The 48,797-nt window shown below is 58.5% G+C and carries 50 protein-coding genes and 1 tRNA gene (1 of these 51 only partly in view); 27 read left to right on the forward strand and 24 right to left on the reverse strand.

Annotation, left to right across the window (positions count from 1 at the left end):
• The 4 genes in view from PQU92_RS15405 to PQU92_RS15420 are tightly spaced (at most 25 nt apart) and all read left to right on the forward strand, a layout consistent with a single transcriptional unit that may run on beyond the window.
• On the forward strand, positions 1-359 hold the 3' portion of the coding sequence (locus PQU92_RS15405) for a TIGR02466 family protein (protein ID WP_272749143.1). The gene continues 274 nt to the left of window position 1, outside the view; only the last 359 of its 633 coding nucleotides appear in the window; the start codon falls outside the window, past its left edge; it ends in the stop codon at positions 357-359.
• 21 nt (positions 360-380) lie between these two features.
• Complete coding sequence (locus tag PQU92_RS15410; protein WP_272749144.1) at positions 381-1,022, forward strand: TIGR02466 family protein; 642 nt, start codon at positions 381-383, stop codon at positions 1,020-1,022.
• A 25-nt stretch (positions 1,023-1,047) separates the two neighbouring features.
• Entirely contained in the window at positions 1,048-1,752 is a 705-nt protein-coding gene (locus PQU92_RS15415) for a helix-turn-helix domain-containing protein (protein WP_272749145.1), read from the forward strand.
• 22 nt (positions 1,753-1,774) lie between these two features.
• Positions 1,775-2,209 (forward strand): helix-turn-helix domain-containing protein, encoded by a 435-nt coding sequence (locus tag PQU92_RS15420; protein ID WP_438263831.1) that lies wholly within the window; start codon positions 1,775-1,777, stop codon positions 2,207-2,209.
• A gap of 48 nt (positions 2,210-2,257) precedes the next feature.
• Here the strand turns inward: PQU92_RS15420 and PQU92_RS15425 are convergent, their stop codons facing one another.
• Positions 2,258-2,800 (reverse strand): glutathione peroxidase, encoded by a 543-nt coding sequence (locus tag PQU92_RS15425; RefSeq protein ID WP_272749146.1) that lies wholly within the window; start codon positions 2,798-2,800, stop codon positions 2,258-2,260.
• Positions 2,801-2,910: 110 nt separating this feature from the next.
• A complete protein-coding gene (locus PQU92_RS15430; RefSeq protein ID WP_272749147.1) occupies positions 2,911-3,456 on the reverse strand; it encodes a DUF4142 domain-containing protein in 546 nt (181 codons plus the stop codon).
• Between the two features lie 503 nt (positions 3,457-3,959).
• On the opposite strand from PQU92_RS15430, the gene PQU92_RS15435 reads away from it, so the two are divergent.
• Together PQU92_RS15435 and PQU92_RS15440 are read left to right on the forward strand one after the other, a co-directional pair.
• On the forward strand, positions 3,960-5,846 hold the full coding sequence (locus tag PQU92_RS15435) for a glycoside hydrolase family 2 protein (protein ID WP_272749148.1): 1,887 nt from the start codon (positions 3,960-3,962) through the stop codon (positions 5,844-5,846).
• Between the two features lie 73 nt (positions 5,847-5,919).
• Complete coding sequence (locus tag PQU92_RS15440; RefSeq protein WP_272749149.1) at positions 5,920-7,845, forward strand: S9 family peptidase; 1,926 nt, start codon at positions 5,920-5,922, stop codon at positions 7,843-7,845.
• Between the two features lie 184 nt (positions 7,846-8,029).
• Here the strand turns inward: PQU92_RS15440 and PQU92_RS15445 are convergent, their stop codons facing one another.
• Positions 8,030-9,118 (reverse strand): hypothetical protein, encoded by a 1,089-nt coding sequence (locus tag PQU92_RS15445; protein ID WP_272749150.1) that lies wholly within the window; start codon positions 9,116-9,118, stop codon positions 8,030-8,032.
• The gene (locus tag PQU92_RS15450) at positions 9,115-9,903 is read right to left on the reverse strand and encodes a DUF72 domain-containing protein (RefSeq protein ID WP_272749151.1); all 789 of its coding nucleotides are present in this window, start codon (positions 9,901-9,903) and stop codon (positions 9,115-9,117) included. The genes PQU92_RS15445 and PQU92_RS15450 overlap by 4 nt, the downstream gene beginning before the upstream one ends.
• Positions 9,904-10,034: 131 nt before the next feature.
• On the opposite strand from PQU92_RS15450, the gene PQU92_RS15455 reads away from it, so the two are divergent.
• The 3 genes from PQU92_RS15455 to PQU92_RS15465 all read left to right on the forward strand — a co-directional run bounded on the left by PQU92_RS15455 (position 10,035) and on the right by PQU92_RS15465 (position 11,983).
• The gene (locus tag PQU92_RS15455) at positions 10,035-10,697 is read left to right on the forward strand and encodes a peptidoglycan DD-metalloendopeptidase family protein (RefSeq protein WP_272749152.1); all 663 of its coding nucleotides are present in this window, start codon (positions 10,035-10,037) and stop codon (positions 10,695-10,697) included.
• Complete coding sequence (locus tag PQU92_RS15460; RefSeq protein WP_272749153.1) at positions 10,694-11,311, forward strand: pseudouridine synthase; 618 nt, start codon at positions 10,694-10,696, stop codon at positions 11,309-11,311. Before PQU92_RS15455 ends, PQU92_RS15460 begins: the two co-directional genes overlap by 4 nt.
• Before the next feature lie 96 nt (positions 11,312-11,407).
• Entirely contained in the window at positions 11,408-11,983 is a 576-nt protein-coding gene (locus PQU92_RS15465) for a lipid-binding SYLF domain-containing protein (protein ID WP_272749154.1), read from the forward strand.
• A gap of 279 nt (positions 11,984-12,262) precedes the next feature.
• Here the strand turns inward: PQU92_RS15465 and PQU92_RS15470 are convergent, their stop codons facing one another.
• The gene (locus PQU92_RS15470) at positions 12,263-12,784 is read right to left on the reverse strand and encodes a superoxide dismutase family protein (RefSeq protein ID WP_438263832.1); all 522 of its coding nucleotides are present in this window, start codon (positions 12,782-12,784) and stop codon (positions 12,263-12,265) included.
• A 189-nt stretch (positions 12,785-12,973) separates the two neighbouring features.
• Between PQU92_RS15470 and PQU92_RS15475 the strand changes: the two genes are divergently transcribed.
• Together PQU92_RS15475 and ung are read left to right on the forward strand one after the other, a co-directional pair.
• On the forward strand, positions 12,974-13,432 hold the full coding sequence (locus tag PQU92_RS15475; RefSeq protein ID WP_272749155.1) for a DUF3617 domain-containing protein: 459 nt from the start codon (positions 12,974-12,976) through the stop codon (positions 13,430-13,432).
• Between the two features lie 40 nt (positions 13,433-13,472).
• Positions 13,473-14,177, forward strand: a complete 705-nt coding sequence (gene ung / locus PQU92_RS15480) for a uracil-DNA glycosylase (protein WP_272749156.1) — start codon at positions 13,473-13,475, stop codon at positions 14,175-14,177.
• Positions 14,178-14,181: 4 nt separating this feature from the next.
• Here ung and PQU92_RS15485 read toward each other — a convergent pair whose 3' ends face one another.
• Together PQU92_RS15485 and PQU92_RS15490 are read right to left on the reverse strand one after the other, a co-directional pair.
• Positions 14,182-14,700 (reverse strand): rhodanese-like domain-containing protein, encoded by a 519-nt coding sequence (locus PQU92_RS15485; RefSeq protein WP_272749157.1) that lies wholly within the window; start codon positions 14,698-14,700, stop codon positions 14,182-14,184.
• A gap of 31 nt (positions 14,701-14,731) precedes the next feature.
• Positions 14,732-15,040, reverse strand: a complete 309-nt coding sequence (locus tag PQU92_RS15490; protein ID WP_272749158.1) for an ArsR/SmtB family transcription factor — start codon at positions 15,038-15,040, stop codon at positions 14,732-14,734.
• 82 nt (positions 15,041-15,122) lie between these two features.
• Here PQU92_RS15490 and PQU92_RS15495 point away from each other — a divergent pair, with 82 nt between their 5' ends.
• Together PQU92_RS15495 and PQU92_RS15500 are read left to right on the forward strand one after the other, a co-directional pair.
• The gene (locus PQU92_RS15495) at positions 15,123-15,470 is read left to right on the forward strand and encodes a carboxymuconolactone decarboxylase family protein (RefSeq protein ID WP_272749159.1); all 348 of its coding nucleotides are present in this window, start codon (positions 15,123-15,125) and stop codon (positions 15,468-15,470) included.
• 53 nt (positions 15,471-15,523) lie between these two features.
• Positions 15,524-16,117, forward strand: a complete 594-nt coding sequence (locus tag PQU92_RS15500) for a glycoside hydrolase family 19 protein (protein ID WP_272749160.1) — start codon at positions 15,524-15,526, stop codon at positions 16,115-16,117.
• A 39-nt stretch (positions 16,118-16,156) separates the two neighbouring features.
• On the opposite strand, the gene PQU92_RS15505 is transcribed toward PQU92_RS15500, so the two are convergent.
• A complete protein-coding gene (locus PQU92_RS15505) occupies positions 16,157-18,385 on the reverse strand; it encodes a TonB-dependent receptor (RefSeq protein ID WP_272749161.1) in 2,229 nt (742 codons plus the stop codon).
• 339 nt (positions 18,386-18,724) lie between these two features.
• On the opposite strand from PQU92_RS15505, the gene PQU92_RS15510 reads away from it, so the two are divergent.
• Entirely contained in the window at positions 18,725-19,168 is a 444-nt protein-coding gene (locus PQU92_RS15510; protein ID WP_272749162.1) for a glycine zipper 2TM domain-containing protein, read from the forward strand.
• 56 nt (positions 19,169-19,224) lie between these two features.
• Here the strand turns inward: PQU92_RS15510 and PQU92_RS15515 are convergent, their stop codons facing one another.
• Positions 19,225-21,918, reverse strand: a complete 2,694-nt coding sequence (locus PQU92_RS15515) for an ATP-binding protein (protein ID WP_272749163.1) — start codon at positions 21,916-21,918, stop codon at positions 19,225-19,227.
• A 255-nt stretch (positions 21,919-22,173) separates the two neighbouring features.
• On the opposite strand from PQU92_RS15515, the gene PQU92_RS15520 reads away from it, so the two are divergent.
• From PQU92_RS15520 to gatB, 3 genes are all read left to right on the forward strand, one after another.
• Positions 22,174-22,647 carry a glycine zipper 2TM domain-containing protein gene (locus PQU92_RS15520; protein ID WP_272749164.1) on the forward strand — a complete coding sequence of 158 codons (474 nt, stop codon included), beginning with the start codon at positions 22,174-22,176 and terminating at the stop codon, positions 22,645-22,647.
• A gap of 168 nt (positions 22,648-22,815) precedes the next feature.
• The gene (locus PQU92_RS15525) at positions 22,816-23,274 is read left to right on the forward strand and encodes a hypothetical protein (RefSeq protein ID WP_272749165.1); all 459 of its coding nucleotides are present in this window, start codon (positions 22,816-22,818) and stop codon (positions 23,272-23,274) included.
• 107 nt (positions 23,275-23,381) lie between these two features.
• Entirely contained in the window at positions 23,382-24,884 is a 1,503-nt protein-coding gene (gene gatB, locus PQU92_RS15530; RefSeq protein WP_272749166.1) for an Asp-tRNA(Asn)/Glu-tRNA(Gln) amidotransferase subunit GatB, read from the forward strand.
• A 233-nt stretch (positions 24,885-25,117) separates the two neighbouring features.
• On the opposite strand, the gene PQU92_RS15535 is transcribed toward gatB, so the two are convergent.
• Positions 25,118-25,861, reverse strand: coding sequence for a hypothetical protein (locus PQU92_RS15535; protein WP_272749167.1), 744 nt, complete (start codon positions 25,859-25,861; stop codon positions 25,118-25,120).
• A gap of 154 nt (positions 25,862-26,015) precedes the next feature.
• Positions 26,016-26,480, reverse strand: coding sequence for a hypothetical protein (locus tag PQU92_RS15540; RefSeq protein WP_272749168.1), 465 nt, complete (start codon positions 26,478-26,480; stop codon positions 26,016-26,018).
• Between the two features lie 338 nt (positions 26,481-26,818).
• Here PQU92_RS15540 and PQU92_RS15545 point away from each other — a divergent pair, with 338 nt between their 5' ends.
• Both PQU92_RS15545 and PQU92_RS15550 read left to right on the forward strand, forming a co-directional pair.
• Positions 26,819-27,751: an ABC transporter ATP-binding protein gene (locus PQU92_RS15545; protein ID WP_272749169.1), complete on the forward strand. Its 933-nt coding sequence runs from the start codon at positions 26,819-26,821 to the stop codon at positions 27,749-27,751.
• Positions 27,748-29,139 (forward strand): ABC transporter permease, encoded by a 1,392-nt coding sequence (locus tag PQU92_RS15550; RefSeq protein WP_272749170.1) that lies wholly within the window; start codon positions 27,748-27,750, stop codon positions 29,137-29,139. Before PQU92_RS15545 ends, PQU92_RS15550 begins: the two co-directional genes overlap by 4 nt.
• A 40-nt stretch (positions 29,140-29,179) precedes the next feature.
• On the opposite strand, the gene PQU92_RS15555 is transcribed toward PQU92_RS15550, so the two are convergent.
• Both PQU92_RS15555 and PQU92_RS15560 read right to left on the reverse strand, forming a co-directional pair.
• Entirely contained in the window at positions 29,180-29,659 is a 480-nt protein-coding gene (locus PQU92_RS15555) for a hypothetical protein (protein WP_272749171.1), read from the reverse strand.
• Between the two features lie 314 nt (positions 29,660-29,973).
• Positions 29,974-30,975 (reverse strand): RcnB family protein, encoded by a 1,002-nt coding sequence (locus PQU92_RS15560; RefSeq protein ID WP_272749172.1) that lies wholly within the window; start codon positions 30,973-30,975, stop codon positions 29,974-29,976.
• 496 nt (positions 30,976-31,471) lie between these two features.
• Here PQU92_RS15560 and PQU92_RS15565 point away from each other — a divergent pair, with 496 nt between their 5' ends.
• Positions 31,472-31,762 carry a sel1 repeat family protein gene (locus tag PQU92_RS15565; protein WP_272749173.1) on the forward strand — a complete coding sequence of 97 codons (291 nt, stop codon included), beginning with the start codon at positions 31,472-31,474 and terminating at the stop codon, positions 31,760-31,762.
• Here the strand turns inward: PQU92_RS15565 and PQU92_RS15570 are convergent.
• Positions 31,759-32,097, reverse strand: coding sequence for a hypothetical protein (locus PQU92_RS15570; RefSeq protein ID WP_272749174.1), 339 nt, complete (start codon positions 32,095-32,097; stop codon positions 31,759-31,761). The two genes, PQU92_RS15565 and PQU92_RS15570, sit on opposite strands and share 4 nt — an antisense overlap.
• 47 nt (positions 32,098-32,144) lie before the next feature.
• Positions 32,145-32,846, reverse strand: coding sequence for a polysaccharide biosynthesis/export family protein (locus PQU92_RS15575; protein ID WP_272749175.1), 702 nt, complete (start codon positions 32,844-32,846; stop codon positions 32,145-32,147).
• A 166-nt stretch (positions 32,847-33,012) separates the two neighbouring features.
• On the opposite strand from PQU92_RS15575, the gene PQU92_RS15580 reads away from it, so the two are divergent.
• From PQU92_RS15580 to PQU92_RS15595, 4 genes are all read left to right on the forward strand, one after another.
• Positions 33,013-34,530, forward strand: coding sequence for a GumC family protein (locus tag PQU92_RS15580; RefSeq protein ID WP_272749176.1), 1,518 nt, complete (start codon positions 33,013-33,015; stop codon positions 34,528-34,530).
• A gap of 103 nt (positions 34,531-34,633) precedes the next feature.
• Positions 34,634-35,344, forward strand: a complete 711-nt coding sequence (locus tag PQU92_RS15585; protein WP_272749177.1) for a P-loop NTPase family protein — start codon at positions 34,634-34,636, stop codon at positions 35,342-35,344.
• Positions 35,344-36,648, forward strand: a complete 1,305-nt coding sequence (locus PQU92_RS15590) for an O-antigen ligase family protein (protein WP_272749178.1) — start codon at positions 35,344-35,346, stop codon at positions 36,646-36,648. Before PQU92_RS15585 ends, PQU92_RS15590 begins: the two co-directional genes overlap by 1 nt.
• 25 nt (positions 36,649-36,673) lie before the next feature.
• Positions 36,674-37,042, forward strand: a complete 369-nt coding sequence (locus PQU92_RS15595; RefSeq protein WP_272749179.1) for a hypothetical protein — start codon at positions 36,674-36,676, stop codon at positions 37,040-37,042.
• Here the strand turns inward: PQU92_RS15595 and PQU92_RS15600 are convergent.
• Genes PQU92_RS15600 through PQU92_RS15615 form a run of 4 tightly spaced genes read right to left on the reverse strand, consistent with a single transcriptional unit; the run spans position 37,039 to position 41,788 of the window.
• Positions 37,039-37,803 (reverse strand): polysaccharide deacetylase family protein, encoded by a 765-nt coding sequence (locus PQU92_RS15600; RefSeq protein WP_272749180.1) that lies wholly within the window; start codon positions 37,801-37,803, stop codon positions 37,039-37,041. The genes PQU92_RS15595 and PQU92_RS15600 overlap by 4 nt on opposite strands.
• Positions 37,803-38,735 carry a glycosyltransferase family 2 protein gene (locus tag PQU92_RS15605; protein ID WP_272749181.1) on the reverse strand — a complete coding sequence of 311 codons (933 nt, stop codon included), beginning with the start codon at positions 38,733-38,735 and terminating at the stop codon, positions 37,803-37,805. Before PQU92_RS15605 ends, PQU92_RS15600 begins: the two co-directional genes overlap by 1 nt.
• Positions 38,732-40,195 carry a lipopolysaccharide biosynthesis protein gene (locus PQU92_RS15610; RefSeq protein WP_272749182.1) on the reverse strand — a complete coding sequence of 488 codons (1,464 nt, stop codon included), beginning with the start codon at positions 40,193-40,195 and terminating at the stop codon, positions 38,732-38,734. The genes PQU92_RS15605 and PQU92_RS15610 overlap by 4 nt, the downstream gene beginning before the upstream one ends.
• Before the next feature lie 3 nt (positions 40,196-40,198).
• Positions 40,199-41,788 (reverse strand): undecaprenyl-phosphate glucose phosphotransferase, encoded by a 1,590-nt coding sequence (locus PQU92_RS15615; protein WP_272749183.1) that lies wholly within the window; start codon positions 41,786-41,788, stop codon positions 40,199-40,201.
• Between the two features lie 195 nt (positions 41,789-41,983).
• On the opposite strand from PQU92_RS15615, the gene PQU92_RS15620 reads away from it, so the two are divergent.
• A tRNA-Ser gene (locus tag PQU92_RS15620) sits at positions 41,984-42,074 on the forward strand.
• Between the two features lie 96 nt (positions 42,075-42,170).
• Here the strand turns inward: PQU92_RS15620 and PQU92_RS15625 are convergent.
• From PQU92_RS15625 to PQU92_RS18940, 4 genes are read right to left on the reverse strand one after another with little or no spacing between them, the layout of a single operon-like run.
• Positions 42,171-42,848 (reverse strand): SOS response-associated peptidase, encoded by a 678-nt coding sequence (locus tag PQU92_RS15625; RefSeq protein ID WP_272749184.1) that lies wholly within the window; start codon positions 42,846-42,848, stop codon positions 42,171-42,173.
• Between the two features lie 11 nt (positions 42,849-42,859).
• Positions 42,860-44,389 carry a hypothetical protein gene (locus tag PQU92_RS15630; RefSeq protein ID WP_272749185.1) on the reverse strand — a complete coding sequence of 510 codons (1,530 nt, stop codon included), beginning with the start codon at positions 44,387-44,389 and terminating at the stop codon, positions 42,860-42,862.
• 47 nt (positions 44,390-44,436) lie between these two features.
• A complete protein-coding gene (locus PQU92_RS15635; RefSeq protein WP_272749186.1) occupies positions 44,437-44,688 on the reverse strand; it encodes a hypothetical protein in 252 nt (83 codons plus the stop codon).
• Positions 44,688-45,911, reverse strand: coding sequence for a Y-family DNA polymerase (locus tag PQU92_RS18940; RefSeq protein ID WP_368407120.1), 1,224 nt, complete (start codon positions 45,909-45,911; stop codon positions 44,688-44,690). Before PQU92_RS18940 ends, PQU92_RS15635 begins: the two co-directional genes overlap by 1 nt.
• 678 nt (positions 45,912-46,589) lie before the next feature.
• Here PQU92_RS18940 and PQU92_RS15640 point away from each other — a divergent pair.
• Positions 46,590-47,255 carry a hypothetical protein gene (locus PQU92_RS15640; protein WP_272749187.1) on the forward strand — a complete coding sequence of 222 codons (666 nt, stop codon included), beginning with the start codon at positions 46,590-46,592 and terminating at the stop codon, positions 47,253-47,255.
• A 69-nt stretch (positions 47,256-47,324) separates the two neighbouring features.
• On the opposite strand, the gene PQU92_RS15645 is transcribed toward PQU92_RS15640, so the two are convergent.
• Entirely contained in the window at positions 47,325-47,612 is a 288-nt protein-coding gene (locus PQU92_RS15645; RefSeq protein WP_272749188.1) for a helix-turn-helix domain-containing protein, read from the reverse strand.
• Between the two features lie 100 nt (positions 47,613-47,712).
• On the opposite strand from PQU92_RS15645, the gene PQU92_RS15650 reads away from it, so the two are divergent.
• Entirely contained in the window at positions 47,713-48,255 is a 543-nt protein-coding gene (locus PQU92_RS15650) for a hypothetical protein (protein ID WP_272749189.1), read from the forward strand.
• The last annotated feature ends 542 nt before the right edge of the window (positions 48,256-48,797 follow it).

A 48,797-nucleotide genomic window follows, 5' to 3' on the forward strand; every position in this document is an offset into this window, starting at 1 on the left:
GGCTTCTTGAACTGGATTTGCAGGGAAAGGTGCCCAAACTCTACAATATGTGGATCAATGTTCTTGACCCGGGCGGCGGGCATACAGGGCACAACCACCCCCTGAACGCGTTTTCAGGCACGATCTATCTTGAAACGCCGCCGGGGTCCGGTGATCTGGACCTCGAAGATCCGCGCCAGCCGCTCCTGATGCACGCACCGCCGCGTCAGGCGAAGGCCGAACCCTTTCGCAGGACCTTCATCAGCGTAACGCCTCAGCGTGGCACGCTTGTGCTCTGGGAAAGCTGGCTGCGCCATCAGGTCGGCATCAATACGGGGAACGGCAAGCGTCTCTCCATCAGTTTCAATCTCGATATGTAAATCCGGCGAACAGGACAGGACATGAAGGACATATCTGCCTCGGGTTCGCTGATGCCGGCCTTTGCGACGGACATTTACAAGACCGAACTGGCCGGGACGTCGGCGGATAGTCTTGTCACGCGGCTGGACACAGGGTGCCGCCGGATGGCCGTCGACGACCGTGAAGGTCAGCAGTGGTCCAAACGCAACGGCTATCCCGGTTACACGTCTTACCCGTCTGTGCCTGACCCGGCAGACGTCGATGATGCTTTCGCCGAACTGAAACCGGTTCTGGCGTATCAGGCCGCCCTTTTTGCCGCGCAGGCCCAGTTGGACTTAGGCGGTAAAAAGCTGCGGGTGACGCGCCTGTGGATCAACCTGCTTGAGCCGAACGGGGCACAGCCCAGCCATATCCATACCCATAGTGTCCTATCGGGGACGCTTTATACGAGCGTGCCCGAAAATTCCGGAAAACTGAGGTTCGAAGATCCCCGTCTGGGCATGATGATGCATGCGCCCGCACGTCTTCCGGATGCCCGTCTGTATCGTCAGACCTTTATTCCGGTTATTCCGCAACGCGGCACGCTTTTGCTCTGGGAAAGCTGGTTGCGTCAGGAAATAACGACGAACCTGGCGACGGGCCCAAGTGTCTCGCTAAGTTTCAATCTCAACCTCGAAAACTGATAAATCGCTTAATGACCCCGTGAGAGTGGCTTTCGGGGCCGTCTTCGACACGCTATGGTCGTGGGCAGAATCTGGCTCGCTCGGAGGCACGGTGGACAAGGCGGTTGTATATGGTCAGGCATTGACGCATCTGCGCTTACGGGCGCGTCTGTCTCAGGATCAGGCCGCCAAAGCCGCCGGCACGTCGCAACCTACCTGGGGCCGCTACGAAAGCGGCGATAGCCGCGCCTTCTACGAGCGCCTGACGGTGCGCAGCCGGATACTGGCGGCTCTGGGGTTTACCGCCCGCGATCTGGAGGCCGAGGTGAGGCTTCTGGAGCATGATGAAAGATTTCCGTCGGCCTTGGATCGCGCCGACGCGCCTGAAACGGGAATGTTCGAAACCGACCCTGCCGTCAAGACGCTTATGGATCGATTGGGCGGTCCGCATATACGATTTATGCGACAACTGACTGAGGACATGGCGCCGTACCTGCAGGCGGGGGAAGTTGTCTTTTATGATCTGAAGGCCCTGCCGCGCCGGTATGGGGGCGTGGTCGTCAAGCTGAAAAGCGGCGGGTATCTGGTACGCCGGTTTATCCGACAGGGCAGTCACTTTGTGGAGCTTCTGCACTACGAGGCGAGCGATACAGAGGGGCGGCCCGCCTATGAAGAAGTGATCGGCAAGCTACCGTTGACGGAGGTCGATGGTCTTTATCCCATTGTCGCGGCCGGAAGTCATTTTGAATAAAATATGCGATAAATGAATAATATTGATTGACGCGAAATTCATCATGCTTCATCTTTTGATTGTACAAAAGGAGAAGGTGATGGGGGCGCTAAAAGAGGCACATCCGGTCGATCGGCACGTGGGTTTGACCATTCGCCGGTTGCGCAAGGCGCGCGGATGGTCGCAGGAGATACTGGCCGAAGGGATTGGGGTTACATTCCAGCAGGTGCAGAAATACGAGCGGGGAACCAACCGAGTCAGTTGTTCGAAGCTGATGGATATCTGTGAGAAGATGCAGGTGCATCCGGTCGATATACTGCCGACGCCGCAATGGGATTGTGCGCCTGCCACGGTTTGCGGCTGGTTTGAGGACGCGCAATGGATATATTTTCGCAATCCTCATCTGCTGAGGGAACTCGGTCGCCTGAGCCCCTTGCAGCTTAAGGCCATTCATGCCGCCGCGCGGGCGTTCAGCTAAAGCGATATATCCGACTGGCTGACGACTCTATTTTAAAGTCGTTCCAGTCTAAGCCTTGAGTGCGCGGTCGAGAGCCGTGGTGAGGCGGATGTCTTCGGCCGTTACGTCCGGGGAAAAGCGTTCGATGACCTTGCCACCGCGGCCGATGACGAATTTTTCGAAATTCCACAGCACTTCGCCCGCCGGGGTGGGCGGGAAGCCGTAGCCTGCGAATTTTTCCCGCATGATTTCGTCGCCGGTCGCTTTCGGGCGGGCCTCGGTCAGGGCCTTGTACAGGGGATGCTTGCCGTCCCCTGCGACGCTGATCTTGGCAAACAGGGGGAAGGTGACGTCGAAATTCGTAGAACAGAAGCTGGCGATTTCGGCTTCGGTGCCGGGTTCCTGCCCCATGAAGTCGTTGGCGGGGAATCCTAAAATCTCAAGGCCTTCGCCTTGCCTTGCCCGATAAAGCGCTTCAAGGCCTTCGTATTGCGGCGTGAGGCCGCATTTCGACGCGACATTGACGACCAGCAACACCTTGCCCGTGAAATCCTTCAACGTAGCGTCCGATCCATCGATGCGGCGCAGGGGGATGTCGTAAAGATCGCTCATGGGGGCACTCCGTTTCACTCACCATAGAAGCGCGTCGCAGGGCGGGTCAATAAAAAAGGGCCACCCGGAACGGTGGCCATTTTTTAGAAAACAGTTTATAAGACAGGATATTAAACGATCTTTGGCGCAATATCTTCTGAAGGGGTTTTGGCGGCCCCGCCGGGGGCAAATTGCTCCAGATGGAAACGCAGATAGTTGCACATGGTCAGGGCGTAGATTTCCAGCCGGTCATGACTATGCCGATGGGAAAACTGTTCGCACAGGATGACGATTTCCATATAGATCTGGTTTTGCAGACGAATATAGTCGAAATCGAAATCCGCGGCTTCGCAGAGTTGCAGGTCGTCGAGGCGTTTTTGCTGGGCGATATCGGGCGTATATTCCATGCTTTTGGGGGTGCCGCTGGCTTCGCAGGCGGTGAGGAGCGCCTCGTTCAGCCAGATATGGCCCTCCGCCATCTGACGGGCATAGGTCTGGATTTCCGGCTGGCGGCTACGCAGGCTGGCGGTCCGGTGGACCTGAATGGCCAGGCTGTTGAGACGCGACACGGCGGTGACGAAGGTTTCTGGCGTCAGGCGGCGGTGAAATAGATGGCCGGACGGGAAGGGGATGGCGGTGGCAATCAGATCGCTCAGGCGATGCGGGGACATATACATGCGGTCTTGTCCTTCGGGGAAGGTTACTGACAGACTCGCTTCTGAAAAGACCCGACATTGCGGCAACCGCAACGCTTTACCATCATGATTGCCCTTCTTATGCAGTGGCCTGAGGGCGGGACCTGTCACGAAAATCCCATGTCTTTCTGGCGAAAGCAGGGCCGGACTGTGTTCAATTGTAAGGGAATTTATCCAATCGCGACGCAAGGGCGCGGGCAATGGCTTCGATTGCCATAATAGGGCTAGGCTGATCCGCGTAAGGATAAAATATATGGCCAGAGAGTCGCTTATAAGGAAATCGCAAAGGTAGTGCTCGCACAATCTGTGCGATATTGATCGCGAGGTTGAAATCTTTGGAACTGACGCAAACGATTGAACACGAGCGGGCGCGCAATTTCGACTGAATATGATTGAATTGGTTGGCCCTTGCGCGCTATAGAGTGAAAATAGATCGACCAATGGGCCGCCACCCATCGCCAACAAAAAATAACCGGAGACGCTCCATGCCCCTTTTGTCCCGTCTGATCGCGGCTGTGATCGGCCTGTGTCTGATGTCGGCCGCGCCGGTAATGGCACAAAACGCGGCGTCGGACCTGCGACCGAAATACCTGCTGACAGGCGCGATCGACCGGGAAAATGACGACCTGTCGGGGCAGTGGACCTATTCGAAGGATCTCTACCGGACGGGCCTGACCGACATCAATGGTTGGGTCGCCAAATCGCGCATGCAGCGCTATCGCGACCTCGACGTGGCGGCCGAAGAGGCGAAAGGCGGCGCGACCTTCTTCGAATTCGACATGGACCGCGGACCGCAGATGTCCATCCCCGGCGCATGGAATGCCGCGGAACCGGAACTGCGCTATTATGACGGCCTGATCTGGTTCCAGCGCAAGTTCACGCCCAAAGCGCTGAGCGGCAAACGCGCGTTCCTCCGTTTCGAGGCCGTCAATTATCGCGCCTATATCTATCTGAACGGCAAGGAAATCGGCCGCCACGAGGGCGGTTTTACGCCGTTCGTGTTCGAAGTGACCGACGCGTTGAAAGCGGGTGAGAACCGCCTGACGGTCGGCGTCGATTCGAAACACGACGGCAAGACGATCCCGACCGAGATCACCGACTGGGACCTCTATGGTGGCATCACGCGCCCGGTGCGTCTGATCTATACGCCGCAAACCTTTGTCGACGATGCGACCGCGACCCTGACGACGCAGGGCCGCATCACGGGCAGTGTGCAATTGAACGGGGCGAATGCCGCCGGTCAGGCCGTGACCTTCGCGGTCGCCGGTGCCGGGATCAAGGTCAGCGCCACGACCGACGCCACGGGCTATGCGGCCTTTGACGTCAAGGCGCCCAAGGGGCTGAAGTTGTGGTCGCCGGAAAGCCCGACGCTTTACGATGTCACCTTCTCCGCCGCCGGGGATACGCTGAAGGACCGGATGGGTTTCCGCACGATTGCGGTGAAGGGCGAGCAGATACTGCTCAATGGCAAGCCGATCTTCCTGCGCGGCATTTCGCTGCATGAGGAGGAGTTCGGCACCAATCCGGCACGACGCATCACGCCTCAGGCGGCGCGCGCGCTGCTGAGCGAGATCAAATACGGCCTGCACGGCAACTATGTCCGCCTGTCGCACTATCCGCATTCGGAGGTGACCGTGCGCCTGGCCGATGAGATGGGGCTTCTGGTGTGGAGCGAAATCCCCGTGTACTGGACGGTGGACTGGGAAAACCCGGAGGCTCTGGCCAAGGTCAAGCATATGCAGGCCGAAACCATCTATCGCGACCGCAACCGCGCCTCGGTCATCCTGTGGAGCGTCGGCAACGAGACGCCGATTTCCGAACCGCGCACCAAATTCCATAACGCCATGGCCGACAATGCCCGTGCGCTCGATCCGACGCGTCTGATTTCGGCAGCGCTGCTGGTCGAACGCAAGACCATAGACGGCCACGTGGTGATCGCCATCGACGACCCGCTGGTCGACAAGCTCGACGTCATGGCCGTCAATACCTATGCCGGCTGGTACGGTGACGACAAGCTGGATGCCCTGCCGGACATGCGCTGGACCGCACCGCAAAAGAAGCCGATCGTCCTGTCGGAATTCGGTGCCGATGCGCTGGCCGGGTATCACGCGGTGGGCGAACCGAAGAAGTTCAGCGAGGAGTATCAGGCGGAATATTACCGCAAGACGCTGGAGATGGCCGACAAGATTCCGGGGCTGCAGGGGATGTCGCCGTGGATTCTGAAGGACTTCCAGTCGCCGCGCCGCGAACATCCGATCTATCAGAACGGCTGGAACCGCAAGGGTTTGCTGTCGGAAACCGGCGAGCACAAGCTGGCCTTCGAGGTGCTGGCCGACTACTATGTTCGCAAGGCGGCCGACACCGCAAAATAGTTGCGGAAAATTTAGTATCAAAGGCGACAGGATCGTGATTTAGTTTCCGCAATTTCATGCTGGGAGCTGAATCATGCGCAAATCAATGGCCTTGCTGGCCCTGTCCGTAGGCGTATCTCTGTTGCCGATGTCGGCCTTTGCCGACGCGGAGAAGCCCGCCAATCTGATCGCCGACGGTATCCCGGCGGTGCCGGACGCCATGGTTGCAGCGACGCGGCCCTATATGGAGTTTCGCACGGCGGGCTTCCGCGGCTGGAATCCGGTCGACAAGTCGATGTTGATCTCGACGCGCTTCGGCAATGTCGCGCAGCTTCATGTCGTGAAAATGCCGATGGGGGCGCGCACCCAGATTTCATTCGAGGCCGAACCGGTCGGCGGTAGCTGGTCGCCGCAGGGCGACGTGCTGCTGGTCTCGAAGGATACCGGCGGCAGCGAGTTCTTTCAGCTCTATACGCTGAAAGACGGCAAGCTGACGCTTCTGACCGATGGCAAGAGCCGCAACGGTTTTCAGGGCTTCTCGAAGGACGGTGAACTGATCGCTTACAGCTCGACGCGCCGCAACGGCACCGACAACGACCTTTACGTGATGAACCCGCGCGCCCCGAAGACCGACAGAATGGTCGCCGAGGTCAAGGGCGGTGGCTGGGGCTTTGCCGACTTCGCGCCGGACAAAAAGACCGCGGTCATCGCGGAATATGTGTCGGTGACCAAGTCGAACCTGTACCTGCTCGACCTCGCCACGGGCCAGAAGACGCCGATCGGCGACCATAAGAAAGACATCGCCTATGGTGGCGCGACCTTTGCGCCGGACGGCACGTTGTGGGTGACGTCCGACGAAGGTTCGGACTTCCAGCGCCTGGGGACGCTCGACATCAAGACCGGCAAGTTCACGCCGAAGTCGCCGGAGCCGAAATGGGATGTCGACAGCTTCGATATTTCCGACGACGGATCGATGATTGCTTATTCTGTCAATGAGGCGGGCGTGACGCGCCTGCGTCTGCTCGATCCGAAGACGGGCAAATCGACCCCTGTCACCGGCCTGCCGGACGGCACCATCGGCGGTTTCGACTTCGCGCCGTGGGGCGAGATCGGCCTGACGCTCGCCTCGGCCAAGGCGGCGTCGGACGCCTATTCCGTCGATCCGAAGACCATGACGGTCAAGCGCTGGACGCAGTCCGAAACCGGTGGGCTGGACCCCAATGTCAATGCCGAGCCGCAATTCGTCGAGGTGACCTCGTTTGACAAGGAAAAGGTGTCGGGCTTCCTCTATCGCCCCGATCCGAAGAAGTTCCCCGGCAAGCGCCCGTTGATCGTCAATATCCACGGCGGTCCGGAAGGGCAATCGACGACGGGCTTCCTCGGTCGCACCAACTATCTGGTCAACGAACTGGGTATCGCCGTCTTCTATCCGAACGTGCGCGGCTCGACCGGCTTCGGCAAGCGCTTCGTGTCGCTCGATAACGGGCCGTTTCTGCGCGAAAACTCGGTCAAGGATATAGGGGCCTTCCTCGACGTGCTGGATAAGGACGCCGGCGTCGACGCCTCGAAGATCGCCGTGACCGGCGGGTCTTACGGCGGCTATATGTGCTACGCGGTCGCCATCCGTTACGGCGCGCGGCTGAAAGGCGCCAATTGCGTGGTGGCGATTTCCAACTTCGTCACCTTCCTTGAAAACACCCAGAGCTATCGCCGCGACCTGCGCCGCGTCGAATACGGCGACGAGCGCGACCCGAAGCAAAAGGCCAAGCTGCTGGAAATCTCACCGATGACCAGTGTGGCGAAACTCAACATCCCGCTGATGGTGGTGACGGGGGCCAATGATCCGCGCGTGCCGCAATCCGAAGCCGATCAGATGGTGGCTGCCGTCCGCGCCAAGGGCGGCATGGCCTGGCATCTGGTCGGTAAGGATGAGGGCCACGGCTTCGCCAAGAAAGCCAATCAGGACTATCAGTTCTGGGCGAGTTTGATCTTCTGGGAAAAGACCTTGTTGGGGGAGTGACCCTTTTCTACTCCTCCCTGGCTTTGCCGGGGAGGGGGACCATTGGCGGAGTCAATGGTGGTGGGGTATCTTACTGAGGTTCCGTATCCGCTATCATAAGTAAGCAAGAACCCCCACCACCACATCTCACCGCTTCGCGGCTCGTGCGGTCCCCCTCCCCAGTAAACTGGGGAGGTATAAGAAGTTAAAACAGCCCCTTCTTCCTGAGCTTTTGCAATTCCGCCAGCACGGCGGCTTCGCCCTGCGTGCTGAGCAGCGCCTGAATGCGGTCGCCACCGAGTTCACTCATGGCGACGTGACGGTACTTCATCAGGTAATTCCCCGCTGCGGGGTCATAGCCGAACTGCGGGGCCAGCTTTTTCAGTACGTCGTCAGCGGCCGTCGAAACCGTGTGCGAATGGCGGTAGTTGTCGTCCGACGCCGTGTGGATCAGGCATTCGCGCCAGATGCCGCTTTCCCCCGTCAGGCCGGTACTCCAGTTCACATCGAGACCCTTGTCAGTCTGGCGCAGATACCCCGCCTTGACCGGATCGACGCGGGCGATGATCGCGGCGGCCTCCAGCCAGACGACGAACTTCGGCGCGTCCTCACCCAAAGGCGCGGCATGGGCGCAGGCCTGAGTAATGACCAGACGCGGCGATAGCCCGCGCGCCATGGTCTCGGCGATGCCAAGGATGTGGTGCGAGCCCGTGGCCGCTGGGCCGCCGATACGCAACTCACTGAGCAGCGTCCCGTCGGGCTTCCACTGAAAGACCATGATCTTGGCCCAGTCGTGCCAGATCGCCGCCGCCGAGACGAGGTCGCCATCGACCGGCACATCGCCCGCCCTGGCGTAGCGCTTCGACAGGTCGGCCCCGATGCGCTGGTTGAGCAATTCGTGTTCCGGCAGGCCGCCCGGCCAGCCGTGGTGCGAATAGAGCGTGCCACCCGGCGTCGCCGCGAACGACTGCGGCGAGGTGGGACAGGCGGTGCCGTCGCCGTTCAGCGGTGGAAATACTCCGGTCATGGTCGCGGTGCTGGTGTCGGCGACAAAACCCCGTGCCGCCAGTTGCCCGAGGATCGCGGCCTTGTCGGCGTCGCTGAGATTGGCGCGATGGCGGATACAGGTGCCGGGTGTCAGGGCATCGACGGTCGGCGTGCGGATCGCCGGATCTTTCAGGCCCTTTGCGGTCGCCTGAAGGGCCTTGTAATCGTCCAGCAAACGCTGAGAGACCTGCGGTTCGGCATTCGCTGCGCCCGCCAAAAGGATCAGGCTAAAGGGCAGGGCTTTCATTTCAGTTTCCCGATCAATGCCTTGGCGGCGTGCGGGTTTTTCACCTTGTCGCCGCTGATCACATAGGCAAACACATCGCGCGGCTTGCCGTCACCACGGTGTCCGACGCAGGCAATGTCCTCCGGCACCTTGCCGTGAGCGATCGTCTTCAATCGCGTCGTCCATTCATCGAGCGCCGCCTCAGAATAGCCGATGGGTTCCTTTTCCTCGGTGCCCAGCAGCCGCATATAGACGAAGCTATCGGAGGTCTGGTCGCCGATCTGCGGGAAGTCCTCGTCGAAGGCGTTGACCACGGCGACGTTGTAATGCCGCGCCATGTCGATGAATTCTGCGTTCTGAAAGGTTGGGCTGCGCACCTCGACCGCATGACGCAGGGCCACGCCGTCGTGCGATTTCGGCAGCAGTTTCAGGAAGGCTTCGAAATCCTCGGCATCGTACTTTTTCGTCGCCATGAACTGCCAGTTGAACGGCCCCAGCTTGTCCTTCAACTCGGTGACGCCCGACCCGATGAACTTCTCGATCGACTCGCCCGCTTCGGCCAGTACCCGGCGGTTGGTCGTATAGCGCGAGCCCTTGACGCAGAAGACGAAACCGTCCGGCGTATCGTCGCGCCACTTGGCGAAGGTTTCCGGCTTTTGCGTGCCGTAATAGGTCGAGTTGATCTCGATCGAGGTCAGTTGCCGGCTGGCATATTCCAGCTCTTTCTTCTGAGACAGGCCGTCCGGATAGAAGGTGCCGCGCCAGGGTTCGAAATTCCAGCCGCCGATGCCGATATAGATGCTCATGAGGTGCCTCCGTTTGCCGCACTGAACGCCAAAGCGAGCTAAGCGTCGAGTGAAAAAGTCATGACGGCTGAAATTGACAACAAGCGTCAGCAGGGCGTGGACGTGGACGGTCCGCCGCGATAAAACGGCGCATGAGCGATCTTAAGACCTTCCTCGACTGGCAATCCCGGCGCACCGAACTGTCCGCCGAAGTTATGGCGGGTCTTCAGGCCGCTCGCCCGATCCGGTTGGATACAGAAGGGCTGGGCGCCGAAGGTTGGGGCAGTGATATTCCATCGGGCTGGGCCGTCGTGCCGGGGGAACCGCTGCGTATGGGCGGTTACGACGAAGATCGCGGCATCTACGACAGCGACGTCTTTGCCGGGGACGGCGGGGAGCGGCGGACCGTGCATCTGGGGATCGATATCTTTGCCCCCGCCGCAAGCGCGGTGTTTGCGCCGGTCCACGGTCGCGTCCATTCCTTTCAGAACAATGACAACCTGAAGGACTACGGCCCGACGATCATTCTTGAACACGCGCCGGAGCCGGAGGTGATCTTCTGGACGCTCTACGGACATCTGAGCCGCGACAGTCTCGACGATCTCTATATCGGCAAAGAGTTCGCGCAGGGCGACCGTCTGGCGGCACTGGGTGAGGCCGACGTCAATGGCGGCTGGTCGCCGCATCTGCATTTTCAGCTGATCCTCGATATCGGCGATAAGGTCGGCGATTTTCCCGGCGTATTTAAACGCTCAGAGCGTGAGCGGTGGAAGACAATCTGCCCTGATCCGCGTCCATTCTTAGGTATGGCATGACTCCTCTGTACCAGGACGAAGCCCTGCTGGTGTTCGACAAGCCAGCGGGGCTGCTGAGCGTCCCCGGACGTTTGCCGGAAAACAAGGACTCGCTGGCCCTGCGCGTTCAGGCGATATGGCCTGACGCCCTGATCGTGCATCGGCTCGACATGGCGACGTCGGGCCTGATTGTCATGGCGCGCGGCCCGGAGGCGCATCGCACCCTGTCCATCGCCTTTGCCGAGCGCCGGGTGCATAAGCGCTACGTGGCGGTGGTGGCAGGGCAGGTGAGGGATGACGCTGGCGAAGTCGATCTGCCGCTGATCACCGACTGGCCCAACCGCCCGAAGCAGATGATCGATCATGACATCGGCAAGCCGTCCCTGACGCGTTATCGGGTCATTGAGCGCGCCACGGATCGCACGCGGGTCGAACTGGAGCCGGTCACGGGGCGGTCGCATCAGTTGCGCGTCCATATGATGGCCCTGGGGCATCCGATTATCGGCGACGTTTTCTATGCGCCGCCGGAGGTTCAGGCCCTGAGCTCGCGCCTGTTGCTTCACGCGGAACGGCTTGAGCTGCCGCACCCGGTGAGCGGCGAAGCTCTGCATTTCGAAGCGCCTGCCGCCTTCTGATTTTTTACGCGCTCTTTATGCGAAGCGGCCCCCTGGCGGATGGGATCGCAACCTCAGCCATGGTCAAGTGGCCTCAACAGACGAGATGAGGTTGCCGTGTTCAAAATCGATTTTTCACTGAAATCCATCCTCATGGCCTGCGTGGTGGCGGGGGCGACCGTGACGCCCGCACTCCTGCCGCAAACCGCTTTTGCGCAAGCCACTAAGGCTGATCTGGACCTCGACGCCAAACAGGGGCTGGCCAATCTCTATGCCAAAAACCCGACCGCCAAGGCCATCGGCGCGAAGGCCAAGGCCGTGCTGGTCTTCCCGAATATCGTAAAAGCCGGACTGGTCTTCGGCGGGGCCTACGGCGAAGGCGTGCTGACGCACAAGGGCGAAGACGACGCCTATTACAATTCGTTTTCGGGCTCCTGGGGTCTTCAGGCCGGAGCGCAGTCCTATGGCTATGCCGTGTTTTTGATGACCGACAAGGCCGTCACCTACATCAAGGAAACCAAGGGCTGGGAAATCGGCGTCGGCCCGACTGTGGTCGTGGTCGATGAGGGTCTGGCGGCCAATCTGTCGACCTCGACGCTGAAAGATGACGCCTATGCGTTTATCTTCAACCAGCAAGGCCTGATGGCCGGCGTGTCGATCGAAGGCACCAAGATTTCGAAGATCAAGAATTAGCCCTGTTGGGCAGCATCCATCTCTTCCTCAGAGATCTCGGTAAGTCTTTCTGGGTGACTTCCCTGAGCAACTGGCCCTCCTGTTCGATACAGGAGGGCCTTCTTTTAAGATTTAGCCACGGATAAGGCACGGATGCCGGTGCTATGCACCAGCTGACACAGGTAACATGAGGATATCCGTGTTCGCCGCGCTTGCGCGGCATCCGTGCCTTATCCGTGGCTAAAAACAAAAACCCCGCCACGAATGACGGGGTTTATAAGCGTTCAGCTGTCGATTGGCCTATGGCAGGACCGCGCAGGCGATGCGGGCACCGGCACCGCCGATCGGCTGGCTGGTATAGTCGTCGGCTGAGGCGTGGATCACGACGGCGGAACCGTCGGCGTCCTTGAGCGCCGGAAGTGCCGAGCCGTCTTTCGCTTCGACCAGCACGAAGGACGAATAGATTTCTGCCTTGGCCGTACCGTCCTTGTGGACGTAGATATTGGTCAGGTCGCCGGAGTCGTTGGAGGCCGGATTGAGCAGGCCGTGGGTCAGGGCCGCATCGCCGTGGTGGACGTGGCCGCCGGAGTTCTGGAACTTGGCCGTATCGCCGCAGTCGCCTTTGGCGTGGAAGTGCACGCCGTGCCAGCCTTCGGGCAGACCCGAGGCGTCGATTTTCAGGATGACGCCCTTGGGGGCCGGGGTGACCGTCACGGTGCCCAGTGCCTTACCGTCATTGCCGGTCAGGGTGCCGGGGGCTGCCGCGCCGGCGGCTGAGGCGAGAGCGGTGGCCATCAGGCCGGAAAGAAGGGCTGCGCGCATAGGGTTTCCTTAAAATAATACCGTATCTGGCCCCCGCCATTAGCTGGCACTTTGGCATGACTGCGAACCATTATCAATCATTAACCGCAGTCTTTATGGCCTCTTTATCAAAGGCGGGAAGGCTCCACATTTGCGACAAAGCCTTGCCCGGATAGAGAAACGATTGCGCATTTTTTGTGTGGAGTGATCATGTCTGTATTCAAGCGTATCGGTGGGTTTGTGTTTGCTTTCATCGTCATGGGCGTCGTGCCGGTGGTGTCGATGGCGCTCAACGAACAGGCCATGGCCGCGCCCGATAGCGCTCAGGGTAAAGACGAAGCCCAGAAAGATGAGGCCTGGGAAGTCACCGCCATGACGCGCATCAGCGGTCTGTCGCTGCCCGCCAATACGGAGACGGTGTGCCTGAGCGCCGAAGACCGCCGCAATCCGCCTAAGTCGCTGTCGAACGCCCAGTGCCCGAACCAGCAGATCACCCGCACGGGAAATACGATCCGCTGGGTGGCCAGATGCGACAAGGCCGATGTGACAGGCGAGATCACCTTTGCCGCCGACGATACCCTGACCGGCAAGGTCAGCGGCACGAAATCCGGGACGCGTATCGACATCGACCTGACGGGCCGCAAGGTCGGCACCTGCACAAAGTCGTGACGGTCTTGACCCGACCGGTGAGTCGCGGCTTGATGCGCGCATGACCGATACCGAGACAAAACCCGACGGCGCCCTCGATCCGCAATGGAAGGCGCTTCTGGCCGATGAATTCGCCAGCCCTTACATGCAGGGGCTCAAGCAGTTTTTGCAGGGCGAGAAAAGCGCCGGCAAGCGCATCTTCCCCAAAGGCGGCGAATATTTCCGTGCGCTCAATTTGACCCCGCCGGACAAGGTGAAGGTCGTCATTCTGGGGCAGGACCCTTATCACGGCGAAGGTCAGGCGCACGGTCTATGTTTTTCGGTGCGCCCCGGTGTGCGTATCCCGCCGTCGCTGGTCAATATCTATAAGGAGCTGAACGCCGATCTCGGCATTCCGCCCGCCCGGCACGGTTTTCTGGAGGCATGGGCGAAGCAGGGCGTCCTGCTGCTCAACAGCGTCCTGACGGTCGAGGAGGGCAAGGCCGCCGCCCATCAGGGCAAGGGCTGGGAGCGCTTCACCGACGCGGTCATCGCGCGGGTCAATGAGTTGCCGCAGCCGGTCGTGTTCATCCTGTGGGGTGCCTATGCCCAGAAAAAGGCTTCGTTTGTCGATCCGTCGAGGCACCTGATCCTGAAATCGGCGCACCCGTCGCCGCTGTCGGCGCATAACGGATTCCTCGGCAGCCGCCCGTTTTCCAGGGCCAATGCGTGGCTGGACATGAAGGGCGTCGATCCGATCGACTGGCACCTGCCAGAATCCGTTTGACGCGTTACGCGCGGTTCCATGGCATAAGAGCCAGTACACGGGCCAGGCCACAAAAACCCGTTAAACCGGCCATGGTGAGCCCGGCCCCGAAAAAAGCCGGGATAAGCGCGTAAAGCGGATGTACAAAAGCTGCCAAAAGCGAGCCTGTGAAGACGCAGAGGCCGATAGTAAGCTGGGTTTGCCGGTCAATTGGCAGACGTGCGGTGGCGCGCTTCTTTTCCGTCGCGAAACCCGCCGCTGTCCAGGCCGCTATGCCACCATCAAGATTATAGACTTCAAGGCCGGGGTTTGCCGTTTCCAGGGCCGCGCAGGCAGATTGTCCGCGTCCGCCTTTTAGGCAATGAACCACCAGTATTTTGCCCGTGTAATCGGGCAGCGCCTGAGCGTTGAGAGAGCTCAAGGGGTAGAGATGGGCACCGGCGATACGTTCAGCATCGTGTTCGACCGGTTCGCGGACATCGATAAGTACAGCTTCGTCGTGGGAAAGCCAAAGGTTCAGGGTCGCGGCGTCAACAGTTTTCATGGGCATTCCATAAGAAAGGTATAATATAGTGCTACTGGCAATAGACCAGATAAAGGGTGGACAGAATGGCTTCGAGCTTGGGGTCGTGCAGCCGGTAATATACCGTCTGCCCCTCCTTCTGGGTGGTTACCAGATCCTGCTCGCGCATTTTCGCCAGATGTTGCGAAACGGAAGATTGAGATAAACCTACTAACTCAGTCAGCTCACCAACCGATCGCCTGTCCTTGACAAGGTGGCACAGGATCATCAGTCGGTTTCGGTTGGCGAGAATTTTGAGAAGGGCCTCGGCCTGTTCGGCATTTTTCTGCATAACCTCCAGAGGGAGTGGTGCGGGCGGCATAACGATTTTCTCCTTAGGTCTCTTGCATATATATTAGAATATACTAATTAAGCAATATCTAATTTATTGAAAGGTGTTGCCCATGTCCAAGTCCTATGTCGAAATCACGCGCAGCCTGTCCAGCCGCCTTGCGGTTCTGCGCAAAGGTATCCCCGAAACGATGCAGGGCTTTTCGGCGCTGGCGGCGGCGGCGTCCAAGGACGGCGTGCTGGATAAGAAAACCAAGGAATTGATAGCTTTGGCCATCGGTGTGTCCACGCGCTGCGACGGGTGCATAGGCTTTCATGCGCAAGCTCTCGTGCGGCTGGGGGCAAGTCGGGCGGAAATCGAAGAAACGCTGGGCATGGCCATCTATATGGGCGGTGGGCCATCTCTGATGTATGCCGCCGACGCCTTGGCGGCCTATGATGGGTTTTTGTCGCCCGAATAATCCCCTATGGCTGCGTCAGGCCTAGGCTGGGTCTCTTTTCAAGAGGGCCAACCATGACCGATCGTGACCGTTTCTATGCCGCCATCCGCGCGTCCCTGTTCGGTGGTAAGCTGAAACCGAAACAGGTGGAGGGCATCGAAGCCATCCTTACCGCCTGGCAGGCCGACGATGCGCGCGAACTGGCCTATGGGCTGGCGACGGCCTATCACGAGACCGGCTTTACGATGCAGCCGGTGAAGGAAAAGGGCGGCGCGGCCTATCTCAAGCGCCTGTACGACCCGCAAAGCACCGATCCGGCACGCGCAGCGCTGGCGCGCAAAAACGGCAATACGACGCCCGGTGACGGTGTCCGCTATGCCGGACGCGGCTTCGTGCAACTGACGTGGAAAGCCAATTACAAGCGTATGGGCGAGGTGCTGGGGATCGATCTTATCGCGGAGCCCGATCTGGCCTTGCAGAGCGAGATCGCTGCGCAAATTCTGTTCGTGGGTATGCAGCGCGGCCTGTTCAGCGGCAAGCGTCTGAGCGACTATTTCACCGCCCACCGCACCGACTGGATCGAGGCGCGATGGATCATCAACGGTGTCGATAGCGCCAGCCGCATCGCGGGATATGCCGGGCACTTTCATGCGGCCCTGACGGCATGAGTAAAAAAGCCCCCGACCATGGCCGGGGGCTTCGTCAGTTTAGAACGCCTTCTTCAGGCTGATGCCGTAGGTGCGGGGTTCGGACACCATGCCGGTCAGGTTGTTGAAGTCGATGGCGCTTTCGGCGACGATCGTGTCTTCGATATTGCGGACATAGGCGGCCAGTTCCATGCCGCCCGGGGTAACGTAACCGGCGCGCAGGCCGCCTTGCGTGAAGGACTTGCCAGTGAATTCAACCGCCTCATAGAGGAAGAAGTTGACTTCGGAACGGTAGGACCAGTCGGTGAAGACGAAGACCTTGCCGCCGTTCGACAAAGGCCACGAATACTGGGCGGTGAAGTTGCCGACCCATTCCGGTGCCTGAGGCAGGGGGTTGCCGTCGATGCGGGCGAAGCCGCCGACGATCGGGTCGAGCATGGTGCAACCGCCGCCGCAGGGTCCGACGCCAAGGTCGGCATCCTGAATCTGCGTGGCGTTATAGCTGCCGCCCGCGGTCAGGATGAGGTTGGGGACCGGACGGTATTCCAGATCCAATTCGACACCACGGCCGATGGCCTTTTCGGCGTTGATCAGCTTGGCCGTATTGACCGAACCGCCGACGGCGGTGAGCTGGATGTCCTTGGTCTCAAACGAATAGACGCTGAGGTCCAGGCGCAGCTTGCGGTCCATGAACATGCCCTTGAACCCGGCCTCGACCGAGGTCGAGGTCTGTTCGGTGGCGGTGGTCGGCGCGCCGAAGAAGTTGACGCGGTCCTGAATCGCCGGGGCCAGATAGCCGGTGGCGACGCGGGCATAGAGATTGACCGACGGCGTAAGCACGTAGGTAGCGCTGAAATCGCCCGACACGTTATCACCGTCGACGCGCGTCGTCACCGGCAGGGCCACGCCGGGGAGCGTCGCCTGACCGCCGACCAGATCCTTCTTGCGGTCCGACGAATAGCGCAGACCGCCGCGCAGGGTCAGCTTGTCGGTGGCCTGATACTCCGCGGAGCCGAAGACGCCGTAGTTGATGTTCAGGTTGTCGTGCAGGACGTTCTGGTTCTGCTTACCCGCGCTGTCATAGCCCTTTTCAGAGAATTTCAGGCTCTGGGTGAAGTAATAGACGCCGAACTGGCCGCGCCACTTGCCGAACTGCTCGGTCTCGAAACGCAGTTCCTGCGAAAATTCCTTCGGCTTTGACGTGCCGCCCGTGTTCGACGGGAAGGCGCCGCGATAGAGGCCTGTGCCGGTATAGATGCTGCCGCCGTCGATATCGCCGGTCGAGGAGACCTCGGCCTCTTCGTAGGCGGTGATCGAGTTGAGCGTGCCCAGGCCCTCGAAGGCATAGGCCATGGTCAGGCCGACGCCGCCCGACGACAGGGTCTGGCTGGCCAGACCGTCCAGCGACACCTTTTCGATGTCGAAACCGGGGCTGAAGTCGTTGGTGCCCTTCTGGAACAGACCGGCGCGGAAGATGCGCGGCGTGCCGTCGAGATCGCGGGCATGGACATTGAGCAGGGCGTTGAACGCACCGTTCTCATAAGCCAGTTGCGCGCGGATGGCCTTGTCTTCGTAGCCTTCCAGCTTTTTCGGCGAAATGGCAGAGCCGGAGATATTGTCGACCCAGTCGTCGCGGCGTTGGACGAGGCCGGACAGACGGGCGGTGAAGCCGTGGCCGAGCGGACCGGTGATCGCGCCTTCGGCATTGACCGTGCCGAGGTTACCGGCGGCGACGCTGTAATAGCCACCGAAGACGTCGGACGGCTTGGCCGAGTCGAGCTTGACGACACCGGCGGGGGTGTTGCGGCCGAACAGGGTGCCTTGCGGGCCGCGCAGGACTTCGACCGAGGCCAGATCGAAGATCGGGAAGGCCTTCAGCATCGGGCTTTCCATCGCTACGCCATCATAGACGACCGACACCGGCTGGGCGGCATTGACGTCGAAATCGGGATTGCCGAGGCCGCGGATATAAAAGCGCGGATAGGTGCGGCCAAACGACGATTCGACCGTCAGGGACGGCGTGCGCGCCGACAGGACGCGGATATCGAGGCCGGACGAATTGATGACGTCGAGCTTGGTGCCCGACAGAGAGGTCACGGCGATCGGCACGTCGATCGCTTTTTCCATGCGGCGCGAGGCCGTGACGACGACTTCGGTCACGCCGTCATCGGCGGGAGGCGGTGCGTCGTCGGCGAAGGCCGCGCCGGCACAGAGGCCAAGCGCCAGAAGCGAGACGCCGCTCAGAGCGGCAGCAGATTTATACGGTGCGCGTTGTTTCAGTTTGGACATGGGATTTCCTCATTGGATTCATGTCCTTCCCCCGCGATTACCCCTGTGCGCCCCTTTGTTCGTCAGGGGTAGCGACGCAGACGCTAACACAGGATGTCGCTTTTGCAACGGGATCGTGGCGGTTTTGTTGCAAGGGCGAAAACTATGGTTTTTTTGCCATTGACCTAAGGTCAGCTTTCTCTTTCCCCCATTCTTATTTCGCCTCCTGCCTTGAGCATCGAAAGTTTAGTCGCAGCAGCCCATCCTGCCTGTCGATCGAATGGCCCCGCTGGGCCCATCGGAATAGACGACCCGAATGTCCGGTCAAAGGACAGGGTCCGGAGATAAAGAGGTACTGACATGACACAGACCAAGATCATTCTGAGCGCCGTGGCCCTGGCTGGTGCCCTGTCGCTGGCGGCCACCGCCCCGGCCTCGGCCCAGAGCTACGACGGCTGGTGCTACCAGAAGGAAAGCTCGGCTCGCACCAAAGGCACGGTCATCGGCGCGGGTGCCGGGGCCGTGGTCGGTAATGTCGTGGCCGGCAAGGGCAACAAGACCGAAGGCACGATCCTGGGTGCCATTGTCGGCGGCGTGATCGGCAATCAGGTCGGCAAGAAGAACAAGGAAAAGGAAACGGCGTCGGCCAATTGCCTGAGCAGCCGTTATTATATCTATGATCGCGGCTATTACACGCCGGATGCGCCGCCGGAAGGCTATCGCGTGGCCTATTTCAACCAGCGTCCATACTACGACACCTACTGGGTGCGCCGTAACGGCACGGATTACGTCTATCGCCGTTAAGCGGTTTAAAATGAAAAAAAGCCCGGCGGTGTGCCGGGCTTTTTTGTGTGCGGAAGTCAGGCCTTATCGCTCAGGTGTTCGGCCAGCATCTGCTCCAGATAGTCGGGATTGAACGGCTTGGAGATATAGTCGTCCATCCCCGACTCCAGACATTTTTCGCGGTCGCCGGTCAGGGCGTGGGCGGTCATGCCGATGATCTTGACCGGCGGAATCGTCCCGGTCGCCTGAAGCTCGCGGATGAGGGCGGTGGCCGTATAGCCATCCATGACGGGCATTTGCACGTCCATCAGGACGATGTCGAAGCGCTGTTCTTCCAGTTTGTCGACGGCTTCCTTGCCGTTGCCGACCACGACCACGTCGTAACCGAAGGATTCCAGCAGGGTCAGGGCGACGATGACATTGCCGCCGTAGTCCTCGGCCATCAGTACCCGCTTGCGGTTGGCGGCCTTCTGGCGCACGGGCGCCACGCGTGGTGCGGGCGTTACGGGGCGGCTTTCGGTCCCTTCGGGCGCTTTTTTGAGGGGCAGGACGACGGTGAACTTCGAGCCCATGCCGGGCTGCGACTGCACCGAAATCTCGCCCTTCATCAGGGTAACCAGATTACGCGTGATGGCCAGACCCAGTCCCGATCCGCCGAAGCGCCGGGTGATGGTCTCATCGGCCTGAACGAACTTGTCGAAGATGGTTTCCAGTTGATGCGCCGTCATGCCGATGCCGGAGTCGGCGACCTCGACACGCAGCAGGATAGTGTCGCCGTCGATCGGCTCGATCCGGACCATCAGGTTGACGAAGCCGTTTTCGGTGAATTTCAGGGCATTGGAGACAAGGTTCATCAGAACCTGACGGATGCGGATCGTATCGCCGATCAGCTCCAGCTCCTGACGCTTCGGGGCCTTCAGGTTCAGTTGCAGGTCTTTTTCCACGGCGCGCACATTCATCATCGAGCGCACCTCTTCAAGCACGTCGGCCATATTGAACGGGCGCTCTTCCAGCCGGATCTCCTGCGACTCGATCTTGGCGATATCGAGCAGGTCATTGATCAGGTTGAGTAGGGCATTGGCCGACAGGCGCAGAGTCGAGATGAACTCCCGTTGACGCTCGGTCAGCTTGGCATCGCGGTCGAGGATGGAGATGATGCCGACGATAGCGTTCATCGGCGTACGCAGTTCGTGGCTCATATTGGCCAGGAACTCCGACTTGGCGATCGAGGCCTGCTCGGCATTGAGGCGTTCGGACTGATTGATGATGTGGATGAGGTTTTGCGCCAGTTCGACATCGGCGCGCGTCCACGGTCTGGAGCGCTGACGGACGGTTTCCTTCCACAGCGCGAACGAGGCGCGTGGCATCAGACGATAACCGGCCTTGGTCTCTTCGGCGGTCTTTTCCGGCTTGCCGGCCCACTGGACGTGCTCGACGTTCGCGCTGCGGAACCAGACGATATAGTCTTCGCGCGTATGGCTGGTCGGCGCCGCCAGAAACCCCCCGGTCAGGCTAAGGGTGCTGTGGTCGGCGCAGAAGGTTTCGGCATCCTCGGTCTTGACGATGCCACTGGGGTCGCGCGCCGTGACGCAGGCGATCAGGTCGCGTACGGTCCCTTCGTCGGGCGTGCGCCCGAAACTGCGAAACTGCTTGCGGTGGATCAGCGCCATGCCATCGGCCTTCATGGCGTCGAGAATCAGCGCCTCACGCTCACCCAGCAGGTCGAACAGGCGGAAATGGCTGCCCAGCGACGCCGACATGCGTTCGACGATCAGCTTGCGCTTTTCCTGATCGGTGCGGTCGACCAGCTCTTCCATCGACGACAGCTGCGCCGAAAAGACGTGGCCCATTATCTCGGCGACCATGCGGATGCGGTAGGGGACGTGCAAAGGCGTATTGTGATGGCAGGCGATCAGGCCCCAGAACTGATCGTTTCTGAGAATCGACACCGACATTGAGGCCTGAACCCCCATATTGGCCAGATACTGCACATGGATCGGCGACACGCTGCGCAACGCCGACATCGACATATCCAGCGGCCGGTTGGTGTGCGGATTGAGGGTCGGTATGATCGGTGAGGGGGCGTAGGCGATGTCCGCGATCTGGCGGATATAGTTCTTCATGTAAAGACGCCGCGCCTGGGGCGGAATATCGGAGGCCGGAAAGCGCATCCCCAGATAGCTGGTCATGTGGGCGGCGCGGCTTTCGGAAATGACCTCGCCGTTCCATTCTTCGTCGAAACGATAGAGCTTCACCCGGTCGAAGCCGGTGATCTTGCGGATCTGGGCGGTGACGAAGTCGTACAGTTCGGGCAGGGTGCGCATGTCGCGCATGCCGACCGCGAACTGACGCAGTTCGTCGTAGAAGAAGTCGCGCGACAGGGCCTTCTCGTCGTCGATGATCTCAAGCTCGACCACCAGATAGCCGTCCGACAGGTGTGCGACGGCGTCGAACGCCTTGCCGTTCAGGCGCAGGACGGAGGATTGCAGGGGCTGAAGCTCGCGCTCGACCACGATATGGCGGATGACCGAGGCCTGTTCCGTGCCGACGATGTCGGACAGGGTCTTACCCAGAGCCGCCTGCGCCTCGACGCCCAGCCACGCCTTGAGGTTTTCCGAAACCTGAAGCACCTTGTGATCCAGAGGGTCGAGGACCAGCAATACGCCCTGCGGCTGGATCGAACCGGGAATGTGGATCGGTTCGCTTTCGCAGCCATTGAGGGCGGTTTCCAGCTGGGCTTCGCTGAGTTCCTGACGCGGCTTGAAAGGCATACGATGGATAATCCGGACAAAGGAGAGGGCGCAAACGCAGCTTCGCCGTCGTCTGTGAGTGGCATTCTGTCACAGACGAGACGCGGCGGCGCATAAAAAGGCAATAAAAACGAATCTATAAATACGATTTGCCCGAATTGCGCCCCATATACACGGCATGAGTTCAATCATTGAATTATTATGGGCGCGTTCAGATTGGGTTCAGCCGCCGTGCGGTAAAACCGCTTCATCGACATTCAGACAAGGAGCTTTTCCATGATCACTTCCACGCAAAAAAGTATCGCCGCCGGTTTCGGCCTGGCCGTTATGGCCGCCGCCCTGATGGTATCGGCGCCCGCCTCGGCGCAGGGTCGTTATGACGGCTTCTGCTACGAAAAGGAGCAGAACACCAAGACCAAGGGCACGATCATCGGCGCGGTCGCCGGGGGCGCGCTGGGCAATGTCGTGGCCGGCAAGGGCAACAAGACCGAAGGCACGGTTGCCGGTGCGGTCGTCGGCGGCATCATCGGCAACCAGATCGGTGAGCACGAAAAGGAAAAGGCCGTTCGCCAGTGCCTGAACGACCAGTATTACGTCTTCGACGGTCGTGAATACGCCCCGCCGCCAGCCCCCAAGGGCTACCGCGTGTCCTACTATAATGCAGGCGAGCGCCCGGCCTACGGCACCTACTACACGCACAGGAACGGCAAGGTTCAGAAGTGGACCCCGCCGAAGAAGCACAAGCACTAAATTCGGTTGATTGACACTTTCGACGCCCGGTGGAAACACCGGGCGTTTTTTATATTCCGGCTCAGTTTAACCATAGTCTCGCAACGCATAATTCGAATATTTCAGCGTCGTAACGCCATGACCTGAGGGCAAATTCCAAGGCCCATAGATATATGAAAGGTTACAGTCATGACCACAGCCAGAATGATAACTGCCCTGAGCGCCGCCACACTGATGATCGGCGCGGCAGCAACCGCCAGCGCCCAGCCACGCCCTTACAGCCAGACGAGCCGCACCTATGACGGTTTCTGCTATCAGAATGAAACCTACCGTCAGACACGCAATACCGAATGGGGGCCCGGTGGCCCGCGCACCACGACGACGACCTATACGACCAATGCCAACTGCCTGAACGGGCAGTATTATATCTTTGACGGCAGCCGTTACGATCCACCGAAAGCGCCGCGCGGCTATCGCATCGCCTATTTCTACGACCGCCCGACCTACAAGGTTTATTACACGCACAAAAATGGCAAACCCGTGAAGTGGATGCGCCACGATGATCGACGGGACGACCGTCATGACGATCACCGCAACGACAATAATCGGAATGACCGGCCTGGTGGCGACCGCCCCGACCGTCACTAAGCTGAACAAACGCCCGGTGGAAACACCGGGCGTTTTACTATGTGAAAGTCGGCAGCGCCTGATTTTCCCCTCTTTTCGCGCGCGGCCTCAGTCGCTATAGATCGCCTATGACAAACATTGCTTCTCCGCTTGATTCCGGTCGCGAGGCCGAAACCGCCAAACTCATTCAGGGCCGGACCGGTCCGTGGGAACTCGTGATCGGCCTCGAAATCCACGCGCAGGTCGCCTCGACCTCCAAGCTGTTTTCCGGTGCCGCTGTCGGCTTCGGCGCGGGGCCGAACGAGCAGGTGTCGCTGATCGATGCGGGCTTTCCGGGCATGTTGCCGGTGCTGAACCGTTTCTGCGTCGAACAGGCGGTGAAGACGGGTCTAGGCCTCAAGGCGCAGATCAACGCCCATTCGCGCTTCGACCGTAAGAACTACTTCTATCCCGATCTGCCGCAGGGCTATCAGATTTCGCAGCTCTTCTACCCCATCGTGGGCGAGGGCGAGGTGTCGATCGACCTGAGCGACGGTTCGCAAAAGATCGTGCGCATCGAGCGTCTGCATCTGGAACAGGACGCGGGCAAGTCGATCCACGATCTCGATCCGAACGCGACTTATGTCGACCTGAACCGCGCAGGCACGGCCCTGATGGAAATCGTCAGTAAGCCCGACATCCGCTCGGCTGAAGAGGCGGTGGCTTATTTCAAGAAGATCCGCACCATCCTCGTCTATCTCGGCACCTCCGACGGCGACATGGAAAAGGGTAATATGCGCGCCGACGTCAACGTCTCCGTCCGCAAGGTGGGCGCGTCGTTCGGCACGCGCTGCGAAATCAAGAACGTCAACTCGTTCCGCTTCATGCAGCAGGCCATCGAGTACGAAGCGCGCCGTCAGATCGAAATTCTCGAAGACGGTGGCTCGATCACGCAGGAAACCCGCCTGTTCGATTCGGTGAAGGTCGAGACGCGCAGCCTGCGTTCCAAGGAAGAAGCGCACGATTACCGCTACTTCCCCGATCCCGACCTGCTGCCGCTTGAGCTTGAGCTGGCCTGGATCGAGGATATCAAAAAGTCCCTGCCGGAACTACCGGACGACAAGCGTCAGCGTCTGATGACGCAGTACGGCCTGAGCCAGTACGATGCGACCGTGCTGATCACCGAACAGTCCCGCGCCGACTACTATGAGGCCGCCGCCAAGGGCCGTGACGCCAAGCTGGTCGCCAACTGGGTGACGAACGAGCTTCTGGCACGCCTGACCAAGGACGGGCTTGAGATCGCCGACAGCCCGCTGCCGCCCGCCCACATCAACGGTCTGGTCGAACTGATCGAAACCAATGTCATCTCGTCGAAGATCGCCAAGACGGTGTTCGAGCATATGTGGGACGGCAAGGGTGAGATCACGCCCGCCGAGATCGTCGAAACGCACGGCCTCAAGCAGGTGACCGATACCGGCGCCATCGAGAAGGCTGTCGACGACATCATCGCCGCCAACCCGGATAAGGCCGCGGAGGTCGCCACCAAGCCTCAGGCCATCGGCTGGTTCGTCGGTCAGGTCATGAAGGCCACCGGCGGCAAGGCCAATCCGGCGGCGGTCAATGACATCCTGAAAGCCAAGTTGGGGCTCTAATATCTTATACCTCCCTGCGCTTGCGCGGGGAGGGGGACCGCGCCTGAAAGGCGTGGTGGTGGGGTATCTTAGTTTAAGGCACCCCACCCAAACCTAAGTAAGCAAGACCCCCCCCACCACATCCGCATCGGCGGTCCGATCAATCGCTTCGCGATTTCGTGCGGTCCCATCGCTTGGCGAAAGCTATACTTTCGCCTGCGCTATACCCCAACAAGTTGGGGAGGTATGATAATCTACATTCGCCACCAGCGCAGGGTTGCGCGCGTGATGTTGTTGGTGCGGCTCATCTCGGTCAACTGGATCAGGTACCAGTCGCCGGTATTTGAACTGACGCAGGCAATCAATTGCAGAGTCAGGGTGGTGCGGTCGGTATCGTACATCATGCCATGCACGCCCGGTTGAGGGATGGTGCGCGGGATGTGGCATTCCGCTTCGATGGGAAAGCGCTTGGCCATGAAAGGCGAGGCCGTCGCGCTGTCATTCAGAAATCTGAAGCCGGGTTGCTCAAAGCCCTGCGTCGGTCGAACCGTCATATTATGCCCTTCGAACAGCAGATCGGGGACGCCTTTGCGCTTCGTGGGAATACTGCCCCTGAGCGGTCCGGCGGCGACCGTATCGACATCAAGGTCGATCGTCTCGCCTTCGGTGATCTGACGCGTGCCCAGCGGCGGGCCAAGGTCTTCGAGACGTTGCGGGCGGCGGCAATTGAAACCCTGACCCTGCACGACGCAGATCGGCTCGCCGTCCGGGGTTTCGCGGTCGATCCGCCCGGCTATGCCATAGGTGCAAACGAGGCGGCGTTCGATGACCTCGGCTTCGGTGAAGCTACCCGTGTCGGGTATGGGGGTCCAGCCCGATGGCGCAGGCGTTATCTGGGCGCTTTGCGGAGATGACGGACAGGCGAGGGTCGCGGCCTCGGCGTCGGTAAAGGTGCCGAGACTCAGTCCGACGGCGAATAAAACAAGGAAGAGGCGCATGGCAGGCTCCGGTGAAAACAGGAACCAAGGCTCTCAAAATTCAGCCGGTGCGTGAATGTCGCAAATGGTTGCACGCTGCAGCGAATAGCTTTGCCACAGAAGCAAAAGCCCTCCGGTTCATCGAAGGGCTTTCAAGGGTTGTTTTTCAGGGGTGTTATTGATTTGTCGCGGGCAAATCCTGTTGCACCGGGGTGTCGGTGCGCGGCAGCGGCGGCACCGGTTCCTTCATCCCTGTTTTCGGCGCGTTCGGATCGACCGGCATCTGTGGGTCGGGATTGGCGTCGGTCGGGTCGGCACTGTCCGCCGGATTGCGGACCTGCGTATCGGTGGGTGGTGGCGGGACATTGGTCGCATCGCTGGCCGGTGTCGAGCTGTCTTCGGCCTGAGCGGCGTGCAGGGCCTGAGCGTTCAGCCGGGCGGTGGCCTCGTTTTGCGATTTGAGGTCCTGTTTGGCGGTGGGGGCCTGTTTGGCCAGCGGCGCGTCGCCGGTCAGCGAGGCCTGTTGCGGCTGGTCGGTGACCTGCGGCTCCATCGGCATCTGCTGGTTTTGGGCAAGGGCGGCGGGGGCAGCGACGGCGCTCAGAAGTGCGGCCACGGCAAGGGTGGATTTCAGTGTCATAATGTCCTCGGATAAGGCGGGCGGATAACGGAGCCAGAGTTTAGTCGCCTGAGGTCGTTGCGCAATTTTCGCAAACTTATGAAGGCGTTCGCCGAACTTATTCCGGCCTTGCGATTTTTATTTTAAAGTGCAGAACTGGTAAAAATGCCCGCTTGGCAGAGGTTGAGCGCCGATCGGCCTATCAGGGGTTTATGAAAGATCCGGCCCGTCTGCGTCCGGCCTTATCGACGCGCAGACCCTCTTATGGCATTCCTATGCGAGGGGGTTGTTTCCGCACATTAATCTTGTAAGCCGGGTAACCGCGTGAGACAGTCGCGGCGGCAACACGAGGGGAGCCTATGACGTCGCACAGTGAATTCGCCCTGAGCCTTGAAGGGGTGTCGAAAACCTATGGCGACTTCACGGCGGTGCGCGACCTGAGTTTTCAGGTGGCGCGCGGCTCGATCTGCGGCTTTCTGGGGCCCAACGGTGCGGGCAAGACCTCAAGCGTCCGCATGATGCTGGGCCTCTCCGCACCGTCGGCGGGCAAGATCACCGTGCTGGGCGGTGAAGGCGGCAAGGTGCTGGATCGTATCGGTTTCCTGCCCGAAGAACGCGGCCTGTATCGCAAGATGACCCCCGTCGACATGATCGTCTTTCTGGCCGGGCTCAAGCGCGTCAAGGCCTCGGTCGCCCGCAAACGCGCCATAGCCATGCTGGAGGCGCAGGGCCTTGGCGAATTCATGAACAAGCCGATCAAGTCGCTGTCGAAAGGTATGTCGCAGAAGGTTCAGCTGATCGGCTGTCTGGTCCACGAACCCGAACTGGTCATCCTCGACGAACCGTTTTCCGGCCTCGATCCGGTCAATCAGCAGGGGCTTGAGGACGTTATCCGCGATCTGGCCAGACGCGGGGCGACAGTGCTGTTTTCGACCCACGTCATGCAGCACGCCGAGCGCCTGTGCGAAAACGTCGTCATGCTGACCAAGGGCCGCAAGGTGTTCGAAGGGACACTGAAACAGGCCCGGGCGGCGGCCCCGCGTTACCTCGAACTGGAAGGGGCGGTGTCGCGCGAACAGGTCGCGGCCTTGCCCGGTGTGGCCGAGGTTGTGGATGGCGGCGTAGCCGATGAGGGTGCGCATCTGTGGCGGCTGAAATTCGCCACCGGTCTCAGCCCGAACGCGGCGCTGAAAGCGGCCTTCCTGACCGGGCTTGATGTGCGGCGGTTCGAGGCGCACGAGCCGACCCTGCACGACGCTTTCATTGTCCTGACCGGCGGAGAGGCGCAATGAAAACCCTGCTGATCGCCAAACGCGAATACCTGGCCTTCGTCAAGACCGTCGGCTTCTGGCTGTCGCTGGTGACCCTGCCGCTGCTGATGCTGGGGTCGGCCTTCATTCCGGTGATGATGAGCCGCTCGGGCGAAACGCCGCAGACCGTGGCGGTGCTCGACCTGTCGGGTGAGAACCTGACCGCCGCCCTGACCGGCTTCATTCAGGCGCAGGACCCGGCCCTCAAGGCCGTGCAGATGTCGGATGCCGTGAGAAACGACTCCGTCGCGCGGACCGTGGCCGCCAGTATGGCGAAAAAGGGCGGGCTCAAGGTCGCGCCCCTGCCGGAAGGTTTGTCGCCTGCGATGACCCGCGATGCCGCCGCGACGAAAATCGCGCAGATCCTGTCGGCGGAAAACCCGCCGGTGACCCACGTGGTGGTGGCCTATCTGACCGCAGAGCCGACCCCGCGCCTGGCCTTCGACCTGTGGTCGGTGCCCAAGAAAAAAGGCCGTCTGGAGCACCGTCTGGGGCGCGATCTCGATGACCTGCAGTTCCTCTATGCCGCGCGTCAGCAGGGCATCGCGCCTGAGGTGGCCCGTTCGCTTCAGGACACCCACGCCGATATCCGCAACCTGACGCCGACGATCGCCGCCGCCCCGGACGACAAGGACGCCTCGTTCCGCGAAACGCTCAAGGAAAACGGCCCGCGCTTCGCCGGGGTGATCATGAGCTACATCACCTGGATGGCCATCTTCTCGTCGTCGGTGATCCTGCTGTCGGGCATCATCGAAGAAAAGTCGTCCAAGGTGCTGGAGGTTTTGCTGACCTCGGCCCCGGCGGGCAGCCTGCTGCTGGGCAAGGTGCTGGGCGTCTTCATGGTCATGGTGACGGTCGCCGCCGTATGGAGCGGCGTGGGGATGAGCGTCTTCGCCTATGGTCTGGCCTTCATGCCGGCGGATGCGGTCGACAATATGCGTACCCTGCTGGGGCTGATCTTCGCACCGCATCAGGTGGCGCTCATGCTGGCCTATTTCGTCGGCGGCTACCTGATGTTCGGGATCACCTTTATCGCCATCGGCGCGTTCTGCGAATCGCAAAAGGACGCTCAGGCGATCATGGGGCCAATCGTCATCGTCCTGATGATCCCCATGCTGTCCCTGCAGGCGGCGATGATGTCGCCGGACCTGCCGCTGATCCGCTATCTGTCGTGGTTCCCGCTGTTCACGCCGTTCCTGATGCCGCTGCGCCTGATGGAGGGGGCGGCGTGGTGGGAAATCGCCGCCACTCTGGCTGGGATGGGGCTAATGGCGTGGATCATGATCCGGCTGGGGACGCGCGCCTTCATGCAAGGGGCGCTGGGCACCGGCAAGTTCAGCTGGCGCACCCTGGCCGCATTGGTGAAATGAAAAAAGCCTCCGGTGATACCGGAGGCTTTTATTCTGGTGATTAGTTCTTCGACTCGACCCTGGCATCAGCCTTGGCGTTCGCATTGGCCGAAACGCCGTCCTTGTTGGCGCTGGCGTCGCCATTGACCGTCGCATTGGCATCCGCCGTCGGCGCGGCATTGGCGGCATCGTCGACGGCCTTCTGAGCGGCGTCCTGTGTGGCATTCGCCGTGTTCTTGGCCGTGTGTTTTGCCTTGTCCTTGGCCTTGTGAGCCGTGTTGTAGGCATTGCTGGCCGTCTGATCGGCGGCGTCCTTCGTGGCGTCGAAGGCGGCGCCGGTGCGGCTGCGGGCGTCGTTCAGGGTTTCGCCGGGCTTCAGGTCGACCTGACCCTGCCCCTGAAGCGAGCCTGACGCCTGACCGAGCTGGCCGGTGACGCCGCCGGTGGCCTGACCCGAACCGCCAAGCAGTTGCGCCGAGGCGGGGAGGGCGCTTGCCAGACCGAGGGCGAGGGCGGCGGAGATAAGCAGTTGCGTTTTCATATGTGCGTTTCCTAGTTAGAGCGCATTCCGAAAAGTGCGCAGCGGTTTTCGGAATCAAATGCGCGACAAAACAAAAACCTAGAGCGCGCTTTCGATCCAATTGGATCGGAACGCGCTTTAAGCGGCGCTGAGAGGGGAGGGCGCCATGCCTGTCAGAAAACGCGGCTATTCGGGCTGAAATGCGGTGTAAAAATAAGCCGGTAGGCGTGAAGCGGAGGCGGTCGCGTAAGAGAGAAATAAATCGCTGAGGTGTGTGCGGTAATACAAAACCCCTCCGGTACGGACCGGAGGGGTGGGCGTGTTAGGGAGCCGGATCAGAAGACATCGTAGAAGATGTCGATGATGCGACCGGTCCTCAGATCGACAAGGACGATGTCATTGCCGACGAAGTAGTATTCCGTGCCGTAGGGCTTCATCGGCAGGTAGTAGTAGTCCGGGTCATAGACGCGGTAGCTGTAGAAATAGCGCGGCAGGATGTCGCCATATTCGTAGCGATAGCCGTAATATTCCGTCGGCACGCGGTAATAGCCGTAGCGCGGGGCGAAATAGAAGCCGATGCGAATGCCGGTATAGGACCGGAAGTCGCGGTGGGTGCGCCAGTTATAGCTATGGCGCGTATTCCAGTCGTAACGGTCGTTGCGATTGTTCCAGTTGCCGCCACGCCCGTCGCCATTGCGATTGTCGTTGCGATCCCAGCCACCGCGATCATTACCGCGGTTGTCGTTGCGGTCCCAGCCGCCGCGCCCGTCATTGCCCCGATTATCATTACGATTGTCGGGACGGTTCTGGGTCTGGCCCTGATTATTTTGGCCCTGATTTTGGCCGCCTCGCGTCGGGCGTTGCTGCGTTCCGTTCTGCCAGACGCCGTCAGATCGGCCACGCCCGTCGTTGTTACGGTCGTCAGGGCGTTGCTGATTGCCTGGATTGTTCTGGCCCTGATTATTTTGGCCGCCGGTGGTTGGGTTGGGGCGGCCCTGCCACTGACCGCCGCCATTGCCGCGATCGCGGTTGTCGTTGCCAGAGTTAGCGTTGTTCGGGCGCTGTTGCTGCTGGCCCTGCCCGTTGCCGCGGTCACCGCCGGGCTGACCCTGCGGACGCTCCTGACGGGGCGCTTCCTGACGCGGCTGCTCCTGGCGTTGCGGGCGCTCCTGACGGGGTTCTTGCCGTTGCTCCTGACGCACCTCCTGCCGTTGCGGCGGGGCTTGTTCGCGGGACTGGTTTTCGGCCTGAGCGCGTTCGCGGGCTTCCTGGAACGGCCGCACGGTGCCGGCCTGAGCCATGGGCGTCGCCAGCGACAGGGCGACGATCGCGGACATGGTGGTCGCCATTAAATGACGTTTTTGCATGGTTTCCTCGTGGGGCGGTCTTTCGGGACCTGCCGGGACTCGATGAACGGAGACTTTTTTCTCCGATTGCCCCCACTATGCGCCGTCCATCCTGAACTGAAACTGAATGAACTGTGTCAGCATAGGGGTATCCGATTCCGGCCTCACCGGCAGACCTCAGGCGGTGTTTCAAGGGCTGTTATCCATAAGAGATGGCCGTGTGCTTTGGATTCAACCTGAATCTTAACGGCAGGCACGTAAGTAATAGGCGCATATTGTTTTGATTTTTATGAATTATAAATAATTTAAACTACAAAATTATCAAACAGGTAATGAATATTATTTAAATAGTAAACGAAATTATGAATATTAAATCATTATTTACATAAAAAATTCACAGTAAATGCCGTTGTTAACTTTAATTTCACTTGAGGGGATCAAATTCGACTTATCAACAACCCGATGGGGCCGCGCAAAAGGCGCGGATATGACGATGATGAACGAAGTTTCAACCGAAGCCCTGCCGCTGCCGACCGCCGACATGAACGGCGAAGACCTGTTCAAGCTGGGCCTGATGTATTCGACCGGTCAGAACGGCGCGCCGCTGGACCTGATCTCGGCGCACATGATGTTCAACCTCGCCTCGATGCGCGGTTCGATGGAAGCCAGCATTTACCGCCGCGAACTGTCGAAGGAAATGGACCGCGAAGACGTCGCCGAGGCCCAGAAGGCCGCCCGCCGCTGGCTGGATCAGGGCCACACGGCCTACGCCGCTTAAACGACCTTAATATGTGGCTTGAGCCGTTGAAGAACGTCGTGCAGAAGGTCTGCATCCGAGTTCATTAGCGAGAGAAAGCCCAGACTGTATTCGTAATAGATTTCGAGTGGCGTGCTCTGAAACCTCAGAACGCCTTCGACGAAATCTTCATCTGCGTAGTAGGGTGGTAAGTCGAGGTCTGTTGCGACATCCTGTCCCAGCGCTTCGGTGATCTCGGCAAGGATCGCGCGAAACGGGATAGTGTAGTCGAACGCATGTCCGGCATGGATGAGAATTTCCCATCCGCCATTTTGTAGATCGGCCTGTACTTTGAGAGTCGATAAAGTCCTGATCATGGGGTGATCATAAGCGTTTATGGCGGCTTGAAAAGCCGGTACGCTGCTTAATTCTGGCTATACAGCAGCCAGTTCATGATCCCTGCTGGGACGATATTATTGATATTCTGCTCGACCCAGACTCCGGCCTCGGCCACGCGGGTTTTCGGCACATAGAGAATATCGTAGCGCCTGAGCGCCACCATTGGCCCGCCATTGCCCTTGAGCGGGCTTTTCAGATCGATCATCCGCTGCATGACCGTGCCATCCGCGCCGCGCCGAATGACGATGACCTGCTTCGATTTGGCCGCATTGGTGAAGCCGCCCGCCGCGAAGACGGCCGACAGGGCGTCGAAATCGCCCGGCGCTTCGACCCAGCCGGGGTTACGCACTTCGCCGCCGACCAGCACGCGGTTATTCGCGGTGTCGCCCGGAAAGACGCCGACCTCGGGGTGGCGCAGGTAGGGGCGATAAAGCTCGGTGATTTCCGATTGCAGTTGCGGCACCGACTTGAACGCCGCCATAACCTGACCGATAAGGGGGAGGGTGATGCGGCCGTCCTGACCCACCACGGTCGAGCGGTTCAGTTCCGGCGCGGTCGGGATCTGGATTTCCAGCTTGTCCGACGGATAGAAGAGGTAGAGCGGATCGTCGTCGGTCCAGGCCGAAAAGCGCACATTTGCGGCTTCGGGGGTTTTGGAGGCCGCACACACCGGACCCGCGACCATAAGGCCGCCGATACCCATCAGAAATGCGCGCTTCGAGATCATGGCGTACCTAAAATCCGTGAAGTCTTAACAATGTTTGAAAATAGGTAAGGGTTGGTTAACGCCTGCATAAGAAACTGCAATCCAAAGGGTACGCAAAGCGTCTCGAATCGGTGTGCGGCCTGCAAAAGCGGGGAACGCCCGCGGTGGTCAGTGAGTTTGGACTTTAATGCAGTCTCAAGGGGTGTGGAACGCGGAGGAGGACGACGGCTTTACCGGCCCGGCGCGTCGTCAGGTCGCGCCTAAAAAAGCCGCGCCCAAATTCCAGTACGGTATCGACGACATCCTGCGCCTGTTGCTACGCGAATGGTGGCTGATGCTGATCGTCTTCGCGACGATTCTGGGGCTGGGTGTCGCCTTTTCCATGACCCTGTCGAAATCCTATACCGCCGACGCCTCGCTGCTGATGCAGCTGGGGCAGGACTATGTCTACGTGCCCCACGCCGGCGACGCGGCGCGCGGCGCGATTGCCACCATCGATGAGGTGGTGCAGTCGGAAGTCGAAATCCTCAACTCCGCCGAACTGAAGCACCGCACGATCGAGAAGCTCGGTTACCACGCCATCGTGCCGTCCATCCCGGCCAGTTTCGTGCCGCGCACGGCGGCCCAGAAGGAACAGGCCGACGCCCAGGCGATGAAGGTGCTGGGGGGGCTGAAGACGGCGACCGCCCCGCAGAGCAATATCGTTCGGCTGGAGTTCAAGCACGAAAACGCCCAGTCGGCGGCCCTGATCCTCAATACCCTGATCGACATCTATCAAAAGTACCGCCACGAAGTGTTCTCGGACGTCACCGCGCCCTTGCTGGAGCATCAGAAGGAGGCCTTCGACCGCCGTCTGCATGAGGCCGACAAGTCCTATGAGGACTTCCTGCTGCGCAACGGCGTCGGCGATTTCGTGGCCGCCAAGGCGACCTACAGCAAGCTCTACGACACCATCACCTCCGAGATCTACGTCGCCGATGCCGGGATCGCCACGGCCAGTTCGCGTCTGGCGGCGGTCAATGCCCGTCTGCGTCAGCAGGCCCCGGAAATGAGCACCGAGCGCCAGCTCGACCTCAGTGTGCCCTCGAAAATTCTGGCCCTGCGTCAGCAGCGCGAAGACCTGCTGGTGCGCTATACGCCGAACGCCCAGCCGGTGCGCGACATCGACGAGCAGATCCGCTCGCTGGAGGCCATGCAGGCGTCCGGCCGCGCCATCGGTGAAAAGGAACACAAGATCGGCGTCAACCCGATCTATCAGCAGCTTCTGACCGACAAGCTGACGCTGGAGGCCGAGATTGCCGCCACCTCCGGCCGTCGCGCGCAATTGCAGGCACAGGCCGATCAGGTGACGACGAAGTTGCAGGCGCTGGTTGGGATCGAGGCCGAATATAACAGCCTGTCGACCGAGCGGAACGCGCTGCAAACCAATATCGCGACCTTCACCCAGCGCATTCAGGAAACCCAGGCCGCGCAGGAAATCGCCGAAAAGTCGCAGGACACGGTCCGCGTCGTCAACCGCGCGCGGCCGCCCGACAAGGCCAAGAGCCTGAAAAAGCCGGTCCTGATTCTGGCGTTCCTGTTCGGCGGGTTTACGGCGCTCTGTGCCGGTCTGCTGAGGGTTTTTCTGCGCAAGGGCTTCTCCAGCGCGGAAATGGCGTCCAAAACGCTCGATTTGCCCGTTCTGGCTCAGGCCAAGACAAAATAGAACAAACCCCGTCCCGCAGGGGTGTTGTCGGATAGGCTTTTGATACGAAACACCTTATGGTTCGGGTGAGCCGCCGTAAGCGTGCGATTCGGTATGTGGGTATATGGTAGATCTGACACGTGAAATGGCGGACCTGATGTCGGCACTGGGGCGCCCCCAGTCCGAACGCGGTCGCGCGCTCATGTTTGTCTCATCCTATGCCGGCGAAGGCGTATCGACCGTCGCGCGCGAATACGCCCGCATCGACGCCGCCTATGCCAAACGTCCGGTGTGGCTGATCGACGCCGACCTGCGCCGTCAGGGGCAACTGGATGCCGTGCTGGAGGAGCCCGCGCGCTTCGGCCCGCCGGGTCCGGTCTCCGCAGCGACACCCGATGGCTCGGTCTTCTTCGCCCTGTCGCCCAAGGGCAAGGACGCCGAAGGCAATCCGGTGCCGGATTCGAAATATCTCATCGCCCGCCCGTTCTTCGACAAGCGCCTGTGGGTGACGCGCCTGCGCGACCACCTGTTGATGCCCGGCCAACGCGTCAAGCTGTTCGAACAAAGCTCCTACTGGCAGTCCCTGCGCCAGCACGCCCAGTCGATCATCGTCGATGTGCCGTCGGCGGAGCGCGCCAATGCCGCCGTGCAACTGGCGCCGCTGATGGACGGCGTGATCATCGTCATCAGCGAGGGCGAGGGGGAGATCAATGCCCGTCTGGCGCTCAAGGACGAGATCGAGCAGGCCGGGGGTCGCATCCTCGGCATGGTCTATAACAAGGCGCGCAGCGTGGCCAGGCCGTCCCAGCGCCCGGCCAGCCGTTCAGCCGTATAATGCTACGGGATATCATCGATGGGATCCGCGAGGATTGGAAGGGCGACTGGTTGTCGCTGATTCTGGCCGTCGGCATCCTGTTCATGTTCTCGCAGGGCTGGGTGTCGCCGGTCTTCGGCTATTCGACCGAGCAGCCGGCCTGGGCCGGAGCGATCATCCGCAACATCTATTATCCGGTCTATCTGTGCGCTTTTGTCCTGCTGTTCCTGAGTTGGCGGCAGGTACTGTCGGGCCTGATGCGGACGCCCATTCTGGTGGCGCTGATCGTCATGTGCGCGGCGTCCTACCTGTGGTCGGTGGACCCCAGCGCCACGATGCGGCGGTTCGTGGCCTTTGCCATGACCTGTCTGGCAGGCTACGTCATCGCGGCGCGCTTTTCGTGGACCAAGCTGATCGAGGTGGTGGCCATTGCCTACCTGATCCTGATCGCCGGATCGTTCATCATGGCAATCCTGTTCCCCGACAAAGGCCGCATGACCACCCTGTTCGTCGGTGCGTGGCGCGGCGTGTTCGCCGAAAAGAACAATCTGGGCGCGGTGATGGATGTCGGCTTCCTCGCCTGCGTCGCCGCAGCGATCCACGTGCCGAGGCGGCGCTGGCTATGGGCGGCAGCGGCGGCGGGCGCGGCGTTTCTGGTGCTGATGTCCACCTCCAAGACCTCGTTGCTGGCCCTGATCCTTGGCACCGGCGCGATGAGCTTTATCTGGCTGTCGCGGCGCGGACCGATCCTGGGGATTGTCCTGACGTGGCTGGCGGTCTGTGTACTGATGGCGCTAGGGACGTTTATCGTGCTTATGCCGGAAAAGCTGTTCCTGTTGCTGGGCAAGGACGCGACGCTCACGGGTCGGACCAATATCTGGGAAGGCATCGACTTTGTGATGCAGAAACAGCCGCTGACGGGGTACGGTTACGGGGTGGTCTGGTCGACGGAGGGCGAGTGGACGCCGCTGCGCTGGATCACCGAGGTGGCCGGGTTCCGCGCCTATCACGCCCATTCGTGCTGGTACGAGGTGTGGCTGGCGACCGGCTATATCGGCCTGACCATCTGGGCCTGCCTGTTTGCCGAGACGTGGCTGAAAGCGTTTTACCGCACCTATCGCGGGGATGGCGGCTATTTCGCCCTGCCGTTCATCACCATCTATTCGCTGATGAGCCTGACCGAGAGCATCGCCATCGGCTGGAATGACATCCGCTGGTGCCTGATCGTGATTATGGTCGTCAAACTGGCCCTGCCGGGGGACGGGCCAAAGGCGCGGTTACTATCCGATACACCGGAAATGAAGTACAGAAAGCTCTATAGTTGAGGTTTTTAGCAAAGGGGGAGGGGGTATGAGTTTCATACAATGGCTTGAAAACTGGGCTTATGCTCGTGTTCAGAAACGACAGAGCAGGCTTTATGAACACGCATTTTGCTATGACCGCGATTTTGAATACAAACCGGGAAAGCTTATCCAGCAATTCGTCAACAAGACCGAAAAGCCAATGGAGGTTTGGATCGAAATGTACCCCGATCTTTATACGCTTCAACCGGGTGATGAACTGACGATTATCTACGAGCAAGATCCCAATTGGCTCGGCTTGGGATTGCATACGGCGGTATATGCCGACTCTCTGCAAATTCATTTACAGGAATTCGAAACGGCCATCGTCATGATTAATGGTCGGGTCCGCGAGCCAGAGAATCGGGTAGAGGTTTAACCTCCGGCGCGGCCCGCACCTTCGGCGTAGGTGACGACCTCGAAACCCATCGCGACCGCCGCCCGAGCCAGCCGATCGAGTGATTCAGGTGTACAGCCCCACGGCGACGGATTTTCGCGCACGTCGTGGGTATAGAGGACCAGCCAGCTATCGGGCGTGGCCACCGCGCGGCGCATCCAGTCGAGCGCCAGCGTTTCGCCGTCCGCGCCTTCGATGCCGACGGCCGGGGCCTGATTGAGGTCGGTGCCGGTGGTGATCAGGCCGTGGTGCAGGGCGCGCGCCGAGGCATAGCGGGCTGACAATTGCGCCTTGGCCTGTGGCGAGACGTCACCATAGGGATAGGCGAAGGTGATTGACGCGGGCAGGCCAAGCGATTGAATCATTTTCTGATTCTGATCGACGCTGGCCGCGATATCCGCACCCGACGCCTGACCGCAATCGATGTGCGTAAAGGTGTGGCAGGCGATCTCATGGCCGCGTATGTGCAAATCCTTGACCTGTTCCGGCGTCGTATAGGGGCCGAAATGGCTGTCCTCGCCCATGATCCCGGCGGAGATGAAATAGGTCGCTTTGAAGCCGTGCTTTTCGATGATGTCCGCACCCGCCGTGGCCGCTGATTGCGGCGCGTCGTCGAACGAAAAGGTCAGCAGGGGGCGCGCCAGACCCGTCAACTTGGCGGGCTTACGATAGAGCAGTTTCGAGGCACGACGGCGCAGCTTGCCATATAGCGACCGGTCGGCGGAATAGACGTCGTCGGCCATCACACCACCTCCGCATAGAGCGCCGCGCGATAGACCCGTAGTGCCAGGGCCCTGAGTTTCAACGGCATATTGTCGTTCAGACCGATCGATTTGACCGTTGCGCGTAATGCGCCGCGCATAGGTAACCGGCGGATCAGGCGCGCGATCTTGTAGCTGGGGTACTGGGCCACGACCTCGGGGTGCTTCTTGATCACCCGGGCGAAATTGCCGACCGATTGCTCGTACTTGCGCGCCAGGATCTCGGCGCGGTCAAGGCCCATATGGGTCGCCGTATTGTCGATATGGCGGACGCCGAAGTCATTGGCCACGCGCATGGCCCATTCGACGTCTTCCCAGCCCCAGCCGGTGAAGCTGGCGTCGAAATCCTGCGCCTTGAACACATCGCGGCGGATGAGCAGGTTCGAGGTAAAGACGTATTTTTCCGGCTGCAAGGACCGTGTGGCGGCGTCGAGGCAATCGCTTTTGCCGGCCATCAGGCGGTGGACGGCGAAGGCCTTGTCCTGCGGGGCCTGAAGCAGTGAGAAGCCGCCGAACACTACGGCGGGATTGTCCTGGGTCACCGTGATCCAGCGTTCGAGAAAATCCGGGTGGTCCGGCAGCATGTCGGAATCGAGGCACAGGAAGTAGTTCCCGCGCGCCGCCGAGGTCAGGCGGTTGCGCCCGCGCGCCCGGCCTTCGTTGGCGGGCAGGGTGATGAACTTCACCGGCAAGGCAAGGTCGTCAATTGTGGACAGAACATCCTGCGTCAGGTCGGGCTGCTGCGACCCGTCATCGAGCAGGATAATCTCTACGCCCGCTACCGGCTTCAGGGCCTTCAACAACGTGCTGGGGCTTTCGCGGTAAAACGGGACCAGCACCGACAGGTGCGGCGTCGCGGCCTCATCATAGGCGGCATTCAAAACGACCTGAGCGGATTTCGTGTGTGCGTTCATGCGGCGACCTTACCGCCGAAACGCTTAAGAACCCGTTGGCCGTGATGGCGCACGCCGTTCAAATTCAGGGCCAGCGCCAGTGCGGCATAGACGACGACGCCCGCCGTGCCCTTAACGATCAGTTCGATAATGCCGCCGAAGGCCGGGATGAAATGCACAGCGGCCATCATGATACCGGTCGCGGCGGAAGTCTTGAGCAGGTCCACCCACGGCACGGGCAGGGCGATGGCCTTGCGGCCCAGTATCCACGATCCGATCAGGCCGATGGCGAAGCTCAGCGCCGTCGCCATCCCCGCGCCCCACAGGCCATACAGCGGGATCAAGGTGACGTTCAGTCCGATATTGGCCACCGCCGGAATGACCATGGCCACCGTCAGCAGGCGCGTCTGTTTCGACAGGGTGAAGGCCTGAAGGAAGTAATAGGTGTTGAAGCCGGAAAACAGCGCCCCGATGCTAATCAAGGTCGTCACCGATAGGGCCTGAGCGCGCAGGGCTTCGCCGATCAATAGCTGGCTCAAGGGGTCGGCGACCACAATTAGCCCGCCCACCGACGGAAACAGGACCAGCGCCATGGTGCGGAACTGTTCGCGCGCGCTGTCTTTCAGCGCGGGCAATCCGCCGCTCTCCAGCGCGTGAACCAGAGCCGGGCCACCCGCCGCGCCGAACCAGATAAACAGCACGTCCAAAATACGCGAAGCGAGGCTGTAACCCGCGTGATAGGCCCCGGCCTCGGCCTCACCGAGAAACCCGGCGATCAGGAAGCGGTCGGCAGTATAGAGCGCCAGGGTCAGGATCAGGCTGGCCGAGACCGGCAGGCCGTAATGGGCATATTGTTTCGCACGAACCGAGTCGAAGCGGCCTTTGATCGCGCGGCCCCAGTCTTCGCGCACGACGAATGGCAGGGTCAGGGCGGCGATGATCCCGGCCCCCAGCAGTGGCGAGCCGCCGCCCAGGCCGCCCCACGCCAGAAGGGCACCGAACCCGAACCCGCCGGCGGTCTGGATCATGTCGACCAGCGACGCGGCACCGACACGGCCTTCGGAACGGCGCTGTTCCTGCACCATCTTGATCAGGCTGCGGAAGACGACGACGCCCAACCCGCAGCCGACAGCCAGTTTCAGCGACTGACCGTGGGCGTCGGGTGTCGGCCACAACCATAAACCCATGCCAACGATGGCGGCAAAGGCCAGCGTCACGACGACGAACAGGCGGTACAACGTGCCATACAGCTCCGGCGCATCGGCGTTTTCGCGCGATTCGGCGGGATAGAACCGCGCCATGGCGGCTTCGATCCACGTAAAACAAAGCGTCTGGGCGAGGCTCGAAATCCCGAAGGCCAGCGCATAGCGACCGAAATCCTCAGGTGACAAAATACGCGTAAAGGTGATCAGGGTGGCGAACCCGATCAGGCCTTGCAGCACATTGGCGGGCAGGTAGCCCCACAGGCCTTTCCAGAACATGGCTTACCTTATGGCGCTGCGGTCGTTGAGCACGCAGGGAATGGTCATGCCCATGATGTAGAGGTCCAGCCACAGCGAATGGCGCTCGATATAGTCGACATCGAGCTGGATGCGGCGGCGCACGTCGTCGGCGGTTTCCAGCGCGCCGCGCGAACCGTTGATCGCCGCCCAGCCGGTCATGCCGGGCTTCATGCGGTGGCGCCAGGCATATTCGGCCACAAGGCGCGCCGACTCGTCCGGACCGGTCTTCATGCCGATGGCGTGGGGCCGCGGGCCGACCAGCGACATCTCGCCCTTGAGCACATTGAACAATTGCGGCAGTTCGTCGATCGAGGTCTTGCGGATGAATTTCCCCACGCGCGTCACGCGGTCGTCGTTGCGCGAGATCTGACGCGAGGCGGTGGCATCGGCGGCTTCGTTGCGCATCGAGCGGAACTTCCACACATTGATGGCTTCGTTGTTGAAGCCATGCCGGCGCTGACGAAAGAAGACCGGGCCGGGGCTGTCCAGCTTGATGATCAGGGCGACGACGGCCATGAGTGGCACGAAGACGACCAGCGCAATCAGGCCGATGATAATGTCCTGAATACGCTTGTTGAAAGCCTTGCGTTCGTCTTCGGAAATGCCCGATACCTTGGCCAGCGGCATGTCCGACAGGCGCGACAGGGCCGCCTGACGGCCGGTCTCGTTATGGACGTCGACCAGCAGCGACACGTCGTTCGGCAGCATTTTCAGCTTTTCGATCAGATGGTTGACGCGCGCCTTAGCCGAGGGGTCGAGCGCGACGACGATCTGGTCGACATAGGGGGTAATCTTGTGGCTGAGCAGGGCCTGGGTATCGCCGAGGATCGGCACGCCGGACACGGCATCGGGATTGCGCGCCAGCCGGTCGTCGAAAATGCCGAGAATATTGACGTCGCGGCGCGCCAGCGCCGTGTCGATCAGCTTCTGTGCATGGCGCGTGGCGCCGACGATGACGATGTTCGGCGTCAGCAGGCCGCGCTTGCGCCAGCTGCGCACGATCTCGAACCACAGGACGTGCATCAGGGTCAGGGTACACAGCGCCGTCAGGGTCCACAGGCTGAGCAAGGGGACTTCCTGCGACTCGTTGGGCGAAAACTGCGAGGCACAGACCCCGCCCAGTGCACCGAAGAAGACGGCGGCGGCGACTTTACCCACATGGACGAGCAGGTTTTCGGTGCGCAGGAACTGATAGAGGTTGAGGCTCTTCAGCGCCCATCCAGTGAGCAGGACGGCGGTGAGGAACGGCAGGACTTCGGAAACGGACGACCGCATCCAGCCCCGCGGCGCGATCAGCTGCGCCAGAACCAGGGTGAACCCGGTGATCAACAGAATGTCGCCGATGCGGAACAGGCGCGCATACCGGTCGTTCGAGCGGCGCTCGCGCAGGGAAATCAGGCGTTCGGGTCGGAAGGGGCCGCGACGGTCACGCGGATCGACAGCATCGTGGGGGGGCTCGGCTTGCGGCACGGCGCGCATCTGCGGCTTCAGCGCGGGATCGGTCCGATCCTGTGCCGGGGCCTGACCACCGGCCCGGTGAGCCAGGGTGTCGCGTTTCAGGGCGTCAAGCATGTCCGTTCTGAACACTCTTAGGGGCGTGGTAGCATTATGCGTTGAGGTCACCATAGCCGAAGGGATTTAGACAACCGTTAACGCAGGGCCCTTTCCCTAAGGGAAGAGCCCGGCCGCGCCCGCGCGTATATGTACACACTTTTCCTGAAGCGCCCCGTTGCCTTTTGCCGCCTGTCGGGTTAAGTCAGCCGTAACGGAGACGTGCCCGAGAGGCCGAAGGGACTCGTTTGCTAAATGAGCGTACCCCAAAAGGGTACCGTGGGTTCGAATCCCACCGTCTCCGCCAGACCTTTTAAAATTCCCGTTGCAAAACAACGGGTTTTTTTATTTCCAAAATCACAACCCACATTTCAACCCACATTTTACTTCGTGCTTGTACCCTTTAGAACGGGCCGGTTTCTGAAATCTCTTCGCCATCGGTCTTTCCGCCAAGCCTTACAATTTTTAGAGAATCGTCAGGCAGGGGCCTTTGTAGCTTTTTAGCCTCCTCCCACGGCAGATTTAGCCAAGCTTCTAATTCGTCTGCTTGTGTGAGAATTACCGGCATGGCTTTGGGATGCACTGCCGCGACTTCCGCATTCGGCTCTGTTGTCAGGAATGCAAATAGGTCGGTCGTTATCTCGCCTTCCTTCACTTTCCTCACGCTCGTCCATGCCGGAACATGAATCCCAGCAAAGAACGCGAGAGGCCTATCCTCCGATAACGCGAACCATGTGTTGACCTTAGAGCCGTCCGCTTGGTTGGGTTCGGCAAATGAGGTGAATGGCACCAGACAACGGTTCTCAACGCCTAACCACCGCCTCCAGTGGTTTGAGGCTGTATTCCTGACATTCGTAATGCCGGGATCGGTCTTTTTGCCCTCTAGTGCGAATGCGGGCGAAGGTAAGCCCCAGCGCGCCCATGACAGTTCTCTGCCCTCGACACTTTGCCGTACAATAGGCGCTGCATAATCAGGAAAGATGCCCGGCAATAGCGGCATATTACCTGTTATGTCTTTAAGCGCTCTTGAAGCTTCGCGGATCGCTTGCTGGCTCGTAGTCATTGCGTAATTATTGCACATATGATTTCGGCCTATGACTTATCTATCTTAAATTTGCGCTTTGCAGCTAATCCTGACAAGAAAAATAGTATCGCCGTCCCTACCGTCTGAAAAATTGAGATTGCATGGGCCAATAGTCCGCCAAATCCATTTAAGCCCTCTATAGTATTGGAGAAGCTCTCCTTGTTGCTGGCATCGGCACCCCACTTTATCAAAGGGAACATTCTATTCAGTGAGAATGAAAGCGCATCACCGAAGTATGCAATCGCGTCAAATCTAAAGAATTGGAACTTCCAACCCAAGTGAGAGGTGTAAATGAACATATAAATTATTGAGCATAGTAAGAGTAGTATGGACACGTATATAAATGGTCTACCTATGGAATCCCCATAATTTGCTGAATATCTGTACAGTGACGAAGCGTACCTGTGGCTTGCATCAATTGATGGATTTAATGATTTTACCCACAATTCGTATCGGTGAAATCTATTTACTATAAATTCTTTAGGCTTTTCAGGCAGTGCCGTTCTAATAACATGAAGGCTATCGTCTAATTTTTGCAAATGATTAGATATATTATCTAAATATTTGCGATTTTTTAGGAAATATGGAACCGGGATGGGGCTTTTTTCGTATGATAGACAATTTTCTGAGAAATCCTTATCATAATCCCCACCAATTACATATTCATCAAAATGAATAATACCAATTTTTCCAACATCATGAAGCATTGGAAATAATTTTGTCTTCGTATTTCTTATATTAAGCTTATTTATGGACGAATTTTTAAGCGTGCATTCTTTAACATTTATTACATTTGAGTCAATTTCCAATTCTAATATTTCTGCATCTATCAGAGATATTTTATCAATGGCGCAATTATTGAATTTTAATCTAGTTATGGTTAGGTTCTTAGCACAGAACCCTCCCATCATTGACGCATTTGTAAATGAAGATACTTTGGACTCCGTGTCGTAATTTATTAACTTTGAATAAATGGTAATTCCGCTACAATCTAATAACTTTGTGACGGGGCCGTGAATCCAGCAATTGGTCATTTCAAATGCATTTCGCCACAATGTCATTCCATCAATAATTTTTACTTCTTCTTCGAATTGAATGGCTAAACCTTCAAGTCTTTTCTTATTAAATAAATTATTTAATTTTGACTTATTGCTGTAAACATTGCTAATTGATTTATTTATATTATTCCATTCGTCTTCATTCCAATAGAATTTGACTGTTGGGTAATAGTCATAAAGACCAGTTGAATTTTTTTTCCTTACCAATATTGGAAGGTGATATTTCGTATATAAATTTCCAAAGCCATCATCTATTAGGTTTTCCTCCTCATCGGAGAAGAAATTTCCAAATGTATGACTCAATATCTCAATTTCAGAAATATCTTTATAGTATTGGAAAATAATTCTATCCTTTATGGAATTCCATCTAAAATCTAATCTCTCAATCGTATCTAAATATTCATTTATTTTGGCAATATGATCCAACAGGATTCCATCAAATACGCCCTGATAACGCTTCGAAATATCTATTTTTTGCATATCAATTTTCCAGCCAGTTTAATGATGGTATCTATTTTTAAAATCTGTCATGGCATCCCAGCCACAAAGCCCTCTTCACGCAAATCAAGCATGATTTGCAATCTGACACCACCACCACATTTACGTGCGCCACAGGTCAGTCGCGTTTCGACTTCATCCAGATATAGCGCTTTGAAGCCTTTGCGTTTCCACAGTTCCCCAGCCAGTTCATACCGCATGTGATCGCATACACGGCAGGTCACCTCTAGCTGAGCCTCCGTATCGAGGTCACCTAAACAGGTCTCAGTTTTCCAGTTCATCACCAAGCGTCCTCACGTCGGGGGATGCGGGTGAATGATATCTTTGCCCCCAGCCGGTCGGCAGCAGGATTGCTCCACGGGCCGACTGTGACCACCGTGCTACCGTACCGCCTGTTAAGGGCGTCCAAGGCCTCTGTAATGGCTTCCTGCCGTCGTCTGACGTGTTCGTCGTCGGCAAGGAAATCTAACTGCCGTTGCGCGGTTAAAGACAGGTCATCTAGGGACACATCCGCCTTCAATATTACGATCCCCGGAGGCAGTTCCCGCATGGCTTGAAACCATAGGCGCTCAAGAGCCTCCAGAACGCCCATATCGTCGCATACAGCGGCCATGTGGTGTCCGCGCGACCAATGCCCCCCAAAGTAGCCTGACAGGCCTAGAATCAGCTTGCTGGAGGACCAATGATCCCGGCGCATTCTTCTGGCCGCTTTTACAGCCAGGATTCGGGTTACGTGTCGGCAAGCTTCCAAAGAACGGAAGGCCGGGGGCAGGACGCGTCCATGCCCATATTGCGAACGTGCCGTAGGCTGGGCTTTGATATCGAACCCATTTATTGCGTAGGACATTCGCTCCCCCGCGACATTACCCCAGATTTGTCTAAGGTGTTTAGGGGCGGCGTTGCGTAGACAATCCGTCGTGCCGATACGGGCCTGATACAGTCTCTTTAGCGTACCCGGACCAATGCCCGGTATGTCTTTCAGGAGGATATGAGATAGGAAAGCGGGAACGTGTTCGGGTTGCCATACGTTCAAGCCGTCCTTACCACCGTCTTTACACGCGATTTTCGCAAGCAACCGGTTCGGCGCAAAGCCAATGCTGCACGTAATCCAAGGCCCAACCTCATTTAATAGGCGTCGCTTAATCTCCCGACCAAGTCGGGTAGGGTCTTTTCTGTCATCGTCACTTATGACAGAGCAAAGTTCGTCTATGGATTTTACGGCGTCTATGGGGATCGCGGACTCGACCTCAGCCATAAGGTAGTTATGCGCCCTGCGGTAAAGATCGACCTCTTGAGGCCATAGGATTATTTCAGGGCATAAACGACGAACGAGGGGCAAAGGCATAACGTTCTGCACGCCGAACTTTTTAGCCTCAGCAGAACATGCGATTATACACGTATTCCCATTGCCTTCATGAGGGACAATGCCAACCGGCTTACCGCGTAAATGAGGGTGTGCAAACTGACTGCAACTGGCAAAAAATCCATTGAAGTCCAGATACATCACTTCGGCATACTGAGGCTTGCGCACGGTTCATGCTCGCAATTTGCCAGAGGGATAAAGCGCTTCCGGGGGAATGGTCGCTTCTGCCTCTTCTGGGGACAGTATACGCTCAATGGGCCGTGGCCACGGCAAGGCAGGTAAGGCTTTGCCCGTATCCCCATACAGGTCACCACCGACGCGGAAAACCCCTTTAATTCTTTCCTCTTCATGGGCTTGCTGCGGCTGGGCCTCCCCCTTTCGCATTACCCACGCGCCGTCATACAGCTTTGGCACCTCACCCTCCTTAATGCATATGTTCTTTTTTTGTTCTCATATGCGGTGAGAGTCAATGCCGGGGGGGCCGTTTTCACACAGGCAATGCACATGCAGTTCTCACGGCTTGCGTAATTCGGGATGAATTTACGTTTTGCCAGAAGAGAGGCCGGGGGGGTGAATTAAAGGAAAGCGAAACGCACGATCAGATATCACGTTGAAGTGGCCAGCATCAGATGGAGTTAAAGCCATTAGCTAGAGACTTTACAGGAACGTATTGGTTAAGTCATAATACGACGATGATAATTATCCATAAGGTGTGATTTGCCAAAAAATACAGATAACAGGGATGGTGTATGCGCATTGTGTTTAAATCAGAAGACGCTATGTGACAGCCATATTATTTCTCGTTTGTGGTTTAAGGATATGTATAGAAACCAAAACTATGCAGTTGAAGTATCGTCTAATCATGATCGTAAATTAAAACGTAGAAATGGTTATCATGAATTTTTGCTATGTCGCGGCTGCGAAGACATAATAGATAAATACGAAAATGAAGCAACACGCCTTAGAGATGGGATAAATATATATTCTCGTCAGATAAATAAAGTTGAGGCTATAATTAGTGGGTTGGATTACCGCCGATTCAAGCTATTTCAACTTTCAATATTGTGGCGCATGGGGGTCTCAAATTTAGATTTATTCAAGGCGGTGCAATTAGGCCCTCACCAAGAGGCCATCAGACAAATGGTATATCATGGGAATCCGGGCGAAATTGGCGATTTCGGCTGTGCTATTGGCTGCGCTACATATGAGGGCAAACTAGCAACAACTTGGGTCATTCCGCCCGAAAAGTCAGGATTACGACTTGAAAGCAATGGCATAAAAATCACCAAATATATCGTCCATTTTGGAGGATTTCATTGGCACTTCTATGTCGCTCCACATAGTAAAATGGACAACTATATCATTCAGTATTTCTTGCAAAAGGATGGAACGTTTCGTACTTCTGCCGATAATATTCTGACGCCGGAAGTAAGAAAAACCGTTCTGGCGCTACAGAAAAGGCACAAACATAAGTCCAATTCTTAATATGTCAGCGATATGACCATTATTACTAATTGGATCACGCTGAACAATAGCAAATAATGGTCGTGTTTCTTAACTGCCTACAGACTTGCGTCCGGTTCTTTTGCTTCGTATCTCGACGGGTCCGTGTGCCCATTCTTCGTTGATCCCAGAAACATCAAATAGATCGCCGGGACTGACGTTTAGCGCTGTTGCAATTATTGCAATGAGAACCGCCGTAGGGTTCCGCTTCCCACGCTCCAATTCCGAAACGTACGCTTGATTTATAACCTCGATACGGAATGACAACTGCTCTTGCGAAATCCCCATCGCAAGACGCAAGCGGCGAACATTATAGCCAATGATTTTAGCGACGTTCATAGCCTTTTACGGGCTTGAATCCGCGAATATGACCATCTACTAAAATAGATATTTGGTGCGTTTAAACACGCCGGTATATCTATGAGGATTAGGAGATAAAATGACGTTCTATGGATTTTTGGTAGGCACTTTAGCCGTTGTTGCGGTCATCGCATTCATTGGCACCCTGTTCCGCCTACCGTTCTTCGGCAACAGACGCCGATACGGTTTGATTGTTTTGGTGATCGTAATTGCAATCGGTAGTTCGCTTGATGGCCTCAAATCGGAAAAGGACATAGCGGAAGACAAGGAGATAGATCAGATACGTAGTGGAATGAAGGAAGAGAAAGACGCTAAAAAAGACCTGACCACCGACGCCCTGATAAATTTTGATGCGCGGACTGTAGAGGGAACAATCACGAACCCTTCACCTTACGGCTTCAAGAACGTCAAATTGAAGTGCAAGGCGTTTGCGCCCTCTGGCAAAAAAGTCGAGACTGTGAAGGTGGAGGTTATGCGAAGCGTACCTGCGAACGGCAAACTGTCCTTTAGCGATGTACCGATTATGGAATTCATCGACCGTCAGGCGACAAGCAGCTATTGCGAGGTAACAGGCGCGGAGCGGTCATACGGTGCGGAAGCCGCCCCAGCCGAGACGAAGTAGTTGATGTGGAGGGTTAAGGCCGCTCGCTATAACCCTCCAATTCATTTGCTTTAAGATTAGGCACCACAATGAAATCACGCGGGATGATTAAGCCCTGATAGTCTTGGTTACTACGGTCAAGGGGGGGTATGTGCCTAGCGTAATAATTGTCGGTATCAGACAGAAACGTCCAATCCCCTACCTTGCTGTGTAAGTTTACAGTGCTAAGATTTTCACTACGCCCTGACCTTTTTCCAATAACTTCATGGCCAGTGCTATTGTATAGGGCGTTGTGCTTTTTCTTAATGAGAGTTGGTATTTGAAGTTTGGACCTATCCTCATAAGTACTTTGTTTCATCATGTAAATCAACGTGCGACGTAAGTGCCAAATATACTCTCCGTATGAACCATGTGGCCGACCTAATTGCTTGCTTTTGATTGTACCTGAACCGCCCCGGCTTTGCCGGAGGCTCATTGGTTTAAGTTACGCGGCCAATTCTAAAGTGTCGAGGGCAGCGTAGTAGAGTTGTTCGGCCTCGGCTGGTGGGATGTTGCCAATGGGT

Source organism: Asticcacaulis aquaticus (genome assembly GCF_028550415.1).
In the GTDB taxonomy this organism is placed as follows: Bacteria; Pseudomonadota; Alphaproteobacteria; order Caulobacterales; family Caulobacteraceae; genus Asticcacaulis; species Asticcacaulis aquaticus.

Excerpts from the sequence above, each read along its gene's own strand:
- PQU92_RS15580 (WP_272749176.1), top strand. The coding sequence starts at position 33,013 with ATGCAGTCTCAAGGGGTGTGGAACGCGGAGGAGGACGACGGCTTTACC.
- PQU92_RS15575 (WP_272749175.1), bottom strand. The coding sequence starts at position 32,846 with ATGATCTCGAAGCGCGCATTTCTGATGGGTATCGGCGGCCTTATGGTC.
- PQU92_RS15590 (WP_272749178.1), top strand. The coding sequence starts at position 35,344 with ATGCTACGGGATATCATCGATGGGATCCGCGAGGATTGGAAGGGCGAC.
- PQU92_RS15435 (WP_272749148.1), top strand. The coding sequence starts at position 3,960 with ATGCCCCTTTTGTCCCGTCTGATCGCGGCTGTGATCGGCCTGTGTCTG.
- PQU92_RS15615 (WP_272749183.1), bottom strand. The coding sequence starts at position 41,788 with ATGCTTGACGCCCTGAAACGCGACACCCTGGCTCACCGGGCCGGTGGT.
- PQU92_RS15605 (WP_272749181.1), bottom strand. The coding sequence starts at position 38,735 with ATGAACGCACACACGAAATCCGCTCAGGTCGTTTTGAATGCCGCCTAT.
- PQU92_RS15455 (WP_272749152.1), top strand. The coding sequence starts at position 10,035 with ATGAGCGATCTTAAGACCTTCCTCGACTGGCAATCCCGGCGCACCGAA.
- PQU92_RS15460 (WP_272749153.1), top strand. The coding sequence starts at position 10,694 with ATGACTCCTCTGTACCAGGACGAAGCCCTGCTGGTGTTCGACAAGCCA.
- PQU92_RS15490 (WP_272749158.1), bottom strand. The coding sequence starts at position 15,040 with ATGCCGCCCGCACCACTCCCTCTGGAGGTTATGCAGAAAAATGCCGAA.
- PQU92_RS15555 (WP_272749171.1), bottom strand. The coding sequence starts at position 29,659 with ATGAAAACGCAACTGCTTATCTCCGCCGCCCTCGCCCTCGGTCTGGCA.
- PQU92_RS15650 (WP_272749189.1), top strand. The coding sequence starts at position 47,713 with ATGACGTTCTATGGATTTTTGGTAGGCACTTTAGCCGTTGTTGCGGTC.
- PQU92_RS15550 (WP_272749170.1), top strand. The coding sequence starts at position 27,748 with ATGAAAACCCTGCTGATCGCCAAACGCGAATACCTGGCCTTCGTCAAG.
- PQU92_RS15630 (WP_272749185.1), bottom strand. The coding sequence starts at position 44,389 with ATGCAAAAAATAGATATTTCGAAGCGTTATCAGGGCGTATTTGATGGA.
- PQU92_RS15610 (WP_272749182.1), bottom strand. The coding sequence starts at position 40,195 with ATGTTCTGGAAAGGCCTGTGGGGCTACCTGCCCGCCAATGTGCTGCAA.
- PQU92_RS15560 (WP_272749172.1), bottom strand. The coding sequence starts at position 30,975 with ATGTCCGCGATCGTCGCCCTGTCGCTGGCGACGCCCATGGCTCAGGCC.
- PQU92_RS15475 (WP_272749155.1), top strand. The coding sequence starts at position 12,974 with ATGTCTGTATTCAAGCGTATCGGTGGGTTTGTGTTTGCTTTCATCGTC.
- PQU92_RS15645 (WP_272749188.1), bottom strand. The coding sequence starts at position 47,612 with ATGAACGTCGCTAAAATCATTGGCTATAATGTTCGCCGCTTGCGTCTT.
- PQU92_RS15520 (WP_272749164.1), top strand. The coding sequence starts at position 22,174 with ATGATCACTTCCACGCAAAAAAGTATCGCCGCCGGTTTCGGCCTGGCC.
- ung (WP_272749156.1), top strand. The coding sequence starts at position 13,473 with ATGACCGATACCGAGACAAAACCCGACGGCGCCCTCGATCCGCAATGG.
- PQU92_RS15505 (WP_272749161.1), bottom strand. The coding sequence starts at position 18,385 with ATGTCCAAACTGAAACAACGCGCACCGTATAAATCTGCTGCCGCTCTG.
- gatB (WP_272749166.1), top strand. The coding sequence starts at position 23,382 with ATGACAAACATTGCTTCTCCGCTTGATTCCGGTCGCGAGGCCGAAACC.
- PQU92_RS15635 (WP_272749186.1), bottom strand. The coding sequence starts at position 44,688 with ATGAACTGGAAAACTGAGACCTGTTTAGGTGACCTCGATACGGAGGCT.
- PQU92_RS15640 (WP_272749187.1), top strand. The coding sequence starts at position 46,590 with ATGTATAGAAACCAAAACTATGCAGTTGAAGTATCGTCTAATCATGAT.
- PQU92_RS15485 (WP_272749157.1), bottom strand. The coding sequence starts at position 14,700 with ATGAAAACTGTTGACGCCGCGACCCTGAACCTTTGGCTTTCCCACGAC.
- PQU92_RS18940 (WP_368407120.1), bottom strand. The coding sequence starts at position 45,911 with ATGTATCTGGACTTCAATGGATTTTTTGCCAGTTGCAGTCAGTTTGCA.
- PQU92_RS15535 (WP_272749167.1), bottom strand. The coding sequence starts at position 25,861 with ATGCGCCTCTTCCTTGTTTTATTCGCCGTCGGACTGAGTCTCGGCACC.
- PQU92_RS15410 (WP_272749144.1), top strand. The coding sequence starts at position 381 with ATGAAGGACATATCTGCCTCGGGTTCGCTGATGCCGGCCTTTGCGACG.
- PQU92_RS15600 (WP_272749180.1), bottom strand. The coding sequence starts at position 37,803 with ATGGCCGACGACGTCTATTCCGCCGACCGGTCGCTATATGGCAAGCTG.
- PQU92_RS15510 (WP_272749162.1), top strand. The coding sequence starts at position 18,725 with ATGACACAGACCAAGATCATTCTGAGCGCCGTGGCCCTGGCTGGTGCC.
- PQU92_RS15585 (WP_272749177.1), top strand. The coding sequence starts at position 34,634 with ATGGTAGATCTGACACGTGAAATGGCGGACCTGATGTCGGCACTGGGG.
- PQU92_RS15470 (WP_438263832.1), bottom strand. The coding sequence starts at position 12,784 with ATGCGCGCAGCCCTTCTTTCCGGCCTGATGGCCACCGCTCTCGCCTCA.
- PQU92_RS15540 (WP_272749168.1), bottom strand. The coding sequence starts at position 26,480 with ATGACACTGAAATCCACCCTTGCCGTGGCCGCACTTCTGAGCGCCGTC.
- PQU92_RS15440 (WP_272749149.1), top strand. The coding sequence starts at position 5,920 with ATGCGCAAATCAATGGCCTTGCTGGCCCTGTCCGTAGGCGTATCTCTG.
- PQU92_RS15625 (WP_272749184.1), bottom strand. The coding sequence starts at position 42,848 with ATGTGCAATAATTACGCAATGACTACGAGCCAGCAAGCGATCCGCGAA.
- PQU92_RS15545 (WP_272749169.1), top strand. The coding sequence starts at position 26,819 with ATGACGTCGCACAGTGAATTCGCCCTGAGCCTTGAAGGGGTGTCGAAA.
- PQU92_RS15495 (WP_272749159.1), top strand. The coding sequence starts at position 15,123 with ATGTCCAAGTCCTATGTCGAAATCACGCGCAGCCTGTCCAGCCGCCTT.
- PQU92_RS15450 (WP_272749151.1), bottom strand. The coding sequence starts at position 9,903 with ATGAGCATCTATATCGGCATCGGCGGCTGGAATTTCGAACCCTGGCGC.
- PQU92_RS15525 (WP_272749165.1), top strand. The coding sequence starts at position 22,816 with ATGACCACAGCCAGAATGATAACTGCCCTGAGCGCCGCCACACTGATG.
- PQU92_RS15570 (WP_272749174.1), bottom strand. The coding sequence starts at position 32,097 with ATGATCAGGACTTTATCGACTCTCAAAGTACAGGCCGATCTACAAAAT.
- PQU92_RS15515 (WP_272749163.1), bottom strand. The coding sequence starts at position 21,918 with ATGCCTTTCAAGCCGCGTCAGGAACTCAGCGAAGCCCAGCTGGAAACC.
- PQU92_RS15445 (WP_272749150.1), bottom strand. The coding sequence starts at position 9,118 with ATGAAAGCCCTGCCCTTTAGCCTGATCCTTTTGGCGGGCGCAGCGAAT.
- PQU92_RS15430 (WP_272749147.1), bottom strand. The coding sequence starts at position 3,456 with ATGTATATGTCCCCGCATCGCCTGAGCGATCTGATTGCCACCGCCATC.
- PQU92_RS15565 (WP_272749173.1), top strand. The coding sequence starts at position 31,472 with ATGACGATGATGAACGAAGTTTCAACCGAAGCCCTGCCGCTGCCGACC.
- PQU92_RS15595 (WP_272749179.1), top strand. The coding sequence starts at position 36,674 with ATGAGTTTCATACAATGGCTTGAAAACTGGGCTTATGCTCGTGTTCAG.
- PQU92_RS15425 (WP_272749146.1), bottom strand. The coding sequence starts at position 2,800 with ATGAGCGATCTTTACGACATCCCCCTGCGCCGCATCGATGGATCGGAC.
- PQU92_RS15500 (WP_272749160.1), top strand. The coding sequence starts at position 15,524 with ATGACCGATCGTGACCGTTTCTATGCCGCCATCCGCGCGTCCCTGTTC.